Annotated in this window: 54 protein-coding genes, 1 tRNA gene and 8 pseudogenes (1 of these 63 cut by a window edge); 26 read left to right on the forward strand and 37 right to left on the reverse strand. The window is 60.7% G+C overall.

Annotation, left to right across the window (positions count from 1 at the left end):
- Positions 1–206: 206 nt before the first annotated feature.
- Both gnd and zwf read left to right on the forward strand, forming a co-directional pair.
- Positions 207–1,202 carry a phosphogluconate dehydrogenase (NAD(+)-dependent, decarboxylating) gene (gene gnd, locus IC232_RS20575; RefSeq protein ID WP_190846832.1) on the forward strand — a complete coding sequence of 332 codons (996 nt, stop codon included), beginning with the start codon at positions 207–209 and terminating at the stop codon, positions 1,200–1,202.
- On the forward strand, positions 1,199–2,713 hold the full coding sequence (gene zwf, locus IC232_RS20580) for a glucose-6-phosphate dehydrogenase (RefSeq protein WP_190846833.1): 1,515 nt from the start codon (positions 1,199–1,201) through the stop codon (positions 2,711–2,713). The genes gnd and zwf overlap by 4 nt, the downstream gene beginning before the upstream one ends.
- Positions 2,714–2,861: 148 nt before the next feature.
- Here zwf and IC232_RS20585 read toward each other — a convergent pair.
- The 5 genes and pseudogenes from IC232_RS20585 to IC232_RS20605 form a co-directional block, all read right to left on the reverse strand.
- Positions 2,862–2,954 (reverse strand): annotated as a pseudogene (locus tag IC232_RS20585) (IS6 family transposase); the annotation flags it as partial.
- A gap of 45 nt (positions 2,955–2,999) precedes the next feature.
- Positions 3,000–3,257 carry a hypothetical protein gene (locus tag IC232_RS20590; protein WP_190846834.1) on the reverse strand — a complete coding sequence of 86 codons (258 nt, stop codon included), beginning with the start codon at positions 3,255–3,257 and terminating at the stop codon, positions 3,000–3,002.
- A gap of 510 nt (positions 3,258–3,767) precedes the next feature.
- Positions 3,768–4,343 (reverse strand): methyltransferase family protein, encoded by a 576-nt coding sequence (locus tag IC232_RS20595; RefSeq protein WP_190846835.1) that lies wholly within the window; start codon positions 4,341–4,343, stop codon positions 3,768–3,770.
- Positions 4,344–4,346: 3 nt separating this feature from the next.
- The gene (locus IC232_RS20600; RefSeq protein ID WP_190846836.1) at positions 4,347–4,970 is read right to left on the reverse strand and encodes a TVP38/TMEM64 family protein; all 624 of its coding nucleotides are present in this window, start codon (positions 4,968–4,970) and stop codon (positions 4,347–4,349) included.
- A 45-nt stretch (positions 4,971–5,015) separates the two neighbouring features.
- On the reverse strand, positions 5,016–5,525 hold the full coding sequence (locus tag IC232_RS20605) for a methyltransferase family protein (protein ID WP_190846837.1): 510 nt from the start codon (positions 5,523–5,525) through the stop codon (positions 5,016–5,018).
- 207 nt (positions 5,526–5,732) lie between these two features.
- Here IC232_RS20605 and IC232_RS20610 point away from each other — a divergent pair, with 207 nt between their 5' ends.
- Both IC232_RS20610 and minD read left to right on the forward strand, forming a co-directional pair.
- On the forward strand, positions 5,733–6,152 hold the full coding sequence (locus IC232_RS20610; protein ID WP_190846838.1) for a MarR family winged helix-turn-helix transcriptional regulator: 420 nt from the start codon (positions 5,733–5,735) through the stop codon (positions 6,150–6,152).
- Positions 6,153–6,642: 490 nt separating this feature from the next.
- Positions 6,643–7,512 (forward strand): septum site-determining protein MinD, encoded by an 870-nt coding sequence (gene minD, locus IC232_RS20615; RefSeq protein ID WP_190846839.1) that lies wholly within the window; start codon positions 6,643–6,645, stop codon positions 7,510–7,512.
- 897 nt (positions 7,513–8,409) lie between these two features.
- Here minD and IC232_RS20620 read toward each other — a convergent pair.
- On the reverse strand, positions 8,410–9,300 hold the full coding sequence (locus IC232_RS20620) for a GGDEF domain-containing protein (RefSeq protein WP_190846840.1): 891 nt from the start codon (positions 9,298–9,300) through the stop codon (positions 8,410–8,412).
- A gap of 736 nt (positions 9,301–10,036) precedes the next feature.
- On the opposite strand from IC232_RS20620, the gene IC232_RS32945 reads away from it, so the two are divergent.
- On the forward strand, positions 10,037–10,447 hold the full coding sequence (locus IC232_RS32945) for a hypothetical protein (RefSeq protein ID WP_190846841.1): 411 nt from the start codon (positions 10,037–10,039) through the stop codon (positions 10,445–10,447).
- Between the two features lie 110 nt (positions 10,448–10,557).
- Here IC232_RS32945 and IC232_RS20630 read toward each other — a convergent pair whose 3' ends face one another.
- Entirely contained in the window at positions 10,558–10,974 is a 417-nt protein-coding gene (locus IC232_RS20630) for a M10 family metallopeptidase C-terminal domain-containing protein (RefSeq protein ID WP_190846898.1), read from the reverse strand.
- The gene (locus IC232_RS20635) at positions 10,952–11,308 is read right to left on the reverse strand and encodes a calcium-binding protein (protein WP_190846842.1); all 357 of its coding nucleotides are present in this window, start codon (positions 11,306–11,308) and stop codon (positions 10,952–10,954) included. Before IC232_RS20635 ends, IC232_RS20630 begins: the two co-directional genes overlap by 23 nt.
- 281 nt (positions 11,309–11,589) lie before the next feature.
- Here IC232_RS20635 and IC232_RS33320 point away from each other — a divergent pair.
- Positions 11,590–11,703 (forward strand): annotated as a pseudogene (locus tag IC232_RS33320) (IS5/IS1182 family transposase); the annotation flags it as partial.
- 55 nt (positions 11,704–11,758) lie between these two features.
- On the opposite strand, the gene IC232_RS20640 reads toward IC232_RS33320, so the two are convergent.
- A complete protein-coding gene (locus tag IC232_RS20640) occupies positions 11,759–11,908 on the reverse strand; it encodes a DUF1127 domain-containing protein (RefSeq protein WP_190846843.1) in 150 nt (49 codons plus the stop codon).
- A gap of 869 nt (positions 11,909–12,777) precedes the next feature.
- Between IC232_RS20640 and IC232_RS20645 the strand changes: the two genes are divergently transcribed.
- Together IC232_RS20645 and IC232_RS20650 are read left to right on the forward strand one after the other, a co-directional pair.
- Positions 12,778–13,146: a hypothetical protein gene (locus IC232_RS20645; RefSeq protein WP_190846844.1), complete on the forward strand. Its 369-nt coding sequence runs from the start codon at positions 12,778–12,780 to the stop codon at positions 13,144–13,146.
- Positions 13,147–13,240: 94 nt separating this feature from the next.
- Complete coding sequence (locus tag IC232_RS20650) at positions 13,241–14,263, forward strand: IS110 family transposase (RefSeq protein WP_190846845.1); 1,023 nt, start codon at positions 13,241–13,243, stop codon at positions 14,261–14,263.
- A gap of 339 nt (positions 14,264–14,602) precedes the next feature.
- Here the strand turns inward: IC232_RS20650 and IC232_RS20655 are convergent.
- Positions 14,603–15,032: pseudogene (locus IC232_RS20655) on the reverse strand (Tn3 family transposase); the annotation flags it as partial.
- Positions 15,033–15,481: 449 nt separating this feature from the next.
- Here IC232_RS20655 and IC232_RS20660 point away from each other — a divergent pair.
- Positions 15,482–16,066 (forward strand): TetR/AcrR family transcriptional regulator, encoded by a 585-nt coding sequence (locus tag IC232_RS20660; protein WP_190846846.1) that lies wholly within the window; start codon positions 15,482–15,484, stop codon positions 16,064–16,066.
- A 21-nt stretch (positions 16,067–16,087) separates the two neighbouring features.
- Here the strand turns inward: IC232_RS20660 and IC232_RS20665 are convergent, their stop codons facing one another.
- The 4 genes from IC232_RS20665 to IC232_RS20680 all read right to left on the reverse strand — a co-directional run bounded on the left by IC232_RS20665 (position 16,088) and on the right by IC232_RS20680 (position 22,182).
- Entirely contained in the window at positions 16,088–16,408 is a 321-nt protein-coding gene (locus IC232_RS20665) for a hypothetical protein (RefSeq protein ID WP_190846847.1), read from the reverse strand.
- A gap of 218 nt (positions 16,409–16,626) precedes the next feature.
- The gene (locus IC232_RS20670; protein WP_190846848.1) at positions 16,627–19,836 is read right to left on the reverse strand and encodes an efflux RND transporter permease subunit; all 3,210 of its coding nucleotides are present in this window, start codon (positions 19,834–19,836) and stop codon (positions 16,627–16,629) included.
- Between the two features lie 30 nt (positions 19,837–19,866).
- The gene (locus tag IC232_RS20675) at positions 19,867–21,084 is read right to left on the reverse strand and encodes an efflux RND transporter periplasmic adaptor subunit (protein WP_190846849.1); all 1,218 of its coding nucleotides are present in this window, start codon (positions 21,082–21,084) and stop codon (positions 19,867–19,869) included.
- A gap of 807 nt (positions 21,085–21,891) precedes the next feature.
- A complete protein-coding gene (locus IC232_RS20680; RefSeq protein ID WP_190846850.1) occupies positions 21,892–22,182 on the reverse strand; it encodes a DUF1330 domain-containing protein in 291 nt (96 codons plus the stop codon).
- Between the two features lie 72 nt (positions 22,183–22,254).
- On the opposite strand from IC232_RS20680, the gene IC232_RS20685 reads away from it, so the two are divergent.
- Together IC232_RS20685 and IC232_RS20690 are read left to right on the forward strand one after the other, a co-directional pair.
- Positions 22,255–22,983: an IS6 family transposase gene (locus tag IC232_RS20685; RefSeq protein WP_190846851.1), complete on the forward strand. Its 729-nt coding sequence runs from the start codon at positions 22,255–22,257 to the stop codon at positions 22,981–22,983.
- Between the two features lie 201 nt (positions 22,984–23,184).
- A complete protein-coding gene (locus IC232_RS20690) occupies positions 23,185–23,991 on the forward strand; it encodes a DUF1194 domain-containing protein (RefSeq protein ID WP_190846852.1) in 807 nt (268 codons plus the stop codon).
- Between the two features lie 88 nt (positions 23,992–24,079).
- Here the strand turns inward: IC232_RS20690 and IC232_RS20695 are convergent, their stop codons facing one another.
- Together IC232_RS20695 and IC232_RS20700 are read right to left on the reverse strand one after the other, a co-directional pair.
- On the reverse strand, positions 24,080–24,880 hold the full coding sequence (locus IC232_RS20695) for a Crp/Fnr family transcriptional regulator (protein ID WP_190846853.1): 801 nt from the start codon (positions 24,878–24,880) through the stop codon (positions 24,080–24,082).
- A gap of 234 nt (positions 24,881–25,114) precedes the next feature.
- Positions 25,115–25,285, reverse strand: a complete 171-nt coding sequence (locus tag IC232_RS20700; protein ID WP_190846854.1) for a hypothetical protein — start codon at positions 25,283–25,285, stop codon at positions 25,115–25,117.
- A gap of 118 nt (positions 25,286–25,403) precedes the next feature.
- Between IC232_RS20700 and IC232_RS20705 the strand changes: the two genes are divergently transcribed.
- Positions 25,404–26,240 carry a class I SAM-dependent methyltransferase gene (locus IC232_RS20705; protein WP_190846855.1) on the forward strand — a complete coding sequence of 279 codons (837 nt, stop codon included), beginning with the start codon at positions 25,404–25,406 and terminating at the stop codon, positions 26,238–26,240.
- A 380-nt stretch (positions 26,241–26,620) separates the two neighbouring features.
- Here IC232_RS20705 and IC232_RS20710 read toward each other — a convergent pair whose 3' ends face one another.
- The 3 genes from IC232_RS20710 to IC232_RS20720 all read right to left on the reverse strand — a co-directional run bounded on the left by IC232_RS20710 (position 26,621) and on the right by IC232_RS20720 (position 29,205).
- The gene (locus IC232_RS20710; protein WP_190846856.1) at positions 26,621–27,646 is read right to left on the reverse strand and encodes a zinc-binding dehydrogenase; all 1,026 of its coding nucleotides are present in this window, start codon (positions 27,644–27,646) and stop codon (positions 26,621–26,623) included.
- Positions 27,647–27,669: 23 nt separating this feature from the next.
- On the reverse strand, positions 27,670–28,368 hold the full coding sequence (locus tag IC232_RS20715) for a pirin family protein (protein ID WP_190846857.1): 699 nt from the start codon (positions 28,366–28,368) through the stop codon (positions 27,670–27,672).
- A gap of 81 nt (positions 28,369–28,449) precedes the next feature.
- On the reverse strand, positions 28,450–29,205 hold the full coding sequence (locus IC232_RS20720; protein ID WP_190846858.1) for an SDR family oxidoreductase: 756 nt from the start codon (positions 29,203–29,205) through the stop codon (positions 28,450–28,452).
- Positions 29,206–29,295: 90 nt separating this feature from the next.
- Between IC232_RS20720 and IC232_RS20725 the strand changes: the two genes are divergently transcribed.
- On the forward strand, positions 29,296–30,213 hold the full coding sequence (locus tag IC232_RS20725) for a LysR family transcriptional regulator (protein WP_190846859.1): 918 nt from the start codon (positions 29,296–29,298) through the stop codon (positions 30,211–30,213).
- A 109-nt stretch (positions 30,214–30,322) separates the two neighbouring features.
- On the opposite strand, the gene IC232_RS33325 is transcribed toward IC232_RS20725, so the two are convergent.
- On the reverse strand, positions 30,323–30,667 hold the full coding sequence (locus IC232_RS33325) for an ester cyclase (RefSeq protein ID WP_409564950.1): 345 nt from the start codon (positions 30,665–30,667) through the stop codon (positions 30,323–30,325).
- On the opposite strand from IC232_RS33325, the pseudogene IC232_RS20735 reads away from it, so the two are divergent.
- The 4 genes and pseudogenes from IC232_RS20735 to glgC form a co-directional block, all read left to right on the forward strand.
- Positions 30,578–30,850 (forward strand): annotated as a pseudogene (locus IC232_RS20735) (threonine ammonia-lyase, biosynthetic); the annotation flags it as partial. The gene IC232_RS33325 and the pseudogene IC232_RS20735 overlap by 90 nt on opposite strands.
- Positions 30,851–30,900: 50 nt before the next feature.
- A tRNA-Ile gene (locus IC232_RS20740) sits at positions 30,901–30,976 on the forward strand.
- Between the two features lie 249 nt (positions 30,977–31,225).
- Positions 31,226–31,489 (forward strand): hypothetical protein, encoded by a 264-nt coding sequence (locus IC232_RS20745; protein WP_190846860.1) that lies wholly within the window; start codon positions 31,226–31,228, stop codon positions 31,487–31,489.
- Between the two features lie 393 nt (positions 31,490–31,882).
- Positions 31,883–33,160: a glucose-1-phosphate adenylyltransferase gene (glgC, locus tag IC232_RS20750; RefSeq protein ID WP_190846861.1), complete on the forward strand. Its 1,278-nt coding sequence runs from the start codon at positions 31,883–31,885 to the stop codon at positions 33,158–33,160.
- A gap of 198 nt (positions 33,161–33,358) precedes the next feature.
- Here glgC and hfq read toward each other — a convergent pair whose 3' ends face one another.
- Together hfq and IC232_RS20760 are read right to left on the reverse strand one after the other, a co-directional pair.
- On the reverse strand, positions 33,359–33,625 hold the full coding sequence (gene hfq, locus IC232_RS20755) for an RNA chaperone Hfq (protein ID WP_190846899.1): 267 nt from the start codon (positions 33,623–33,625) through the stop codon (positions 33,359–33,361).
- Positions 33,626–33,690: 65 nt separating this feature from the next.
- Entirely contained in the window at positions 33,691–33,975 is a 285-nt protein-coding gene (locus IC232_RS20760; protein ID WP_190846862.1) for a hypothetical protein, read from the reverse strand.
- Between the two features lie 313 nt (positions 33,976–34,288).
- Between IC232_RS20760 and IC232_RS20765 the strand changes: the two genes are divergently transcribed.
- Complete coding sequence (locus IC232_RS20765) at positions 34,289–34,960, forward strand: hypothetical protein (RefSeq protein ID WP_190846863.1); 672 nt, start codon at positions 34,289–34,291, stop codon at positions 34,958–34,960.
- A gap of 82 nt (positions 34,961–35,042) precedes the next feature.
- Here the strand turns inward: IC232_RS20765 and IC232_RS20770 are convergent, their stop codons facing one another.
- The 5 genes and pseudogenes from IC232_RS20770 to IC232_RS20790 all read right to left on the reverse strand — a co-directional run.
- Positions 35,043–35,252, reverse strand: coding sequence for a cold-shock protein (locus IC232_RS20770; RefSeq protein WP_190846864.1), 210 nt, complete (start codon positions 35,250–35,252; stop codon positions 35,043–35,045).
- Between the two features lie 155 nt (positions 35,253–35,407).
- A complete protein-coding gene (locus IC232_RS20775) occupies positions 35,408–35,842 on the reverse strand; it encodes a hypothetical protein (RefSeq protein WP_190846865.1) in 435 nt (144 codons plus the stop codon).
- Positions 35,843–35,854: 12 nt separating this feature from the next.
- A complete protein-coding gene (locus IC232_RS20780) occupies positions 35,855–36,109 on the reverse strand; it encodes a hypothetical protein (RefSeq protein ID WP_190846866.1) in 255 nt (84 codons plus the stop codon).
- Positions 36,110–36,111: 2 nt separating this feature from the next.
- Positions 36,112–36,315, reverse strand: coding sequence for a hypothetical protein (locus IC232_RS20785; RefSeq protein WP_190846867.1), 204 nt, complete (start codon positions 36,313–36,315; stop codon positions 36,112–36,114).
- Between the two features lie 612 nt (positions 36,316–36,927).
- Positions 36,928–37,425 (reverse strand): annotated as a pseudogene (locus IC232_RS20790) (ATP-binding protein); the annotation flags it as partial.
- A 237-nt stretch (positions 37,426–37,662) separates the two neighbouring features.
- Here IC232_RS20790 and IC232_RS20795 point away from each other — a divergent pair.
- The gene (locus IC232_RS20795; RefSeq protein ID WP_190846868.1) at positions 37,663–40,419 is read left to right on the forward strand and encodes a DNA translocase FtsK; all 2,757 of its coding nucleotides are present in this window, start codon (positions 37,663–37,665) and stop codon (positions 40,417–40,419) included.
- A gap of 300 nt (positions 40,420–40,719) precedes the next feature.
- On the opposite strand, the gene IC232_RS20800 is transcribed toward IC232_RS20795, so the two are convergent.
- Positions 40,720–41,001 carry a hypothetical protein gene (locus tag IC232_RS20800; protein WP_190846869.1) on the reverse strand — a complete coding sequence of 94 codons (282 nt, stop codon included), beginning with the start codon at positions 40,999–41,001 and terminating at the stop codon, positions 40,720–40,722.
- A gap of 290 nt (positions 41,002–41,291) precedes the next feature.
- Between IC232_RS20800 and IC232_RS20805 the strand changes: the two genes are divergently transcribed.
- Positions 41,292–42,104 carry a Crp/Fnr family transcriptional regulator gene (locus IC232_RS20805; protein ID WP_190846870.1) on the forward strand — a complete coding sequence of 271 codons (813 nt, stop codon included), beginning with the start codon at positions 41,292–41,294 and terminating at the stop codon, positions 42,102–42,104.
- A 258-nt stretch (positions 42,105–42,362) separates the two neighbouring features.
- Here the strand turns inward: IC232_RS20805 and IC232_RS20810 are convergent, their stop codons facing one another.
- The 3 genes from IC232_RS20810 to groES all read right to left on the reverse strand — a co-directional run bounded on the left by IC232_RS20810 (position 42,363) and on the right by groES (position 45,041).
- Positions 42,363–42,674: a hypothetical protein gene (locus IC232_RS20810; RefSeq protein ID WP_190846871.1), complete on the reverse strand. Its 312-nt coding sequence runs from the start codon at positions 42,672–42,674 to the stop codon at positions 42,363–42,365.
- Between the two features lie 359 nt (positions 42,675–43,033).
- Positions 43,034–44,683: a chaperonin GroEL gene (gene groL, locus IC232_RS20815; protein ID WP_190846872.1), complete on the reverse strand. Its 1,650-nt coding sequence runs from the start codon at positions 44,681–44,683 to the stop codon at positions 43,034–43,036.
- 43 nt (positions 44,684–44,726) lie between these two features.
- A complete protein-coding gene (gene groES, locus IC232_RS20820) occupies positions 44,727–45,041 on the reverse strand; it encodes a co-chaperone GroES (protein WP_190846873.1) in 315 nt (104 codons plus the stop codon).
- Between the two features lie 223 nt (positions 45,042–45,264).
- Here groES and IC232_RS20825 point away from each other — a divergent pair, with 223 nt between their 5' ends.
- Positions 45,265–45,549: a hypothetical protein gene (locus tag IC232_RS20825; RefSeq protein ID WP_190846874.1), complete on the forward strand. Its 285-nt coding sequence runs from the start codon at positions 45,265–45,267 to the stop codon at positions 45,547–45,549.
- A 159-nt stretch (positions 45,550–45,708) separates the two neighbouring features.
- Here the strand turns inward: IC232_RS20825 and IC232_RS20830 are convergent, their stop codons facing one another.
- Positions 45,709–45,918 (reverse strand): cold-shock protein, encoded by a 210-nt coding sequence (locus tag IC232_RS20830; RefSeq protein WP_190846875.1) that lies wholly within the window; start codon positions 45,916–45,918, stop codon positions 45,709–45,711.
- Between the two features lie 416 nt (positions 45,919–46,334).
- On the opposite strand from IC232_RS20830, the gene IC232_RS20835 reads away from it, so the two are divergent.
- The 3 genes from IC232_RS20835 (at position 46,335) to IC232_RS33330 (ending at position 48,467) form a co-directional block, all read left to right on the forward strand.
- Positions 46,335–47,069, forward strand: a complete 735-nt coding sequence (locus tag IC232_RS20835) for a hypothetical protein (RefSeq protein ID WP_190846876.1) — start codon at positions 46,335–46,337, stop codon at positions 47,067–47,069.
- Positions 47,066–47,461: an RES domain-containing protein gene (locus IC232_RS32500; protein WP_312895208.1), complete on the forward strand. Its 396-nt coding sequence runs from the start codon at positions 47,066–47,068 to the stop codon at positions 47,459–47,461. Before IC232_RS20835 ends, IC232_RS32500 begins: the two co-directional genes overlap by 4 nt.
- Positions 47,462–48,254: 793 nt before the next feature.
- Entirely contained in the window at positions 48,255–48,467 is a 213-nt protein-coding gene (locus tag IC232_RS33330) for a GapR family DNA-binding domain-containing protein (RefSeq protein ID WP_190846900.1), read from the forward strand.
- Positions 48,468–48,480: 13 nt separating this feature from the next.
- On the opposite strand, the gene IC232_RS20850 is transcribed toward IC232_RS33330, so the two are convergent.
- The 3 genes from IC232_RS20850 to IC232_RS20860 form a co-directional block, all read right to left on the reverse strand.
- Positions 48,481–49,461: an ABC transporter substrate-binding protein gene (locus IC232_RS20850; RefSeq protein ID WP_190846877.1), complete on the reverse strand. Its 981-nt coding sequence runs from the start codon at positions 49,459–49,461 to the stop codon at positions 48,481–48,483.
- Positions 49,462–49,631: 170 nt separating this feature from the next.
- Entirely contained in the window at positions 49,632–51,377 is a 1,746-nt protein-coding gene (locus IC232_RS20855) for an adenylate/guanylate cyclase domain-containing protein (protein ID WP_190846878.1), read from the reverse strand.
- A gap of 307 nt (positions 51,378–51,684) precedes the next feature.
- Positions 51,685–53,067 carry a WYL domain-containing protein gene (locus IC232_RS20860; RefSeq protein ID WP_190846879.1) on the reverse strand — a complete coding sequence of 461 codons (1,383 nt, stop codon included), beginning with the start codon at positions 53,065–53,067 and terminating at the stop codon, positions 51,685–51,687.
- Between the two features lie 160 nt (positions 53,068–53,227).
- Between IC232_RS20860 and IC232_RS20865 the strand changes: the two are divergent.
- Positions 53,228–53,404: pseudogene (locus tag IC232_RS20865) on the forward strand (IS5/IS1182 family transposase); the annotation flags it as partial.
- Here the strand turns inward: IC232_RS20865 and IC232_RS32505 are convergent.
- Positions 53,394–53,726, reverse strand: a pseudogene (locus IC232_RS32505) (IS5/IS1182 family transposase); the annotation flags it as partial. The pseudogenes IC232_RS20865 and IC232_RS32505 overlap by 11 nt on opposite strands.
- A 4-nt stretch (positions 53,727–53,730) precedes the next feature.
- Positions 53,731–53,859 (reverse strand): annotated as a pseudogene (locus IC232_RS20875) (IS6 family transposase); the annotation flags it as partial.
- Positions 53,860–54,206: 347 nt separating this feature from the next.
- On the opposite strand from IC232_RS20875, the gene IC232_RS20880 reads away from it, so the two are divergent.
- Positions 54,207–55,084: the 5' portion of an ABC transporter substrate-binding protein gene (locus IC232_RS20880; RefSeq protein ID WP_190846880.1), read on the forward strand. It continues 439 nt past the right edge of the window; 878 of the gene's 1,317 nt are visible here — the first part of the coding sequence; the start codon lies at positions 54,207–54,209; its stop codon lies beyond the right edge, outside the window.

Here is a 55,084-nt window from a genome sequence, read left to right on the forward strand (position 1 = left end):
CTGCCCTTGAACACGCCGCCCTCCGTCCCTGAACCCGGCGAGCAGTAACTGAAACTCTGAAACAAAGTGTTTGCGACGGATCCGAACCAAATAGCCTAAAATAAGAAAAACGGTCGTTTCTGATAGGCAGGAGGTCCTTTAGTTTAACCCGATGCACGTGGCGCGCCTATCCAATCTTACACGCCTGAGCGTAAAGGGAGTGAGACATGCAGTTAGGAATGGTTGGTCTGGGCCGGATGGGAGGGAACATAGTCCGCCGCCTGATCCGAGCAGGACATGCAGCCGTTGTGTACGACCACAATCCGGAAGCAGCCAGAGGTTTAGCAGGTGAGGGCGCGACAGGAGCCGAGAGCCTGGAAGGTCTTGTCGCAAAGCTGGAGGCACCACGGGTTGTCTGGGTCATGCTGCCTGCCGGTGACATCACTGAAGCAACCATCCAGCGGCTTGCCGTCCTTCTGGAGGTAGGCGACACCATCATTGATGGTGGCAACACCTTCTGGCAAGACGATGTCCGGCGGGCAGGCCAGCTCCGCAGCCGCGGCCTGCACTACATCGATGTCGGCACCAGTGGTGGGGTGTGGGGGCTCGAGCGCGGGTACTGCCTCATGATCGGCGGTGAGGCACCCATTGTCGAACGCCTAGATCCGATTTTTTCCGCCTTGGCGCCTGGTCGCAGTGACCTGCCGGTCACCCCGGGGCGCGAGGGCAGAGATCCCCGGGCCGAGCAGGGTTACATCCATGCCGGGCCGAACGGGGCCGGGCACTTCGTCAAGATGATCCACAACGGCATCGAGTACGGCCTGATGCAGGCCTACGCCGAAGGCTTCGATATCCTGCGCAACGCCTCAAGGCCAGCCCTGCCGCCCGAGCACCGCTTCGACTTCGACGTGGCCGATATCGCCGAAGTCTGGCGCAGGGGAAGCGTGATCACCTCCTGGTTGCTTGATCTCACCGCCACCGCCTTGGCCGAAGATGAGCACCTCAGCTCCTACTCCGGCTATGTTGACGATTCCGGCGAGGGACGCTGGACCATCCAGGCCGCGATCGACGAGGCGGTCCCGGCCGAAGTCCTCACAGCCGCCCTCTATGCCCGCTTCCGCTCGCGTCAGGAGCATACGTTTGCCGAGAAGATCCTCTCGGCCATGCGCAAGGGCTTCGGCGGCCATGTCGAGGTCAAGAGGTCGGAAGGAGACCGGGTATGATGCAATCTCCTGCGCCCGCTGCTGACCCGTGCTGCTTTGTGATCTTTGGCGCCTCCGGGGATCTGACGAGCCGCTTGCTCGTGCCGGCGCTCTACAACCTGGCCGCCACCGGCCTGCTGCCGGAGCGCTTTGCGATCGTCGGGGTAGCGCGAACGGCCCAAACAGCGGATCAGTTCCGGGACGATCTGCTCGCCGCCCTTCGGACCCACGCCACGCGCGAGGTCGATCCGCAGCTGGCCCAACGGCTTGTCGCTCATGCCGCTTACGTGTCCGGCAGTATCGACGAGGAGGAAACCTTCTCCAAGCTCAGGGCGACCCTGGAGGAGACCGAGGCGGCGGCCGGCACTCGGGGCAACCGGCTGTTCTACCTGGCCATGCCACCGGACACCTTCGAGCCGATCGCGCGTCAGCTGGCCAGGGCTGGCTTGTCCCAAGAGGGAGCCTCAGGCGCCCCGTGGCGCCGGGTGGTCGTTGAGAAGCCGTTCGGGACAGATTTGGCCTCGGCGCGGGTGCTTAACCGTGCCCTGCTGGAGGTCCTCACTGAGGATCAGATCTACCGCATCGATCACTATCTCGGCAAAGAGACCGTCCAGAACATCCTGCTGCTGCGGTTTGCCAATGGTCTGTTCGAGCCGATCTGGAACCGGAACCACATCGATCATGTGCAGATCACAGTGGCTGAGACCGTCAACGTCGAGAGGCGAGGGCGCTTCTACGACCGGACGGGCGCTCTGCGGGACATGGTGCCCAATCACCTGTTCCAGCTGCTGGCGTTGATTGCCATGGAGCCGCCGGCCCGCTTTGAGGCGGAGCGCGTGCGGAATGCAAAAGCCGAAGCCCTGGCGGCGATCCGGATCCCCAATGAGGCTGAAGCGCTAGCAAACTCTGTGCGGGGGCAGTATCGCGCCGGCCGTGTCGATGATGCGCCGGTGGTGGCCTACCGGGACGCCGAGCATATCGTGTCCGGCAGTGTCACCGAGACCTATGCGGCCCTTCGGCTTGAGGTCGACAACTGGCGCTGGGCGGGAGTGCCGTTCTACCTGAGAACCGGCAAGGCTCTCTCAGCCCGCCGGACGGAGGTGGCGATCAAGTTCAAGCAGGCGCCGATCTCGATGTTTGAGCAAACGTCTGTTGACCGGCTGGGGCAGAACTTCCTGGTTTTGCGGATTCAGCCCAACGAGGGCATCACACTCCGCTTCAATGCAAAGGTGCCCGGGCCTGTGCTGGCGGCCGAGAGTGTCGACATGACCTTCAAGTACAAGGATCACTTCGACGTTGCCCCGAGTACCGGCTACGAGACGCTCATTTATGACTGCATGACGGGCGATGCCCTGCACTTCCAGCGGGCGGACGGGGTGGAGGCGGGATGGGCCGTGGTTCAGCCGTTTCTCGACGCGTGGTCGAAATCGGGAGCCAAAGGATTGGAGTTCTATCCAGCTGGTTCATCCGGGCCAGAGGAGGCGGGATTCCTGCTCGCGAGAGATGGGCGTCGTTGGCGTGTGATCGAATAGGAAATGGCGACAGGAACGCCACACTCAGATTCTCCGAAGGCATGGCTCACAAGTGAATGCATGGAGAAGCTGGCGAGCGCTGGCGAAGAGGGTTCTGTCGCAACTCTGGGGCTGAGACAACAGGATAGAAGCGATCCTCCGGCGACGGTTATGCAGCAAGCGGGTCGATCTGCTCAGCGAGCGAGGGCTGCCGAGTCCGGGCATACTTTGCCTGCCCTTTGCGCATCATGTGCACTATTTCACGGAGGGATGAGTTGCTGGGCGACTGTGCGGCAAAGAACTGAGCTCAGATGGGTTCACTTTCGCGCCGGTTGACCTTGACCTGAGGATTTCCCAGCCAGGCGCATAGTTCCTCCAGGGTCGGGAAATCGTGTTCGATCCCTTTGAAGGGCGCAGGTCTCTTGTTCTGTGGCAGATTCACGAGCAGTTCCGCCGTCCAGGTGTAGGGCTGCCGTGAGCCGTTCCTCACCACACTCCCTATGATCTCTCCATTGAGGAGGAGATCATAGGCGCCAGGCGCAAGCTGGGTGAGGCTGTAGGTCATAAGGTGCTTTTAGCAGACTTAAGCTACAGCTCAATCCGCTCCTTGGCCCTGGCGATAGGAACTTCGCGATAAAGGGATACGATCAGAGTTAAGCACTGATTGAGCAGCACTGTAGCTGGCGGCGCGGGTCTTCCTTACAGTTGGACCAGGTTTGGGCTCATGTCGGCGGTTGCTGCCTATGTAATTCCAGACGGGATCGAGATCGTTTTCATAATGCGCAGCCATCTCCTGCCAAGCAGGTCGACCTGCATGCTATGTACGACACTGATCGGCCTTGGCGCTTCCTGAACTTTACTTGAGACTGGCAACGTAGCCGGCGAGACTGCAGAACCGCGCTCGGGCCACCTACGATTATCGCTAGTTGGCGGGGAGGCCGCTGCGCGAAGCAGTGCCCGAGTTCATCCCAAGCGTCGTCCGACAAACAAGCACAGAGCCAGACGCATCGGCCCTATCACCTCCACCTTGGCACATCAGGGCCGTCAGGGGGCGCCCACCTCAACACGACCGGGTCTAGAGGAAGTGCGGGATAATTACCTTGGTTCGCTGCTGATAAACCTTGTAGCGCTCGCCAAAGATGCGGCTGAGCAGTTTCTCCTCTGCGCGGGCGCGCCACACGAAGGTCGGAATAATCCCGAACAGCACCATGGCAAACGCCGGCAAGCTGCTGAACGCCAGGGCTTGGCCCGCAGCAAGGAATACTAGGCCAAGATAAATTGGGTGTCGAACGAAACGATAGGGGCCGGTCGTGACGAGACCCGTCTCCTGGTCTGCATCGGGAACGAAACTCCATGCCGGGCCAAGAACCACGCGTGATCTGAGAACGACAGCGGCACCCGCAACCGCCAGAACTGATCCCAGCGAGGCAAGCAGCAGCGATAGAGAACTCGCGGTGGTGCCGGGAAAAAGCAGGAGCGAAAGCAAGAACAATGCGAAAGCTGCAAGGTTTGCCGCGACCGGTACTCGGTTGGCGCCACCGTGACGGGCTTGCTTAGCGGGCTCTCTGGGATGCTCGATGAAGCGTAGCAGCATGGGCCCTACAAAGGCGAGCAGGGATACGGCGCGGAGAACGATGACCAGCGTTGACATGACTTACCGTGCCCGCCGCTGCATGGGATACAGGATGATGGGCAGCAAGAGGATGGGGAGCACATAGCTCACCCCAAGGGCTACGATCGGTTGGTCGGCCCAGCCGGCGCCGATGGCCGCAAAGATAAACGCTGTAGGTATGCTGCCGATGGACAGCGCTGCCGTGAACTTCCACAGGGGCATTCCAGCAAGTCCAGCGAGAAGGACCATTGCCTCGGGAACGCTGAAGGGGAGGCTGCGCGTGAGGACAATGGCCCAAGCTCCCCGCCGCTCGAACAAGCGCTCCATCTTGTGCAGAGACTGAAGTCCACCGAAGTGTTGCATTGAACGGCGTGCAGAGGTGACCATCAGTCCATAGCCGAGAAGGCCACCGGCGATCAGGCCGAAGCTGCCCAGCAATCCGCCAAGCCACGCCCCATAGATGATGCCGAACGCGGCGATCACGGCCGTTTGCGGGATCGGCAACACCAGATCGGCCCAGATGAGCGCAATGCCCAGGGCCCACGCCCAACTCCCGTACTGCCGGAGCATCAGCACAGCATCGTTAGCCTCCTGCGGTATCGGCAGTCTCGCGCAGGAGACGAGCGCAAGCGACACGAGGCCGGTGACAACCAGGGCTGCTCTCATATGCACCTCCGAACGAGCAGGCCGGCTTACATTCCAGTCCCGGCGCTAGAGCCAGCGGCGCACGCGCGCCTTGTAGTCGCGGTAGTCGTCGCCAAAGCGCGCTTCCAGATATGCCTCCTCGCGCGCAACGACGCCGTAGCGGATCGCCACGGCCAGCGGCAGCATAAAAATGAGAATCCACGAACTGCGCACAACTATCCCGATGCCGACATACATGAGAAAAAAACCAAGGTAGATCGGGTTGCGGGTCCAGCTGTGAACACCAGTCGTTACGAGCGTACGGGTGGGCTCGTTGGTGGGTACAGGGGTTCCTGCCTCTGAGAAGTTGCGGATACCCGCAGCTGCGAGCACCACACCCATAATGATCAGGCATGCGGAGATGATGGCGCTGATCCAGTGAACCGAACCGATGCTCGAAACCGAGATCGGCAGGGGTAGCAGGTGATCCGAGACGAAGCCGAGAAGAAGGGCACCGAGGAAGAGGAGGAGAGGGCGCGCAATGACGCCCGCAGTTCCGGCGTCAGTTCCTTGTTGCCCGGCCGTCTCATGATCCATGGCGGCTTCCTTCGATCGTTGCAGCTAAGCAGCAATATTTGCCGCATAATGACAACTAAGGTGTCATTATGCAAGTTGACAACCATGGTGTCAACTGAAAAAGTTGGTTCTAGCAGATGGACGAATGCAATGGCGTCGACACGACATAAGACCGGGACAAGAGCGCGCCCCATTAACGACAGCAAGGCAGAAGCAGTGGCAGAGTTGATGCTCGAAGTAACCCAGTGCTTCTTCAGGATCCGGGCTCTCGGACAAGCGGCAGGGCTCATCACCAATTGGGGCGGCGGTGCGTTCGGTTTTATTCGGAGCCTTGCGCTTCTTGGTCCGCTGACCGTTCCGCAGATCGCCCAAATGCGGCCGACGAGCCGTCAGCGCATGCAGCGGCTTGCCGATGAGCTTGCGGCCGAAGGGCTCGTGGAGTTTATAGACAATCCGAAGCACCGGCGTTCGAAGCTTGTGCGGCTGACCCCGAAAGGTGAGGCGGAGTATCGTGAGCTCAATACCCAGTTCCTGTCGCTCTCATCGACTGTTGGCGTCGCTCTCAGCGAAGCGGATATCCGCAACACGATCGAGGTCGTGCGGCATCTAAGTGATGATGTGAAAGGGCGTTCGGCACGGCTCCCGTAGCGCCTCCGTTCACGCGTCCACGAAACGCCTGATCTCGGCGAGGCACCAGTCCATGAATTAGCATCACATGCTGACCCCTGAGCCGAGTGCCATCAAGTAAATGGCTTTACTGGTAAATTCATTGGATCGGCGGGGTCGTCATCGGCGCTGATCGTGACCCTGCCGGATTTCCATTCTGTGTCGCTTAACCAACGCATTGCGCTTCCCTAGTCAGGGTAACTCTTCGTTACCAATTCATACTTAGGCTACACTCGCCAGCCCGCATCAACCTTTACATGCATAAGACCAGCTAGGGCTGTCCTGTGCCCTTACTTCCATCGGTTAACCTATCGGTAACCACCTTGAGCGCCGAATAGGACTGCCACCGAGAGGGATGGCCGTTGCTGTTTCGATTCTTTTCGGTCGCCATTCTGTAATGCCGCTTCTCGATCATGCTTGTGCCTGCGTGGGTGCCGTGCCTCCTCACGGTTTCTCTGGAGAACTGCCAGCAATGAAGAAGCCCAGATCAAAGCAGAAGCACACCAAGGCGAAGACAAAGGCCAGGCACGGCAGGGTGCTGGTGGTGACCTCCGGCAAGGGCGGGGTCGGCAAGACCACCTCCACGGCGGCCTTGGGTGCCGCACTCGCCCAAACCGGCCAGAAGGTGGTGGTGGTCGACTTTGATGTCGGCTTGCGCAATCTGGATCTGGTCATGGGGGCCGAGCGCCGGATGGTCTTTGACCTGATCAACGTCATCAAAGGCGAGGCCAAGCTCTCGCAGGCGCTCATTCGAGACAAGCGTCTCGACACACTGGCTCTCCTGCCAGCTTCCCAGAGGCGCGACAAGGATAGCCTGACCGAGGAGGGAGTTGCGGCCGTCATCGGCGAGTTGCGGGCGCAGTTCGACTGGGTGATCTGCGATAGCCCAGCTGGGATTGAGACCGGAGCTACCCTGGCGATGCGGCATGCGGATGTAGCTGTCGTGGTCGTCAATCCGGAGGTGTCTTCGATCCGTGATGCCGATCGCATCATTGGTATGCTGGACGCCAAGACGGTAAGGGCCGAGCACGGGCATCATATCGAGAAGCATCTTCTCCTCACGCGTTATGATCCCGTCCGCGCCCGGCGCGGTGAGATCATGACGGTGGAGGATGTGCAGGAGATCCTATCCATTCCACTGCTGGGCATCATCCCGGAGAGTGGGGAAGTGCTGCGCAGTTCGAACGTTGGAGCCCCAGTGACCCTGGGCAGCCCTGGCAGCCCACCGGCGCAAGCTTACCTTAACGCGGCCCGTCAGCTGAAGGGTGGGAGCAAAAGGGTGACAACCTCAATCACCAAGCCTCGTCTGTTTCAACGGCTGTTCACCCGACGAGCCGCATAGATGCACTCGACCTCCTTGCAGGATTGAGATCAGGAGCAGGAGCGCAGAATATATTCTGCGCTGAACACCTGAAGAGTTTGGTTGAGTGCTATCATAAGTACTTGATCTTGACCGCATGCACGCAAGCTCTTGGGTCATCAACTTTCATGTTCATGGTTAGCATATACGATGAAGCGTAACCCGAAACCTCTTCCAGTTGAGATCAAGAAGTTCCGCGCTCAAGGTCAGAGGCATCATTTTCCCCAAGGCTTCTGTTTGAGTTCAGGCCGGCTGAGACCACCAAGGTCGTTCAGGAGGAAGAACCTCAAACAGCGGTTGCGCCATCTTCTGGCCCACGCATTCTGCCGAGCCTCTTTGAGGCGGAGTGAACCAAATCTGAGGGCGTTGAGCCCAATCGTCCCAAGCGTGAATCAGGATCGAAAGTTGCTCGGAAGCAGACTGAGTTTAATTTGAACGCCAGTGCCTCTTCAGGTGTCGAGAAAGCATGCGCAGAGGAGCCGGCCATTGCCACAGCCGGCTTGCAGACTGACGTTGCCACTGCCATCCCAGAAGCTACAGCACCTCTTCACGACATCCACACCGCAACGGCTGGACATGCGAGGGCCAATGCCCCCAAGCCAAGACCCAAGGTCTTGGAAGATGACGAGCCAGTGCTGGCATCCCAGCGAACAGCAAGGCAGGAGTCACTACAAGAGGCAAAGGTCATCAAACGATCGGCGGTGATGTCGCCGCGGGCAGACCAGCACAAGCTGGCCAAGCGTCAGGCTGACGCTGTTCAACTGCCGCGGCAGGAGCGTTGGAAGCGACGGCTCCATCCCGCTTCCTGGTGAGTTTATCAACAGTCAAGGCCAAGGCGTTCCCGCGCCCGCTCCGATATCATGGAAGATGCGGCTCGGTTTATCTTACCCGCGTGCAGCTGCGGCCGTCTGTCTTGGCGGCATACAAGGCCCGATCCGCACGTTGCAGAATGGAGCTTCGGGAGTCCTGGGGCAGGGCCTCTGTGATTCCAGCGCTGAAGGTGAAAGCCAGTTCAACAGTACATTCTTCGATTCTGGCGCTTGGGAAGTCGGCTCTGAGGTGCTCCACAGTTTGAGCAGCAGCCTCAAGATTGACAGACGGCATCAGAAGCAGAAACTCCTCGCCTCCGGTTCGCCCGAGATAGGTATCAGGGCGCAGCCTCTCGCGGCAGACAGCTGAAAAGTGCCGCAGCACCGCGTCACCCACCTCGTGGCCATAGCTGTCATTGATCGCCTTGAACCAGTCGATATCGATCAGGGCAACACATAGCTTGGTGCCGTCCTGCTTGCCGCCGGTAAGACGCTCGTCAAGGATCTCGAGGATATAGCGGCGGTTCGGCAGGCCTGTGAGAACGTCAGTCCGGGACGCCAGCAGAGCCGCATCGTGCGCCTGCCGCAGTGATCGCTCATCGTGCTTGAGCGCCGTGATGTCAGCCCCAACCGTGAGCAACCAGCCATTCGGCAGGATGGTATGGTCCATCCAGAACCAGCGGCCATTGACGAGGTCCGTCTGGAATGACTTGCGCGGAACACTCCGGCGCCGGGCGAGGGTCCGGGCAATGAAAGCCTCCACGTCGCCATCATCAATCCTCACCCCAAGCCCGTTCTCGTGTGCGTGGCGAATAATCTCGGGAAACGTGAACGGGCCCTCATAATCGCCCAGGAACATGTCGTGGTAAGTTGTGTTGGCATACCGGAGTCGGTCTTCGGCATCATAAAGGCAGATCGCCTGTCCGCTTTCCGTCAGTGTCTCCACGAGGTGGCGAAGCATCTCGTCATCCAGATCAGCAACAAACCTAGGCATACATTCAACCACTCCGACTAAGCTTCGGATTGATACCAGATCATGGTAGCGGACCCATCAGTAGAAACCCTTAATCCTGCAGATTTGAGGTGAGGTGTCGTCTTTTCTTGAGTGAAGGTCCTAGGCTGCGTCTCGTCATTATGTTGAACCAAGACCCAGCCGCCGGCTCACAGTTGCCTCTATTGGATGGCGCAAGCGTAAAGTGAGCCTTGGTCGGAATGCGGCCAAGGTTCGAACATTAAATTGAATTGCACTGTTCGGCGGGAAGGATAGTCAACGAACGCTGGGAACTCTCTGGGCTTTACTTGGCTGGCGGAACCAGAATCACGACGCTTGCTCAAGCCGTGAGGTCAGCTGACAGAGCCGTGATCTCCTACTCGGGTTGGAGTTCTTGAGGCGCAACCAATTGCTGTCCGGCGGGCCTGCTTGCTGAACCTCGTAGAACGCGTCGGATCATCGCATTTTCAGTTCTCCATTGACCTCTGTGTCATGCTAAGATGCTGGTATAGCCGTGACACGGAGGAGAGCGATGAGCAGGTCTCTCGTGGCGTTGGGTATCCTTGCGGCAAGCGCCTTTCTCATCCCGGCTGATGCAGTTGCCCAACGTAATGGGTTTGGGTTCCGAGGTGATGCACCAAGCTTCCGGAGTGGCGCAGGAGCGATGGTCCCCCGTCCCCCTATAGGCCGTTCCCCCAGGATCGGAATGGCAGGTCCACGCGGCTTTGGCGGTCCTGCGCTGGCCAGCCGGCCAAGCTTCCGTGGAGGCGCCGTCGACATTCGGCCTCGCGGCTTCCGTCCCACCATCGCCGGACCCGGCTTCCGCGGCTATGGCCGTGTTGTCAGTGTTGGTCGGCCTGCTTATCATGGCTACTATGGACGCGGCTGGCGCTACCCGTACTATGGCGGCTACTACGGCAGGGGCTATCCCCTTTATGGAGGCGCGTTAATCGCTGGCCTAACGCTCGGGGCGCTGAGCTATCCTTACTACGCCTATAGCTACCCATACCTCTACGCCGGCGCGACCTATGGCAGCGAGTGCTACTGGGTCCGACACCGGGTCATCGACCCTTGGGGCCGAGTTGTCCGCCGTCGTGTTCAGGTCTGCGAGTACTGAGCCACTCCAGCTTCATCGGCTGGGCGGGGTCAACCCACCGAGTGAATCTGGGTCAGGGCCTGCAGGGGGCCTTACCGACTCCTCCTGCTGCGAGTTGCCTGGCCTGCCGGTCAGACAATGAACAAATAACTCATATCGCCTGCACTGCCTGAACCGCGCAGAACCACCCCTGTCTCAAACCGATTGTCATTGTTTAGATCCGACAACAAATAGCCTCGGTCAGCCGTTGGATTGTACAGGAAAACATGGGCAACGCTCGCGCTCGTGAACGTGCTTTCAGCCTGAGCCGCTGCCGCTGCGATTGAGGCCGCGGTTGTGCTGGCTTCACGATAGTTGGTCGACGTTCCTCGAATACTCATGTCGAGCCAGTCCACCGACGGATTCCAGTCGGCAATGGTATCTGAGCTTGTAGTCCTGATCTCGGAGGAGCCACGGTCAAAGACGAACACGTCCACGCCTGTGCCGCCGACGAGCCAATCCCGCCCGTATCCACCCTCGAGCCAGTCATCGTTTGCTCCGCCATTCAGGTAGTCCTAGGCCGGAGCCGCCAAAGAGGTCGTCGTAGCCAGATCCGCCGTACAGGTCATCATTGCCAGCTTGGCCGAGCAGGACATCGTAGCCACTGCCACCGATGAGACGATCCTGTCCGGATCCCGCGTAAAGATCATCATCGCCCGTGCCGCCATTGATGTAGTCGTCACCGCTGCCGCCGAAAACGAGGTCATAGCCCCAGCCGGCATAGATATCGTCGTCACCGCCATAGCCGTAGATGTCATCATCATCACCGAAGCCATAGATCATGTCATGGGCATTGGTGCCGTCGATGAGGTTCGGCCAGTCATCGCCATAGAGAATTGCCATGGTCCTCTCCGCATAGCAGCCCCGTTGACGCCTTACCCGTTCCCCACCAAAAGCGTGGAGCTATCTGGGTTTCCATCACCGCCCATAAAACGAGATCCTGCAGGCGCAAGTTTCGTATTCAGGCTCCGACGTCAGTACGAGCGATTATTATAGATGATATCGGTCACGATGTCCGGGTTTCCTAATGGTCATTCACTCATTCTTGGGGGGCATTGGTGCATGGATCGTTAGCAGTGCTTGTGTAGTCGAGCGGTCATCGAAATAACCCGTCGGTCACCGCCATGCCCTTCCGACACAATGCTGGCCGCCGCCATCGTAGCGGACAGGCGAAGCTCGAGGTGGCGAACTGGGCGGAATATGAAGCAGGTCAGGACGGACGCGGATGCACTGCCCTCCGAGTCCCTCGCCCACTTCATTGGAAGGGGCTCTCACCATTCGCTGCAATTAGCCCTATCGGACCTGCCTTGCGACCTCAGCGATGTCGGGCCTGGTAAGGCCGATGTCGCACAGTTCACGGTCGGAGAGGGCATGCAACTGCCTTGCCGTCTCACGAGAACGCAGCCAGCGACGCAGGCTTGACAGAACAACTGATAAAAACATGACGCAACCTCAATAATGAGCCTACACAAGCGCAAGGGCGCCGCGAACTGGCAGTGAGAAAAAGGGCCACCTCTTGGGGTGGCCGAGTTTAGGGAGGAAACCCGCCACAGGGAGGCCGTGGCGGAGGAGGGGTCATCTACAGCGCACTTGGCTCGAGACAAACCCGAAAGTGGTCGCCTCTGCCATGCGGAATGAGCATGGAACGGACGGAGAGCATTTACCCTGCGTTAGCCTTTCCTTACCGAAGGAACCGATCAATCGCACGAGGGCTCTCCTTGCCCATCGAGAGTTCCCGCATCGATGTCCGAGAGCCCTAATTGCCCCAGCTTGAGGGTTTTCTTCGTTTGGGCAAAGGCCTCTCAGGTCATGTGTTTCGCCATCCTCGGGTGAGTCTCTGCCGTAATGGACCTGCCTGTCCGTGCAAGAAGCCCGGCTCGGATATCAAGTCTTTGCCTTGAGGAGGCTCGGCTTGCTTAACTCTCTAACAACCGTGCTTCTCTTACCTTGGCTCGGTGATCAAAAATCGGACGGCCTTCATGAAGAGGCAAGAGCACTCACCGGCCTACGTTCTCCAGATCAAGAGCCAGTGGCGGGTTGTCGTTCCTGTTCGCGGGAAGCTTACGCCCAAAGTACACACGACAGAGTTTCCTTCCCGCGCAAGCGCTGAAGCTTGGCTTTGCAGTGATGAGGGAGGGCGCCAGATTGATGCGTACCGAAGCCTTGGAGTTTTGAGCCGATCATCGCATTGACCAGCGACCCGTCGCAGCTCCCGGTAAATGCTTGGGCATTTAACGATGTTCGCAGAATCCCATAACGCTCCATCACAGGTGCTGCCTACACTCGCCTGAGCCTTTCAGAGGGGTTATGGCATGAAGAGGTTGGTCACGGTCGCCGGTCCTGTCGCCACCGCGCAGATGGACGGGTATTTGCTTGAGGAGCGGCTCCTCGATCGCATCATGATCCAGGTTGTTGACAAGGGCGACGGGAACCTGGAGATCGCGTTCCATGAGAAGGATCAGCGCTACCTGTCGCAGTTCTCCGCTGTGCAGCAGGCCCAATGGCTTCATGAGGCGATGCTTCATGTCGAAGCAGGATGTCCTTTAGAAACACCGGATGGGAATTCCGCTTGGATCGCTGACGAGGCGCCACCAAGAGCTAGATCCTCCATCAAAGCCATGAGACCGGCACGGCAGAGACATGATCTGCCGCCTGGATTGGAGTTCCTAAGACGCGATTAGGGGTCAGCGCAAGATCTGATGGGGGAGACGCCCCCCAACGGCCTCGGTGTGCCAAAGTGGAGGTGTTGATAAGCACCACTTGAGGGAGGCGTCTTTGGGACAGGTTAGCACGATTGGGGTGGATCTGGCGAAGAGCGTGTTCCAGGTTCACGGTGCCGATACATCGGGAGCGGTGCTGTTCCGCAGGAAGCGGCGGCGGCACCAGGTCCTTGCGTTCTTCTCGTCTCAGCCACCCTGCACAGTGGCCATGGAGGCTTGTAGCAGCTCGCACTACTGGGCCCGTGAGATCACAAAACTCGGTCATACTGTCCGGTTGATCTCACCGGCTTACGTCAAGCCCTTTGTTAAGCGGCAGAAGAACGATGCGGCCGATGCCGAGGCGATCTGCGAGGCGGCCCAGCGCCCGACCATGCGCTTCGTGGCTCCCAAAAGTGAGCAGGCTCAAGCGGCGGCGATTGTGTTCAGAGCCCGTGATCTCCTGGTGAAACAACGAACTCAGATCATCAATGCCCTGAGGGGGCACCTGGCCGAGTTCGGGATTGTGGTGGCCAAAGGCCCAGCTCGTGTTCCGCAACTCGTGCGGGCTGTCGAGGATGCGGCCGAGCCGGTCCCAGAGCTCGCCCGACCCATCCTCCAGATGCTGATTGAGACGCTCCGAGGCCTGGACGAGCAGGTCACCCGTCTGGATCGTGAGATCGCCCAGCGGGCCAAGGAGGATGAGACGGCGCGTCGGCTGATGACCATTCCCGGGGTCGGTCCAGTGATTGCAGTGGCCCTTGCAGCACTGGCGCCGGCTGAGACCTTCAAGCGCGGGCGGGACTTTGCTGCCTGGGTCGGGCTCACGCCGTTGCAGCGCTCCACCGGCGGCAGGCAGAAGCTGGGTGCCACCTCGAAGATGGGCGAACGCACGCTGCGCCGCCTGCTGATCATTGGCGCGAACAGCATCTTGCTTCGGGTCGCCCGTCATGGCGCTCCCGCCGGATCGTGGATCACCCGCATGCTGGCGCGCAAGCCGCCGATGCTGGTGCGTGTGGCACTTGCCAACAAGATGGCTCGGATCGTCTGGGCGCTGCTGGCGAGGGGTGAGGTGTATCGGGCTCCGGCTGTGGGTGCGTAAGCACTCGCGGCCGCGAGGCTGTTGGGGCGCAGGAAGAGCAAAGGAGAGGTATGGCGCAACGGTCACTGAGACGGGATCAGACAAACCAGTTCAGGAACAGGCGCTTCGAGCGCGTAGATTTGATTGGGACCTGATCCGCGAACTCCCATCCGGGCCCGCGGCATGTGGAAAGCCGCAGACAAGGCCGCACACATGTCCGTATCTGACCTGCGCGTTGCACCAACCCGAAGATTCTTCTTGCGTCACCAGGGGCGTCTACACATGTTCCTGATTTGCGCTAAGATAGAACGAACAAAGAACCTGATCATCCATTCTGCAAAATGGGCCTCCATCGACGGGCTATGCGGCGCGTGCCAGGGTCTTGGGCAGCCGCAAGGGCCGGAAGCCGTCTACGAGCACAGGCTGCTCGCCCCAGGCATAGGCCGGTGAGATTGATGTGCTCCCAACTCAGAGGCGACACGTGCTTGAGCACCTCAGGCGGGATGATCCGCCCCTGATAGCGGAGATGTTCCACAGCGTGCCCGAGATACACCGTATTGCAGTGTACAATCGCGCTCACGACCAGGTTCAGCCCGGACGCCCGGAAGGCTTGGCTCTCTAACGAGCGATCACGGATTTCACCACGCTCATGGAAGAACACGGCCCGTTTGAGCTTGTGGGCCGCCTCACCCTTGTTCAGGCTGGCCTGACAACGCCGCCGCAGAGCAGGGTCGGAACACCACTCGATCATGAACAGCGTGCGCTCGAGACGGCCGAGTTCGCGAAGGGCGCGGGTTTTGTCGCAAACACGCTTTTTTACTTAGCTATACTGGAGAGCTCGCGCTAGCCGGTTGCTGCAGAACCAACAACTTAGCGCCACCCGCCGGGCCGAAGATCGCGCTTAAAAATGCTTATACTTCGAGTTTGCGACAGAATCTCAAAATGCCTGCCCTTGAACATTCCTATCCCCACTGCTGTGACGGCGGCCATCGTAGCTGAAACTATGAAACAAAAGGTTTGCGAGCACCTCCTAGGAGGTGCTCGCAACCCTCCATCAGGGATCCGGCTGCGCCTTCCTATAACTAGATAACATCTTGCCGATGCGTCAGAAGAGGCGGTGGGAGTTCTCGAATTAAGGCCTTGTAATGGCGCGGAAAACTGTTACTATACTGATTGGTATGATATGCGGTCGAAAAGCCTCTGGCAGTTCCGCCGCCCAGGCCGCAGGATGGGAGAACAATGGGCCGTCATCGCGAATTCGATGCTGACGAGGCGTTGCACATCGCGCTTCAAGTCTTTCGGCGCCGGGGTTATGAGGGCACTTCCATCTCTGACCTGACAGACGCCATGGGCATCACACGTCCAAGCCTCTATGCCGCATTTGGCAACAAGGAGGACCTGTTCCGCAGGACACTTGACCTCTACGAGCGCCGGCACCTGTGCTTCGCTCATGAAGCCCTTCAGGCCCCAACGGCGCGCGAGGCAGTCGAGCGGCTCCTGCGCGGCTATGTCGACGTCCTGACCGATCCCCTGAGCCCTCCTGGCTGTCTTGGCGTGAATGGAGCTGTGGCCTGCAGCGAGGCGAGCGAACCCATCCGCGAGGAGCTCATCGCGCGCCGAATCGTCAACGAGAACAACCTGCGCAACCGTCTGGAAAAGGCACGCGCCGATGGCGATCTCCCCGCTAATGAGGATCCCGCCGATTGGGCTAGATATGTCGTATCGATTGGCCTCGGGATGGCCGTGAAGGCAGCCTCCGGAGCCTCACGCCAAGAGCTCCATCGTGTTGCCGACTTCGCCATGCGGAGCTGGCCGACGGCGTAGATCGAAGGCTGGACCTTTCCGTTAGCTTGATGCTCCGCCTTTGCGATCCACCGCCAGGCTGGCCGGAATGACGGCCGTTCCAAACCGCACAGTCGCCTCGATTGTGCCGCCCGGCTGCACGGCCCTCGCTAAGCCCTCAATCTCGATCCAAAGCGCCTCCCCATCCATTGGAAGGACTTGGCCGGGAGCGACGGGAATGGTGTCCAATGCCGTCGTCACGCCGTTGCCGAGGGATGCGACAATCCGGGAGTGCTGGGCTTGGGTGACCGGAATTCCGGCAAACACGATTGTTTCCGCACTCCGGTTCTCCAGCAGAAACGTAATCTGTACCCGGCCTTTCATCTTTAAGGGTCAGACACGCGGGCCTGTCAGGACAACGTCGTTCGTAATCCGACAATCTTCTTCGGCCTCGATGTTTTCGGACAGGGGCGCCAGTCACAAACAGCAGCGCAGCCAAGATGACGGGCTGGAAGGTTTTTCAAAAGCGATCCATGGAAACAATCCGTCCTCTGCAGGAGTGCCCGAGGAGCGCCGCCTGATGCTGCGCCCCTCGCGTCTGCTCAGATCACCGGTTCCTTCACCGGGTGTGCGGCGGGGACCATTCCTGGGACTTCCTCCTCTTCGCGCCGGTGCCCAAGCGGCCGGTTCCCGGCCAGGCTGCGGACCAGAACGTAGAAGACAGGCGTGAGGAACAGCCCAAACACCGTTACGCCGATCATGCCCGAGAACACGGCCACCCCCATAGCAGCCCGCATCTCGGCGCCCGCTCCTGTCGAAAGCACCAGCGGGACGACACCCATGATGAAGGCCAGCGACGTCATCAGGATCGGCCGCAGGCGCAGGCGGCTGGCCTCAATGGCCGCTTCGACGGGACTACGCCCCTCGAACTCGAGTTCCCGCGCAAACTCCACGATCAGGATCGCGTTCTTGGCAGACAGGCCGACCAGAACGATAAGCCCGATCTGGGTGAACACGTTGTTGTCGCCCGCGGTCAACCATACCCCAACCAAGGCCGCCAGCAGCGCCAGGGGCACGATCAAAATGATCGAGACTGGAAGCGTCAGGCTCTCGTACTGCGCCGCAAGCACCAAGAAGACGAGCAGGATGGCAATCGGAAAGACCAGAATGCCGGAGTTGCCGGCCAGGATCTCCTGGTATGTCAGCTCGGTCCACTCGATCCTGAACCCTTTCGGCAGGGTCTCAGCCGCGATCTGCTCGACCGCCGCCTGCGCCTGGCCCGACGAATGTCCCGGAGCCGCCTGTCCGTTAACGTCGGCCGCCAGGAAGCCGTTGTACCGCATCGCGCGCTCCGGTCCCACGCTCGGCTGAATGTTCAGCAGGACGTTGAGCGGAACCATCTCGCCGGAGACCGATCGGACCTTGAGATAGCCGACGTCCTCGGCACGCGCCCGGAACGGCGCATCGGCCTGCACCCGCACCGAGTAGGTCCGCCCGAACTTGTTAAAGTCGTTCACGTAGACCGACCCGAAATAGGTCTGGAGTGTGCTGAACACCTCGGAGACAGGAACACCAAGCTGTCGGGCCTTGGCGCGATCAACATCTGCGTAAAGCTGAGGAACGTTGATCGAGTAGCTCGAGAACAAGCCTGCAAGTTCGGGCGCCGATGAGGCCTTGGCCAGAAACTCCTTTGTAGCCCGGTCGAGCGCCTCGTAGCCGAGGCCGGTCTGATCCTCGATCTGCAGCTTGAAGCCGCCGATCGTGCCCAGCCCCTGCACAGGCGGGGGCGGAAACATTGCGATCACAGCTTCCCGGATGGCGGCGAACTGCTGGTTCAGCTGGCCAGCAATCGCGCCGGCGGCAAGGCTTGGATCCCGGCGATCCTCGAACGGCGTGAGGGTCAGGAACACGATGCCGGCATTCGAGCTGTTGGTGAACCCGTTGATCGATAGGCCCGGGAACGCCACAGCGTTCTTCACGCCGGGATGCTTCAGGGCGATGTCGGTCATCTGCCGGATGACCTCCTCTGTCCGATCAAGGGTGGCAGCATCCGGCAGCTGGGCGAAGCCGACGAGATACTGCTTGTCCTGTCCGGGTACGAAACCGCCGGGCACGGTCTTGAACAGGAAGCCCGTCGCACCGAGTAGGACGACGTAGAGGACCATCATCAGTGCCTTGGCCGAGATGGCCCGCCGGACGCCGTTGCCATACGCGGTGGAGCCGCGATGGAAGATCGTGTTGAAGCGGCGAAACAACCAGCCGAACAGCGTGTCCATCACCCGGGTGAGCCGATCCTTCGGCGCATGATGATCGCGAAGCAGAAGGGCCGCCAAGGCGGGCGACAGGGTCAGCGAGTTGATCGCCGAGATCACCGTCGAGATCGCGATGGTGACGGCGAACTGCTTGTAGAACTGACCTGTCAGGCCGCTGATGAACGCGAGCGGAATGAAGACTGCCACCAGCACCAGTGCGATGGCGATGATCGGTCCGGAGACTTCCTGCATGGCACGGTAGGTCGCCTGTCTGGGGCTCAACCCCTTCTCGATGTTCCGCTCCACGTTCTCGACCACCACGATGGCATCGTCGACCACGATGCCGATCGCCAGCACCAGCCCGAACAGGCTCAGGGCGTTGATGGAGAAGCCTAGGGCATGCAGGACCCCGAACGTTCCGACGATCGAGACCGGAACGGCCGCAAGAGGGATGATGGACGCCCGCCAGGTCTGCAGGAACAGGACCACGACGAGCACCACCAGGAGCACCGCCTCAATCAACGTATGAACCACCGCGTCAATGGAGGCGCGGACGAACTGGGTCGTGTCGTAGACGATCTGGAAGTCGACGCCCTCCGGCATATTGGCCTTGATGTCGGCCATCTCGGTGCGAACCTTGTCGGCAATCTCAATGGCATTCGATCCCGGTGCCTGCAGGACGGGAATGGCCACGGCCGGCTTATTGTTCAGCAGGGCACGCAGAGCATAGTCGGCCGCGCCCAGCTCAATGCGGGCAATGTCGCGCAAGCGGGTGATCTCGCTATTGGTCCCTGTCTTGACGATGATGTCGCCGAACTGCTCCTCATCCTGAAGACGACCTTGGGCATTGATCGATAGCTGATGATCGACTCCAGGCAAGCTCGGAGAGGCGCCGACGACACCCGCAGCCGCCTGAACATTCTGGACGCGGATCTCGTTGACCACATCGCTTGCGGAGAGACCGTGTTCGGCAATCTTCTGCGGGTCGAGCCAGACCCGCATCGAGTAGTCGCCGGATCCAAACAGCTGAACCTGACCCACTCCCTGGATCCGGGCGAGGCGGTCCTTCACATTGAGCGCTGCATAGTTGCGCAAGTAGGTGACGTCGTATCGGTTGTCGGGCGACAGGAGGTGAACCACCATCATTAGGTCCGGCGAGCTCTTCACCGTGGTGACGCCCAGGCGCCGCACCTCCTCGGGCAGCCGGGGCTCGGCCTGCGACACCCGGTTCTGGACGAGTTGCTGCGCCTTGTCAGGATCGGTGCCAAGGGCGAAGGTCACGGTGAGCGTCAGCACGCCGTCGGTGGTCGCCTGGCTGCCCATGTAGAGCATGTCCTCGACCCCGTTGATGGCCTCTTCGATCGGGGTGGCCACGGTCTCGGAGATGACCTTCGGGTTCGCACCCGGGTATTGCGCTCGAACAACCACCTGGGGCGGCACGACCTCGGGATATTCCGAGATCGGCAGGACCCGCACGGCCAGCAGTCCGACCACGAAGATGAGCACCGAAAGCACCCCGGCAAACACCGGGCGGTCGATGAAGAAGCGGGAGACGTTCATAGGAGTCGCTCTCTGTCTGAGACGGTGCGATCAATTATCCGCCGAGGCGGAGGCACCCCGTGTTCCAAGGGCGGCAGCTGTGTCGAGGGCTTGGGGCTGCGGAGCGATCAGGGTGCCTGGGCGGACCTTTTGCAGACCATCGACAATGATCCGTTCGCCAGGCTTGAGCCCGCTGGTGACAATCCGCCCGCCATCCACGGCAGCCCCGAGCCTGATCTCGCGGTAGTTTGCCTTTTGGGCCGGATCGACAACGAGCACGTACCTCTTGTCTTGGTCCGCCCCGATGGCCCGCTCGGGCACCACCACGGCGGGCATCGTCTTCGCTTGGCCGATGCGAATGCGGGCAAACTGCCCGGGCAGCAGGTCGTCGGCGCTGTTGTCGAACACCGCCCGCACCAGCACCGTCCCACTGGCGCCCTTGACCGTATGATCGATGAGTTGCAGCTTGCCCTGCGCAGTCCTGGCCTCCGGGCCAGAACGCATTTCGACCGGGATGCGGGCGAGATGGTCGCTGCGATCGCCTCCGACGGGGAGAGTGTCGAGAGCCCGCTGGACCGCGCGCTCATCGGCATCGAAGCTTGCATAGATGGGGTTAGTCGAAACCAACGTCGTCAGGATCGGCGCGCCGGAGCCGCCGTCGACGAGGTTGCCGACGGTGACCTCGATCTTGCCCACCCGCCCCGAGATCGGCGCCCGTATCTGTGTGTAGGACAGGTTGAGGCGCGCCGTCCTTGCTGCCGCTTTAGCGGCGCGCAGGCCAGCCTCGGCCTCACGTAAACTGTTCTCACGGGTATCGAGATCGCGTTGGGTAATGGTCTGATTGGCGCTAAGCTTCATGCCACGCTCCAGTTCATTGCGGGCGAAAGCAATGCGGGCCTCTGCGGCGCTGACCTGCGCCTCCGCCCGCTCCAGTTCCGCCTTGTACGGCTCGGGGTCGATGGTGACGAGCAGGTCACCCTTCCTGACGAGAGATCCCTCCCGGAAGTGGACTGCCTCAATGGCGCCGGGAACGCGCGGACGTAGGTCGACTCGGTCGATCGGCTCCAAGCGACCCGAGAACTCCTCCCAGAGGATAACGTCACGCTTCTCGACGGAGATCACGGGCGCGGGAGTTGCCGGTGGCGCCGCCGCTACGCCGCTGCCTTGCGTCGGGGTGCTGCCGAGCGTGAACCAGACGGCGATGCCGCCCAGGATAGCCCCTACCGTGCCGATGGAGGTCAGGAGCCGGGTCTTGGAAGAATGTGTCATGGGAAAACCGATCGACCAGAAAACCATCCGGCATCTGCGGTGCGCCGGATTCGTACCAACTGGTATAGTATCGTCCGGTATAGTATGGAAGAGGTCTCTAGCCTCTTTTTATTCCGATCGGTACAAAAAACGGCGATCAGGGCGTTCTGCAGCGATATCGATGTGTGCTTCCGCACATGGCCCGCGGGGCATTGTCATGGCTGGATGGCGCCCGTTTGGCGATGTGACTATTGATGACGTGCAGTCCGACGCGGTAAACGCGCTCCGGCTGAGCGACAGCAACCCCAGCAAAGGTGGCAAGAGCCAGAACCAAGGCTACCGACATTCTCATCGGTCACCGACGCTCCGTAGCATCAGCTCGATCCAGACAGCCCACGTTGTGACGAGGCTATTCGATTAGCTCTGAAGCAGCAAAGGTTCGTTCCACGCACGGTCATCGCAGACTCCACTCGAAGACCAGGAATGTCGCATATTGGCAGTTCTCGGAAGTAAGATAAATGTCGGCTCAAAGCAGGACCACTGGACGTTCCTGTTGGTAAACGAATTCAACTACCTGACCCAGAGCTGCCTCTGGCCAATCTGCATTCGTATCCATTGTACGTATAGCCGTGCTTGGGTCAGCGACCCTCCAGATGCACTTCAGTATTCCTACCCCTCCTAGGTCGGGCAAAACGCCAGCTTTGACTGCTTCGTTACTGGCTCACCCCTGATGTGCCAACGGGGTCTTACGAATCCGCTCGAGCGCGCCTTCATCCGGCTCCATAAATTACCGGAACTAAGCGGCGGATTTGATGGGCAAGGCCGCGCTCATTCGAGGCCCATGACACTGACAAGACGAGCGGAACTGCACTCGTCTCGGATGCTCTTGAGACCCTGATACGTAGGTCCGTTGTAGAACGTCTCCCACGCCTCAACCGATGGGAACTCCAGGAGGACGATCCTGCGGGGCTCCCAGTCGCCCTCGTACACCTTGTGAGCGCCTCCCCGCGCTAGGTAACGGGCCCCGGCGGCCTCAAGGGCTGGCTTTACGCCTGCCATGAACTCCTGATAGCGCGCCGGACCGCGAATCTCGACATCAAAGATGACGTAAGCGGGCATTGTTTCCTCCTGTAACTTGGACAGGTTAGAGCCGGCTTCTCTCCACTGCCAGCTATGGGCTAAGGGTAGCAAATGGGGCTAGCGGTGACGCAGAGTAACAAGAGCCTGTTCAAAGGTCGGCAATTCACGGCAGATACTATCCTGTGGGCGGTACGCTGGTATCTGCAATTCCCGATCAGCTACCGAGATCTCGAGCGCATTTTCTCCGATCGAGGCATTCAGGTCGACCACACCACCCTGTTTCGATGGATCCAGGCCTATGCACCGGAGTTGGAGGAGCGCATCCGCCCCCATCTTCGTGTGACCAACGGCTCCTGGCGCGTGGACGAAACATACATTCGAGTAAAGGGCGAATGGGTTTATCTCGACCGTGCCGTTGATGCGGCCGGGCAGACCATCGACTTTCTGCTCTCGCCCAAGCGCGATGCCGCTGCGGCTCGACGCCTCTTCCGGAAAGCCTTGAGGCAGCCCCATACGGTCAACCCGCGGACTATCACGGTCGACAAGGGTGCAGCCTATCCAGTTGCGATGAAGGCTATAAAACGTGCCGGCGAGCTCTGGCGCTTTGCCAAACTCCGGCAGGTGAAATTTCTGAACCACATCGTCGAGCAGGATCACCGTCGGATCAAGCGACTCGTCCGTCTAAGGCTGGGTTTCAAGGGCTTCATGACGGCCGCCCAGATGATTGGGGGCTGCGAGGTCATGGCGATGATCCGCAGGGGGCAGGTGGCGAGCGCACCAGCGAACGACATGAAGGCTCAGAGTGATTTCATCGCGGCTCTCTTCCGCGCTGCTGCCTAACCTGAGCTCTCGTCGGGCCTTCGCTCGACCCACGTTAGCGTTTGCAACGGAACCCTGGAGACGTGCCTCACCCAGAGGGCATCCTCTGGCGCGGTCGCGATCGCATGGACGAGGATCCACCGATCACCACGAAGCCTTCCGCCTTATAAAACGTGGTATTGTCAGGCTCGATGGGCTGGGAGGCTCCATGGGGAGGCCGTCATGCCGCGGCGACATCGCAATGCGTGCCTGAGTCTATCCTTGGCCTGGCTCTGGGGTGGCGCTGCCGCCGCATCCGAGGCGACGCTCGACCTTGCCCTCGTGCTCGCCGTGGACGTGTCTTCCTCGATGGCGCCGGCGGAGCAATCGCTTCAGCGCTCGGGCTTCATCGAGGCATTTCGATCCCCGGCGGTCCACAAGGCTATCGCTAGGGGATCCCTTGGCCGCATCGCCGTCGCTTATGTCGAGTGGTCGGGAGCCGATGAGCAGAGCGTTCTCGTGCCATGGACCATCATCGATGGACCGGACGCGGCATGGTCTTTTGCGGCCGAACTCAGGCGTCAGCCGATCCGGCAAGGAAGCATGACATCAATCTCCGGGGTGCTTGGCTTCAGCACGAGGCTTTTCGCCGATCTTATGGATAGACCAGCGCGGCGGGTGATCGACATCTCGGGTGATGATCCCAACAACGATGGGCCCAAGGTCAGGCACGCACGCGACCATGCCGTGGCCCAGGGCATCACGATCAACGGACTGCCGATCCGGATCCCGGGAATGGTGAGCGGCTGGGAGTTTGGCGACCTGGACCGCTACTACGCGGACTGCGTCATCGGGGGAGCCGGCGCGTTCATGATCCCGGTCTATGAGGCCGACCAGTTCCCGTCCGTCATCAGGACCAAGGTCTCGCGCGAGATCGCCGGGCAGGGCGGAATGTCCTTGGTCGTTTATGCCGGATCGCAGGCCGACTGCCTCATAGGCGAGAAGCGCCGCCAGGAAGAGGAGGCCTGGGGAGGCGAGGGCAACCCTTAGGGGCGAGGCGGGATCGCGCTGTCGAGCACGCACGACGTGCTAACCGGGGAGTGCTGGGAGGCGGCGAACCTGTATCAGGAGCACTTGATCATGGCTTGATCGCGGTGGTGGACGATCCCAACTCGTTGCAAGCAGGCTCTGCATAGGTGCCGGGCAGCAGCCTCTCGAAGCGGTAGCGGATCTTGCCATAGCACTCGCAGGCGGCGTGGTCGAGACCGGCGCGGTCGAGCACCGCGATCCCGCCACGGAATTGCTCGATCAGGTTCGATTTCTGAAGGGCGCGCAGGACCGTGCTGACGGTGGAACGCTGCACGCCCAACATCTCGGCCAGGAACTCATGGGTGAGGGGCAGGGCGTCCTGATCCAGGCGATCGTGCGTGCTCAGGATCCAGCGGCAGCACCGGGCCTCGACGGGGTGCAGGGCATTGCACGCGACCGTGTGGTACGCCTGCGCCAGAAGCGCCTCGTTGTAGGCAAGCACCTGCCGTTGCAGGGTAGGGAACGTCCGGATGGCGGCCTGCATGTGGTCGATAGGAACCCGGGAGACGCTGCCGGGGACCTGAACCACATAACGCCCGAACGCCTCCCGGCTGACGAACGCGCTCAGCAGGCCGAACAGGCCTTCCCGCCCGAACATCGCCACCTCGGCCAGCCGGCCATCCTCCATCACATCGACCAGGGACACGATGGCATCGTGCGGGAAGTAGGTGTAGCGGATGGGATCGCCAGGCTCGTAGAGCACGGTGCCGCGTGGTAGGATCATGCTCTTGAGATGCGGTTCGAGAATGGCAAAGGTGTTAGCCTCCAGCGTGGCGAGGAACCGGTTGGCCCGGTGATCCGGCGGGGATCTCGAGGACAGAGGAGAGTTTTGGCGTCCGTCTGAAAGCATGATCCCCTCGGGCAGGAGCGATCACCGTATCCGGCATGAATAACGCATAGCTGGTCAATCCGTTTAGCCGGACAGGCTTTGAGGAGGGCCCGGGCAGACCTTATCTCGCTTTCTGCTTCGGCGGCGTAGACGGGCATTCATCCGGTTCGCTCAACATTACGCTCTGACCCAGAAGCGACCTTGCACTGTTCGAGCTAGCGGTCCGTCAGTCCGAAGCTAAATCGGGCGTCTTTGTCAAATCAGAGCGGGCTGATCTCCGCAGTTCCTGAAATAGTTCCGGCACTTCTCGATGGTGGTCCAGAGCGCCTCCTTGGTGCCTGCGTCCGCTTTGCGCGGGAGCGCATTAAGCTTGGCCATGAGGTACTCGTTCGGGTTGAGATCCAGGCTGTATGGCGGCAGATCCATCGGGCTCTCATCGATCAGGCGACCAGCCCAACTTCAAAAGGAGCCAGAAAGATGCCATTCTGCACACCAGCGGGGCCGATCTGTCATCCTGTCTCAGGACCATTGAAGGAGACGATCCGTGCGTGACATTGAAAGTGGCGTTTCTCAGCATTACGCGTCCTACGATGTCCTCTCTCGTATCCGCGCCGGGCTCGCGGAGATGGGGCATGATCCTGACAGAGTTTCACCCGATGCCCTGAAGCCAGTGGATGAATTCCACATCGGCGGCGCAGAGGCGACATCTGCGCTTCTGGAAAAGCTCTCCATCCGGCCCGATATGGAGGTGCTCGACATCGGCTCAGGCATTGGTGGTCCGGCCCGGATGATCGCGGCGCGCTATGGTTGCCATGTGACTGGCGTAGACCTGACGCCGCATTTTGTTGAAACGGCCCGCGCGCTCTCCACCATGTGCGGCATGGCTGATCGCGTGCGCTTCGAGGTTGGAAGCGCAGTCGCGTTGCCACTAGGCGACGCGAGCTTCGACCTTGCGCTCCTCTTGCACGTCGGCATGAATGTGCCCGATAAGGCAGCGCTTTTTCGCGAAGCACGCCGCGTGCTTCGTGATCGGGGAACTTTCGCGGTCTACGATGTCATGCGTACGGGTGACGGCGATCTCAGCTTCCCGGTGCCTTGGGCGGAAACGCCGGACCTGTCGGCGCTGGAGACGCCAGAGACTTATCGCCATGCGGCCAGAGGGGCAGGCTTGGCTCTTCAGGCGGAGGAAAACCGGCGGGACGTCGCGCTCGACTTCTTCGCGCGCCTCCAGGCGCAGGCGGCAAGCGGCGCACCACCGCCGCTGGGACTGCACAATCTGATGGGGCCGACCGTCAAGGAGAAGGTGGCCAACATGATTGCCGCGGTCCGGGCTGGTACAATTGCGCCCATCCAAATAATCTTTTCAGCTGCGTACCACTAGCGTGGTACGGTGTCGGCTCATGCACGCTGCTCCAGGAGCCAGGCGATTGAGCGGGCCGCGATGCTCTGTTGCGTAGTGTCTGGACCTTCTGAGCGTTCAGGGCATCGTCAATCCTTAGGCTCTTTAGTCTCGGTTGGGTGTCTCGTGCCTTTACCGATTCTCTCGCTGGTTCACTACAGATGTACTGCTGATCCAGGCTGCACTGCACCTGCAAGACCAGCTAAGACGTTCTAATGCAGCACGGTCCTCGGCCAGCACCGTCATGTCTGGATGTCCAAGCTGGGAGCTGCGACCCCAGCCCAGCAATAGACCGCCCGGTGTGCCCCCTGTTTGCGCAGGTATGTATCTGGGGGCACCGGCGGTTTGCGAGGCTTAGGCTGTCAACGCGAGGTCAGCAGCACGACGCCGGCCTTACCGGGCGTGCGGGAGTGAGTGACCGCGTCACGGACCTGCGACAGGTCGTAGGACCCGGCCACGGCAAACAGCTTCGGCGCGGTGCGGGAAAGCGCAAGAACGGTTTTGAGATCATGGGCGCGAACATCGCTGGGGAGAGATGCCCAGCGGCCAACCGATACGCCATGGATGCGGACATCGCGCACCGAGAACGCCAGTGAGTCAACCCGGATCGGCTCGCCGGAGAGATCCCCATAGGAGATGAGAGTGCCCCCGCTGGCAAGACGTTCGACCATGGCGCTGGCCAGATCGCCGCCGACCGGATCGAGCACCACCCGGATCGCCCGCCCGCCGGTGGCGAGACGCAGATGATCACGCCAGTCGGGCGCATCCGTGGAGATCACCGGCACATCCGGATGGACGGCGGTCAGCTCGGCAACCCTGGCACGACTTCTCACAGCATTGACGACGCGGAACCCGCGCTGGCGGGCCAGGGCGGTGGCCAGCTTTGCGACAACGGAGCCAGCGGCGGTGATCACCATCACGTCCTCGCCACCTGGCCTGATACCGGCCGCCTCAGCTGCCCGCAGCAGAAGCATCGCGGTCAGTGGCGTGACATGCAGCTGGGCCGCGATCTCATCCGGAACATCCTCGGGGATCGCAGTTACATATTCGGCCGAGACCAGCACGCGCTCGCCCCAGCCCCAACGGCCGGGAAAGAATGCAACGCGAGCCCCGACTGCAAGGCCGCTGGCATCGGCAACATTCGCGCCCAGGGCCTCGATGACGCCCATCCCCTCGAACCCGGGTCGGGCGCCGCCTTCTGCCACCGGGGAGGTGTCGCCGGGGGCGCGATAACGTCCCTGCACGCCAAGCAGGTCCCCGGGATGAACCGGGCGCGCCTGCACCCGCACCAACACCTCGCCCGCGCCAGGAGCGGGAAGATCGGGAACTTCTGCCACTTCGAGGACCTGTGCGGGCTCGCCATAGGTGCGGTAAAGGATCGTGCGCATGGGGTGTTCTCCTGGTGGGGTGTTCAGGCGACTTCGACGAGGACGATCTCAGTGCCGTCGAGCGCGGTGAGGGTGATCTGCCGCTCATCCGTGATGGCAGCGCCGTCACGGGGAGCCAGAGGCAGGCCGTTGAGGATGAGGCGACCGGTGGTGGTCACGAGGTAGGCGCTTGATCCTTCCGGTATCGCATGGACGATGGTGTCGCCTGCCTGCAGGCTGCCGCCGAGCACACGGGCATCGGCGTTGATGACGAGCGCCTCGCTGTCAGCCGCGTCGCCGCTCGCCAGGGTGGCGAGACGTCCGCTGCGCTCGCCTCGAGGAAAGCGCCGAGTGCTCCAGCGGGGCTCGCCACCGCGATGCCGCGGATCGATCCAGATCTGGAACAACTGAGTCGGGATTGGCTCGTCATTGAATTCGGAGTGGCGGATGCCAGCGCCTGCGCTCATTACCTGCAGGTTTCCGGCCTCTATTCGCTCCTTGTTGCCGAGGCTGTCTTCATGGGTGATCGCGCCCTCGCGGACATAGGTGACGATCTCGACATCGTCGTGCTGATGGAGCGGGAAGCCGGAGGAGGGAGCGAACTCGTCGTCGTTCCACACCCGTAAGCCACGGACCCGGCGGTGTTCCGGGTTGCCCATCCCGGAGAAGGCAAAGTGCAGCCTGGCCTTGAGCCAGGTGGTGTCGACGCTGCCGAGGCTAGCGAAGGGACGGTGCTCGATCATGAGGCCGCTCTCAAGCATGGTTGCTGATGGGGACAGCACCCGATCAGGCCAGGCGCTGTCCCCAAGGTTAGGAAATCAGCTTCAGATCTGCGCGGTGCCACCATCGACGAAGAACTCGACGCCGGTGACGAAGCTCGCGTCATCAGAGGCCAGGAACACCGCGGCCTTGGCGATCTCATCGGGATTGCCCACCCGACCCATCGGCACCTGGGATGCGAGATAATCGAGCATGCCCTGCTGCTGAGCGGCATCTGGTCCGGCAAGGTCGACAAGCCCCGGGGTTTTGACCGGGCCGGGGCTGAGGGTGTTGATCCGCACGCGACGGTCCTTTAGGTCGAGGATCCAGTTGCGGGCAAAGGCCCGCACGGCCGCTTTCGACGCCGCGTAGACGCTGAAGGCCGGCGTCCCGCTGCTGGCGGCCGTCGAACCTGTGAGGATGACGGAAGCGCCGTCCGCCAGCAGCGGCAGGGCCTTCTGCACCGTGAACAGCACGCCCTTCACGTTGCGGTTGAAAGTGTCATCGTACTGCTCTTCGGTGATGCTCCCGAGCGGCAGCATCGTGCCGCCGCCAGCGTTAGCGAAAAGCACATCGATGCGGCCCTTCTCCGCCTTCACCTGCTCATAGAGGGTATCGAGATCCGCCAGCTTTGAGGAGTCGGTTCGGACCGCCGTGACATTGCTGCCGATCGATGCGACTGCTGCATCCAATTCAGCCTGACGTCGGCCGGTGATGAATACGTGGGCGCCTTCGGCGACGAACTGTTTGGCGGTGGCCAAGCCGATGCCGCTGGTAGCGCCGGTAACAACTGCGATCTTACCTTCGAGTTTACGTGACATGCGAACCTCCGTGGTTGCTGAAATAGGAATAGCCCCAGGCTCAGCGTTGCGATATAGAAAGGCTTGCAAAGCAACGTTGCAGGATTGTCGATGTCGCAACTGCCGGATTTCGAAGGGTTGGCCATGTTCGCCAAGGTGGTTGAGGAGCGCTCCTTTGCCGCCGCCGCCCGGGCGATGGGCGTGTCGGTGGCGACCGTCTCGCGCGGCGTCAGCCGCTTGGAGGAGCGGCTTGGCGCCCGGCTGCTCAATCGCACGTCCCGTCAGCTCGCGCTGACCGAGTTCGGGCGCACCATCGCGGAAAGCGCCAGCCATATCTACCATGCGGCAGAAGTAGCAGAGGCGGTGGCCCGGGAGCAGGCCGCCAAGCCCCGGGGGCTTGTACGGCTCGCAGTACCGATGTCGTACGGCTTGCGATGGGTTGCGCCGATCCTGCCGGACTTCCTAAGAGCCTACCCGGAGGTGCAGGTCGACCTGCATCTCTCGGACGCGGCGGTCGATCTGGTCGGGCAAGGCTTTGACGCGGCCCTGCGGATTGCGGTGCTACCGGACTCGTCCCTGATTGCACGCCGCCTGTGTCCCGTGTCCCCCTTCATTGTCGCGGCGCCCAGCTACCTCGAGCGGCATGGCCGGCCCGAGCACCCCCGCGACCTGATCGCTCGCGATTGCCTTGGCTACGCTTACCGGGCGCGTAGTGATGTCTGGCGCTTCGTCAACGACGCCGGCGACGAGGAGGTGATCACACCGACAGGGCCACTGCGGGCCACCAACGCGGATGCTCTCGTGCCGACCGTGCTCTCTGGTCTGGCAGTGGCCGAGTTGCCGGAGTTCATCGCCGGCGAATATCTTCAGGACGGACAGCTCGAGGCGATCCTGACCAACTGGACCCTACCGAAGGGCGGTCTCTATTTCGTGACGCCGTCGGCCCGCACGCGCCCGGCCAAAGTTGAGGCACTGGCGGACTTCTTTGTCGAGCGCCTGTCTAAACCCTCGTGGAGCTGGCCGCGGTGACTGTTCTCATGCCCACGGGGCAGGCTTATTTCTCGAAGGACGCTTCGATGTTTGTCAGTACGCCAAGTTGGGCCAGAGTGACGGTCGCGGAATTGTAGCAGTTGAAGGACTAAATCTTGCCATCCTTCAAGCGCCAGACATCGCAACAGGGTGTATGGATCTCTTTGCCAGTTGCCTTGATGGTTCCGCCAGGCATCCTCAATGGCCCCTTGTGTGTGGCATTTAAGGAGAGCTCGACAACAACGACGTCGCCGCTCACATAAAAACCGTATAGTTCGCGGTGCATATCGGGGAATGCCTCGGCTGCGTCCATCACGACACCTCCAAGGTTCTCACCCCTGTATTCAGTGCCATCGGCTTCGTTCAGTTCCCGGAGCGGCCAGGGGCGCTGCTCAAGTTCTTGAACGGGCTGTCCGGCAGCTGGAACATCTCGCTGCTCCACTACCGCAATCATGGCGCTGATTACGGGCGGGTGCTGGCCGGCATCCAGGTTCCTGCCGCAGAGCGCGCCCAGCTCAGGCGCAGTTTGGATGAACTCGGTTACCCGTACTGGGACGAGAGCGACAACCCCGCCTACCGTAGCTTCCTGAGCGGGGAGCGGATGGGGCATGACAAGCACTCTGCAGGCTCGCTGTGACCCACACGTTACAGCCAAAGCCCTGCCGATCCGGCATCATCGTTTCCTGTGGGCCTGTAGCTCAATGGTTAGAGCCGGCCGCTCATAACGGTCTGGTTGGGGGTTCAAGTCCCTCCAGGCCCACCACAGACCCGTCTATCCCAACACAAAACCTGCCACCGCGACCATGACTGATCCCCATCCCCTTCCAGACACTGAGCTCATTAAGCACAAAGGCTATCAGATCCGCCTCAGCCCAAGCGGCCCGGAGTGGCTGGCCTTCGTAGCGCGTCCGAAGCAGCGCCCGAGCCTGATCCTGGCTGCCGATCGTGAAGCGGCCCTCGCAAAGGCTTATGAGTGGATCGATCTCCAGCTTGCATCTGACAAGAAGCCAGAATGACCTACCGGCTGATTCAGCTCGCGCCCGGCGCCTACGATCTCATCCTGTACGACAACGTCGTGGCCAGTGTGGTCAGGAACGGCTCGCGCCAGCCGTACACCTGGACGGCCGAGCTGCTGGAAGACCTGCCACGGAGCAAGCGACCCGCTCCCTTCCGGAACATTGAGCACGACTTCTCGTCCCTGGACGAGTTGTGTGCCTGGCTCGGTCACCCACAGGTGCAGACCAACAACCGCCATACCGCCGCTCGGGCATTGTGAGATGGCAGCAGCCGTTGTGCTGTGAGCAGATCTGTCACATCGGCGCTGGAAAGGCGCTCCGCCTGGCGTTCTATCCTGTGAATGGCGCTCTGGCCGACGTGCTGTCTAAACCTCAACCAGAGCGCCGGTGTGCCAAGGGAATGACGCACACCTGAGATGTAGGCAGCTGAGAGGGATCGGCAATCCCGCGTTCCAGTCCTGTGTTAGAAGCCGCAGCCGTCCCGCACGGCACGCCACAACCCAGTGACGCCCAGAGACACTCAGATGGCGAAACGACCCGGCTCAGGAGCATGCCACGCCATATAGACCAGCCAAGTAAGGAACTTCCATTCGCCTCCGGGCATAAAAGCTTAGCAGGCCAGAAGAGCCGCGCCCGGACGAGAGGAAACGCCGATGCCAAGGAATGCCACTGCTCACGCTCCACTCACGCGCTGTACCATGGCCTTTGTTCTTGCAGGCGGCCGTGGCAGTCGCCTCCTCGAACTCACAGATAAGCGGGTCAAGCCCGCCGTATATTTTGGCTGCAAGTCGCGCATCATCGACTTTGCGCTTTCGAACGCCCTCAACTCCGGCATCCGGCATATCGCCGTGGCCACCCAGTACAAGGCTCATAGCCTCATCCGTCACCTGCAACACGGCTGGAACTTTCTCCGCGCCGAGCGCAACGAGAGCTTTGACATCCTGCCCGCCAGCCAACGTGTGTCCGAGACCTTGTGGTACGAGGGAACGGCCGACGCGGTCTACCAGAACATCGACATCATCGAGAGCTACGGGCCCGAGTTCATCGTGATCCTGGCCGGCGATCACATCTACAAGATGGACTACGAACTCATGCTCCAGCAGCATGTCAGCGAAGGTGCCGATGTGACTGTCGGGTGCATCGAGGTGCCACGGGCCGAGGCGAGTGGCTTTGGCGTCATGGCGGTGGATGAGCAGGACCGTATCACCTCTTTTCTGGAGAAGCCGAAGGATCCGCCCGGCATGCCCGACAAGCCGGCGATGGCGCTGGCCAGCATGGGCATTTACGTATTCAACACCCGTTTTCTGATGGATCAGCTGCGACGCGATGCGGCCGAGCCGGGATCGAGCCGGGATTTTGGCAAGGACATCGTCCCGTATCTCGTCACCCATGGCAAAGCGGTGGCGCATCGCTTTACCCGTTCCTGTGTCCGCTCGTCCGGTGAGACCGAAGCCTACTGGCGGGACGTCGGCACGCTGGATGCCTACTGGGCAGCTAACATCGATCTCACCCAGGCCATGCCGGGATTGAATCTCTATGACACTGCTTGGCCAATTTGGACCTATGCCGAGCTCACCCCTCCAGCAAAGGTGATCCATGAGGACACCGGAGTGCGAGGGGAAGTGATCAACGCCATCTTATCGGGTGGCTGCATCGTCTCAGGTGCTGTCGTACAACGGTCGCTTCTGTTTACCGGGGCTAGAGTTCACCCCGGTGCGTACCTGGAAGATGCGGTGGTGCTGCCCGGGGTTGAGATTGCCCGCTCGGCCCGGCTGACAAAGGTCATCGTTGATCGTAGCGTGCGGATTCCGGAGGGGCTGGTGGTCGGGGAGGATCCTGATTGGGACGAGCAGCGCTTCCGGCGCACCGAGAGTGGCATCTGCCTCATCACGCAGCCTATGCTTGATCGGCTTGAACAACAGGTCTCGTGAAGGCGAGGCCTGGATGTACGACAGAAACAATCCAGGCCCAGATTACGGTTGTGTTCAGAGGGGCCCGCCAAGGCGATCAGCCCTGCTGGAGTATCGGCTGTAGCGCACTTTGGCAGAAGGCAGAATGCGCCCCCTGCGCTAGCAAATGTTCTCTCATGATAGCCTGATCCGCATCTCCAGTGTCTGAGAAAGACTGCTTTACTCAAATAAACCCGGGGCCGTCAGCTGGACTGGCTCTGCCGGGTTAATCGCCGAAATGGCATGCTTGTAGATGACTTGGGAGCGACCATCTCTGACAAGCTCGACTGTGAAATTGTCAAACCGCGTGATCCGGCCCAGCAGCCTGATCCCGTTCACAAGGAACATCATTACTTCCATTTGGCTGTCACGAAGATGATCGAGGAATATGTCCTGGATCGACGGGATCCTTTGCGCAGTCACAGTTGAACCCCTTTCGAGCCTCATCACTGACACGCTCCGTTGTGTCGCTCAGGCACCAAAACAGTTGCAGGCAAGGTGACCGGCCCTGCTCACATGGAGCGATGGGGCATACTGATTGCGGGAAACCGCTCCACCTCAACGACCCGTGTTGCTTGTGGCAACTCCCGTTCAGCATGATCTCGTATCGGTCGTGCTGTTTCGTGAAGACGAACGCTGAGTTGTTCAATCTCGGAGGCCGGCATGGGCGGTCCGTGCGTGGTGATCATCTCTGCGAGATCTTCCGGAAGTGCGTCCACTTGCTCTTGCAGAAGGAGAAGGGCGGCACGAATGATACTCAACTCTCGTTCGTCAACGACAAGGGCGAGCTTCGTCATGGAGTAGGGCTGACCTCTGAGCTTATCCTTTCAAGGTACTGGTGGATGCGGCAGAAACAAGGCATAGCTTTGCGACCCGTTCCCAGCGGAGTGACTGGCCACGTCACGCCACTGAGCCAAGTAAACTTGGGGCATATAGTTCGGGATGGCGTGTTCGCCTCGTTTTACGATGCAGGTCGGGTACCTAGTTTTCCAACCTCTAACCTACGCCTGCCGGGGCGGTGACGAAGTCTCTTTGCCTGCCCATCGTCACACCGTAACCTGACGTTCGCTGGCGCGACCAGCGGCACCCGTTGTGGAAGGCTGATATGTGATGAGCACCGCTCGCGTCTTTCTGCTTGCCCCCTCCGTGGCTCGGCTGATCGAGAAGGAGAGGGAAGGCTGCCATATCCGGCAGGGCTACTTCCCGGATCGACCCGATCGGGGCACCCACGTGCAGTTGGAGGAGAAGGCAGGGTGGCTCGTCCTGGTCTCCAATCTCCCGAGCGGTCCTGTCGAGGAGGCCACGGACATTCCTCGCTCTCAGGCCGAGGCTCTGCTTGAGCTCGTTGCTGGACAGGTGGAGTACCTGGAGGTCAACCTCGACATCGGCTCCCAAACAGCCATTCTCCGGCGCTTCCTCACACCGGGACCGCTGGATCTGCTCACCGTCACGTTCGAGCAGAGCAAGAAGGCCCGCAAGTTTCAGCCGCCGGCCTGGTTCGGCCCGGAGGTCACAGAAGACCGTGATTATCGAAGCCGCTCCCTGGCGCTGTCCGGATTGCCGCCAGCCCCTGAGGTGGAGATCACAGACGCGGCACTCAATAGCCTGCTCGATGCCCTGGAGGGCCGCCTTGGAGCACATCAGCCGCAAGCTGCGGCTCCTCAGCCTGTTGCTCCTTCGAAACCCGCGGAAGCAGAAGACGAGGAGGATCAGGATAATCTTGCGATCGAGGACAGCGTCATTCGGGAACTCGCCCGGTCCTTGAGCCCTCGCCAGCGCTGATACGCCCGATGAACGCTCAATACAGTTGCGGGGCAGGTGGCCGCCCCTGCGGAGCCGCCAGATTGAGCTCCTACGGACGTGACTAAGCTGTCTTCAGGTCCACGGCGGATTCTTTGCCGGAGCGGCGGTCAGCCTCAACCTCATAGGAGATCTTCTGGCCCTCAGCCAGGCCGCGCAGGCCAGCACGCTCCACGGCGCTGATATGGACGAACACGTCCTTGCCGCCGCTGTCCGGCTGAATGAAGCCGTAGCCCTTCTGCTCGTTGAACCACTTCACCGTTCCTGTCGCCACGAAGCTCGTCCCTCTGTTGGACCCCACTCAGCCAAGAGAAAATCTTAGCAGTAGGATGCGCAGAGTCGAGAGCGGCGTGTAAATTCTCAAGGACACCGGAATCCATACAGAGTTGCATCTCTGTCTGCGTCGGCAAGGGGAGGCTGTAGAGCCGCCTACGAACGGGCAGCCTTGGCGTACGTCTTCACGAACTCCGCTGTGAGAGCACGCTGCCTCTCGTCAGTCAGGGGGATGGGATTGGCTCTGTTCCATGCTCGCTGCTCGCGTTGGACGAACCGCTTGCGCCTGCTCCTGATGTCCTGTGGCAGATGCTCCGCCAAAGGCTCAAAGTTTCGGCGTAGCTGAGCTTCGGTTCTCTTTCGGTAGGGAAGGGCGGCCTCTGCAGCGAGGGCTGCGGCGATGTCGTCTGGCGTTGGGTCTGGATGGCGGGCTTGTGCATCCTCCTCAATCTGACGGAACGCTCTTTGCTGAGCGGCATAGTGCTCCTTCAACCCAGGGGCATGTTCAAGGAGGTAGGCCTCGCGCGCCTCATCCCAGCCTTCTTGCAGCCCCCTGGTCAGAGATGCCCGTTTGCCTGAATGGATCAGCATCGATGAGGGTCCTTAGATCTTGCTCTGGATTTGTGCATCACTGACCTCAGTATGGCCAAGCCACTCCCGAGCCTCCTCCAGGCTGCCGAACGTGTGCTCCATTTCTGTGAAGGGAGCAGGCCTCTCCCCTGGAGGCAAGTCGACCAGAAGTTCGGCCGTCCAGGTTGCGTTGTCAGTGTCGCCACTGCGCACCAGGCTGGCGATAATCACTCCATTGAGCAGGACGTCATAGCTGCCAGGAGCAAGCCGGGAGAGTCTGTAGGCCATGTCTATGCTGTGCTTTCCGTACCATTGTTGTTATTTGGGACCTTCAACTCGGGATGGCTCTGGGCCAGCCTATCCCGGTCCTCAGCCAAAGCATCCCAAGTCTTGGCCATCTCCAGAAGCTGGTTGCGCTGAACGCCGTCCGGAACCTGCTTGGCGAGGATACGACATTCCTCGGCATGCTGGCGGTATTCTGATGCCTTCTTCACCTCGTCCCCCGCAATTGGCCTGGAAGCTGACTAGCACATGCACCGGCCGTTTACGATTATCAGCTATAGCTGCAACAGGCTGAGTTGCGTATCGAGCCTCTAGAGACAGAACCCCGCTCAGCTCTACCCTGGGCGGGGTTCTGTTTGCTGCTGTTACATGCGCCTTGAGAACAGGCGAGGGGCTGAAGGTGATCCTTTGGCGAGACGCATTCGGAATCTCCACACCCTTTGGGGATTACGGCTTGGTGGCGCCGTCTGCACAATCGTCGCGCCGCTCACAGTCGCTCTCGAATTGGATTTATGTCACTCCCCATCGTTGCGGGTTTGAGGACGTGCCCGCCCGTGACGTCGTGTCGATTACTCAGATCGATAAGATTGCTGCCGCCCCGGTGATCAGCCCGGCGCCGTGCGCGGGGTCCGCCAGTGCGTGTGGCCAGCGGGCTTCATGACGGGGTGGCAAGCACATAGGGCCTTGCATCTGATCGAACGGATGTCAACGGCACGGTGGCCGTTGTGGCGGTGCTGGACAACACCCTTCTACGTTGTCAACGCCGGCTGAATCCTGACCCACTTTGAGCGGGTGCGTCGAAACAAATGTGACCCACCCAGGCCTCATCCCAATCGCTTCTTTGGCTTTGCCGCCATGCTGGTGCGGCGTTTGTCCTTGAGGCGGTAGCTTTCACCACTGATCTGAACCACGGTTGAGTGATGCAGCAACCGGTCGAGCATGGCAGCCGTCAGCACAGTCTCCTCGGCGAAGACCTGGTCCCAGCTGCCAAAGGTCAGATTGGAGGTCAGGATCATGGCGCCCTTCTCGTAGCGTTTGGCCGCGACCTGGAAGAACAGGTTCGCCTGCTCGCGGCTCATCGGCAGATAGCCGATCTCATCGATGATCAGCAGTCTATAAACGTTGACCGCCCGATGCAGGACCTCCCTCCAGCGTCCCTGACGCTGGGCGCTCTCCAGCAGCAGAACCAGATCGGCCGCGGAGGTAAAGCGCACCTTCCAGCCCCGCTGGGTCGCCAAGTAGCCGAGGGCAATCGCCAGATGGGTCTCGGTTACGGACTTCTTGTCAAAAGATATGCAGCCGTTCGAGTGTAGACGCTCGATAGAACTGCTGCATCCATAGTTGTTGGACCGATCAGTTCTGGCACAGAGGCATCAGATCGTAAATAATATCAACGTTTGCAGCATAGGTTCCGCGGCTTTTGTGTCACTCGTAAGCCGGGCAGGGCCTGTCGCCAGTGTGCGGGTCTCCAGTCTAACCCTCTGTTTACGGTTTGCTCTCAGAGTCACGACACTGCCGGAATCAGCTTGGCCGATAACCAACCAGTTGCGCAAGAGATCATGCATTCGACCCGTAAACCACCCTTCGCCCCGCCCGCCCTTCCCGGAGAGGACAATGCCCGTGAGGTCACAAACATCGTGCGGTTGCGTCAGGATCGAAGGAACGCCGAAGCCCACCCGACCCAGGACGGCGACGAGCCGCCGTGGCGACAGGCCTTTGTTCTTGCCGAGGGGGTGAAGGCCACGCGCACGCCGGATAAGGTCATTCGAGCCCGCAACGGCCATGGGGAACTCCCGTCTATGGAGCCGAGGCACCCAACTCCTGCTGTCAACTCCCTTGGTGAGCACATCCGCTCTGTCATCGACGAGGAGATTGTTGGGGCTTCCGAGCCGGCTATCAGAAGCCAAATCGCGGAATTGCAGTTGGCGTTGGCCTCCGAGGATCCGGTATCTGAACGGCTGGCATCCCTTGCCGACAGGGAAGCTGCCCTGGCTGCCGCTGTCTGCGGAGAGACGGCCGGTTCTGCGCGCCGGACGATCGAAACGGCAACACGGCTTCCGTTGCCACAGCACGCTCCTGCCGTGGATGAGGCGCCCCACCAAGAACACCACCCGGCGACCCAACCGGAGCTGGCCGCCACTCCCTTCAGCTTGACGTCAGGAGCCGTTTCGTTCTCGTGGCAGGGACTGTCATACGGACTGGCTGGCGTCGGTTCAGCGGGCAATCTGGACGCCCTGTCCGCAGCCCCTACCGATGGGCAGATACTGGAGATCACGGGTGTGGTCGCCGAGGTCACCAACGACGGCCAAGCGGATCCGGATGGAGCTTCCGAAGCGGAGTATGACGCCGCTATTGAAGCGGCGCTGCCATCCGAGCACCCCCAGGAAACGGCCGTCGAGACGGGGATCGCCGTTGCGGTAGGAGAAGTGGCTCCTGCGGTTCCAGGTGCCAGCGCGTCGGATCCGATTGAGGAAGTTGATCTCGGATACCTCACTCTCTACGAGGATCTTCTGCCGGCGGCGAGCAAGAAACCGCAGACGGGGAAGGTTGCCCTGCAGCCCCAGCCTGAACCGGTGGTCGTCTCTGGTCCTGCCCTGGTGCCCAATGAGGCAGCCGACTCGGTTCGGGAGCATACTGAGGAGGTGTCGGTGCCCGGCGCTATGACAGAGCCGGGCCAGGGGGAGGTTGCCCTGATGCAACCGCTTCAGGAGTTCGGCCCGGTCTTGGATCTTCCCAAGATCGCTCCGTCGACCTGGGGGCATCCGATCTCCTGCCCACAGGCGCCAGGGGACTGGTCTTACCAGAAGCCGGACATCGCATTCCTGGCCGAAGCGCCGGAACGCGAAGGGCCGGAGCTGACCGAGGACATCCTGGAGGAGACGGCGGGGCGGTTGGAGAAGGTCATTCGCGACTTCGGCGTGAAGGGCGAGGTCATCCATGTCCATCCAGGCCCGGTGGTCACGCTGTACGAATTCGAGCCTGCCCCCGGCATCAAGTCATCTCGCGTTATTGCGCTCTCAGAGGATATTGCGCGCTCGATGAGTGCCATCTCAGCGCGCGTGGCGGTGATCCCAGGCCGCAATGCCATCGGCATCGAGTTGCCGAACGAGACGCGCGAAACGGTGTACCTGCGCGAACTGCTTGCCTCAGACGATTTCGAGGTCTCGAAACACAAACTTCCCCTCTGCCTCGGCAAGACCATCGGCGGCGAAGCCGTCATCGCGGATCTCGCCCGCATGCCGCATCTTCTGGTCGCCGGCACCACCGGCTCGGGCAAGTCGGTGGCGATCAACACCATGATCCTGTCGCTGGTCTACCGCTTCACACCGGAAGAATGCCGGCTGATCATGGTCGACCCGAAGATGCTGGAGCTGTCCGTCTATGACGGCATCCCGCACCTGCTTACGCCTGTCGTGACCGACCCCAAAAAGGCGATCATTGCCTTGCGCTGGGCGGTGCGCGAGATGGAGGACCGCTACAAGAAGATGGCGAAGCTCGGCGTGCGCAACATCGACGGCTTCAACGCCCGTGTGAGTGAGGCGAGAGCAAACGGTGAGGTCATCACCAGAACGGTTCAGACCGGCTTCGACAGAACCACAGGGGAACTGACGTATACCGAAGAGGTCATAGACCTCGCGTCGCTGCCCTACATCGTGGTGATCGTCGACGAGATGGCCGACCTGATGATGGTGGCCGGCAAGGAGATCGAGGGCGCCATCCAGCGCCTGGCCCAGATGGCCAGAGCGGCGGGCATTCACGTGATCCTGGCCACGCAGCGGCCGTCCGTGGACGTGATCACCGGCACGATCAAGGCGAACTTCCCCACCCGGATCTCGTTCCAGGTCACGTCCAAGATCGACAGCCGCACCATTCTTGGCGAGATGGGCGCTGAGCAGCTCTTGGGCCAGGGCGACATGCTGTTCATGCAAGGAGGCGGCCGCATCGCTCGCGTGCACGGCCCCTTTGTCTCAGACATGGAAGTCGAGCGGGTCGTTGCTCACCTCAAGCGGCAGGCCAAGCCCGTCTATGTGGATGCGGTCACGGCTGACGACGAGGAAATGGAGCCGGAGGAGACCCCGGTCTCTGACGAATGCGAAATGGGGCTAGGGTCGGGCGAGCTGTTCGACCAGGCGGTCTCGATCGTGCTGCGGCATAAGAAGGCCTCAACCTCGTACATCCAGCGTCGCCTGCAGATCGGCTACAACCGGGCGGCCTCGCTCATGGAGAGGATGGAGAAGGAGGGCATCGTCGGACCCGCCAACCATGCGGGCAAGCGCGACATCCTCATCGGAACGGGTGGAGCGGACGAGGAGTGAGGCACTGGCAGCCGACCGGACTGGCACACGCGAACGAGCATTGTCTCAGCCTCTAGCAGTCGGTGTCGCCTGCCGGCCCCATCTCGTCTCCACACCGTGCTCCCGGGAGAACCAGTGTCTCCCGGGAGCTTCTGTTTCAACGAGCTTCGCTTCAGATCATCAGGTGTTCCGGTCACCGGCACATCGGGCGAGGGATGCTTCACGATGAAACCGATCAAGAGGCTTTATGCGGTTGCGCTGCAAACGTTGAGGCAAGGCAGAACAAAGCGACCGTCGTACTCCGGCGTGGTGGATTGCCCGTCATGCTGTCTGAGTACGCTTGGTGATATGCGCCCGATAGGCCGCTGCTGCCTTGATGGTAAGAGTGCCTGCTTCCGTGAGCTTCACAATCTCAGACTTGGCGCGGTGTGCCGCCTGCGCCGTATAGGAGGGCTTCAATGTGACGCGAACACGGCTGCTGATATGCCTGCGATGTGCACCGGCCTGTCGCGAACTCATAGCCTTTGCGGCAATAAGTTGATCCAGCTGGTTATAAGCCCGCTTGGCTTCAGCAGGGGTGTAGCTGTCTTTCTTCTCGAACACAGTCGATCCTTTCGGTTGCACACACTTTGCAGGTGCATGGCCTCACCTAATGCCAGACCCGGGGAAACTCAACTGACGACAGTCATCCGATGGAGATGCATCGACTCCAACAGGGTTCATGATCTATCCCTGAGCACGGTCAGTGGCTGATCTGCCAGGGCTGGATCCGCTGGCACTCCGGCTGCCTTGAGCCGCTCCGACCACTGCACCGGTTTCATCATGCATTTCCCTGGTATCCACGGGGTTCCTTTCCGGTTTAGCTTACGGCATGAAACCGGATATCTTCACGATTGGCGGAGATCAGGGGGGCTCACCACCGGGCCAATCGGCTCCTGGCGGCACTCGAGCCTGCTGATCTCGCGGCTCTGGAGCCGCACCTGCAAACTGTGCGCCTGCGGCACAATGAGGTGCTCCACGAGGCGGGTGACCCTCTGCGGCACGCCTACTTTCCTCATGACACCGTAGTCACACTCGTTGCCGCCCTGGGCGATGGTCGCTCCACCGAGATGGCGGTCTATGGCTGCGAGGGGGCTGTTGGTCTTGTCGGCACCATCGTCACCTGGCAGTTGTTCGGGCGCTATATCGTGCAGGCGGCGGGGATCGCCTCCCGGATCGAGCTGGAGCGGCTGCACGCCGTGATCAGCCAACGTCCAAAGGTCCAACAGCTGATGCTGCACTTCTCTGAAGCCATGATGGCCCGCGTCCTGCAGAACGTGGCCTGCAACGCAGTCCACAGCGTCGGGGCCCGCGGCTGCCGTTGGATCCTCAGCATGCACGACCGGCTGAACCGGGACACTGTGCCCCTAACCCGTGAGTTCCTGGCCAACATGCTGGGCGTGCAGCGCTCCACCGTCAGCAGCATCACGCGAGCGCTTCAGGAGGCTGGCTTCATTCGCCAGGGCCGGGGCGTGATCACGGTGACGGATCGCGCCGGTCTGGAGGGGGCCTTCTGCGAGTGCTACGGGACTGTGCGCCGCAGCTTCGAGCGGCTCCTTCCTCCACACCTACGGCAAGGGAGCAACAACGGACCTACACCCGAAGCGCCGCTGTTCTTGATCATGTTGAAACACTGGTTGGTGGGAGCTGAACAACCTCGCAGATGACATCCTAAGCATGTCAACACTCACCGGTTTGCTCGGTCCAGCTTCGTGTTACTGAGCTGACCTCTTCATCGCCTCATGAATCACTCCAGCAGGTGGCTCTGTCTGTGCAAGGGTGGCTGCCTCCTTCGTTGCCTTCAAGAGACCTGATGTCTCAAATGAGCGGCTGAGAGCAACGATGAGGTCCTCAGCCGCAGACACCTTGCTTGCTTGAGTGGCTGACTGGGATTGCTCCAACATGTCGAGCACCGCCTCAACCTGCTAGCTTGGGAGCGGCACCTCGAGGCTCGGCTGCAAACCATTCAGAGCGATGTAGCGCCAATCATGAGTAAATTCAGAGGTCACTTCGGGTCCAAACCAAGTCGGGACCTCGAAGCTTTCTGCCTGCTGCACGTCGTCAAACTCGACGGTGATGAGGTCAAGGCTGCTGGGATAGACAACACGATCAAGCTGGATCTGGTGGTTCAGCCCGCTTTGCAGAGGTAGATGGAGGCGGTCGTAGGAAATCTGCCCGATGCAGAGACCAAACAGCGCCTCGGCATGTTCGCGGGGGAGGGGAGTTAGCTTTTCCAACACGTTGCCTGATGGATCCTGCCCTGACAGGACGAAGTGCGCTTAATCCGCCTCAAACCGAATAACCTGATCCTTGCCAGGCTGGGACGAGAGATGCCCCTCGACGATCTGACGGTCGACTCCCCGCTCTCTCACAATGAGGCGAGCGATGCACGGAGACACAAGGAAGCGTCGAGCATTCTTCATGGGAGTATCTGCAAGATAATATGACTATGAAACGCAGGGCACATGGTCTGCTCCAACCTGTTTACAAACGCTTAGCGTCATACTTTCCTGGAAAGTGACGTCTCACGTTGAAACCAAAGAAAAAGCCCCGGATTTCTCCGGGGCGGTTCCATTGGGATGATGGAGGGCAGGACTTAGAAGTCCATGCCACCCATGCCGCCGCCCATGCCACCACCTGGCATGGCTGGAGCGGATTCCTTCTTCGGAGCGTCGGCCACCATGGCTTCGGTGGTGACAAGCAGACCGGCGACCGACGCAGCATTCTGAAGAGCGGTGCGGACCACCTTCGCCGGATCGACGATACCGGCCTGCAGCATGTCCTCGAATTGCTCAGTCTGAGCGTTAAAGCCGAAGGTATCCGACGAGGTGTTGTCGTTGATCTTACCAACCACCGTCGATCCTTCGACACCGGCGTTCTCAGCGATCTGACGGATCGGAGCCTCAAGGGCGCGCAGCACGATCTTGATACCGGCCTGGACGTCCGGGTTGTCGGTCGTGAGCTTCGCAACCGCACCCTTGGCGCGCAGCAGAGCCGTGCCGCCGCCGGGGACGATGCCTTCTTCCACCGCAGCGCGGGTGGCATGCATCGCGTCGTCGACTCGGTCCTTCTTCTCCTTGACCTCGATCTCGGTCGAGCCGCCGACGCGGATCACCGCGACGCCGCCTGCGAGCTTGGCGAGACGCTCCTGGAGCTTCTCACGGTCGTAGTCCGAGGTGGTCTCCTCGATCTGCGCCTTAATTTGCGAAACGCGAGCCTCGATGTCAGCCTTCTGGCCGGCACCGTCGATGATCGTGGTGCTCTCCTTATCGATGCGAACGCGCTTGGCGCGGCCGAGCATGTCGAGGGTGACATTCTCGAGCTTGATGCCGAGGTCTTCGGAGATCGTCTGACCAGCGGTCAGGATCGCGATGTCCTCGAGCATGGCCTTGCGGCGATCGCCGAAGCCCGGAGCCTTGACGGCGGCGATCTTGAGGCCGCCACGCAGCTTGTTGACCACCAGAGTGGCCAGAGCCTCGCCTTCGATGTCCTCTGCCACAATCAGCAGGGGCTTGCTGGTCTGCACAACCGCCTCGAGGATCGGCAGCAGCGACTGCAAAGAGGAGAGCTTCTTCTCGTGGATGAGGATGTAGGGATCATCCAGTTCAGCGATCATCTTCTCGGCGTTGGTGATGAAGTAGGGAGACAGGTAGCCGCGGTCGAACTGCATGCCTTCGACAACATCGAGCTCGGTCTCAGCGGTCTTGGCCTCCTCGACGGTGATGACACCCTCGTTGCCGACCTTCTGCATCGCCTGGGCGATCATCTCACCGATGGAGGCATCCCCGTTGGCCGAGATGGTGCCAACCTGGGCGATCTCCTCAGATGAGGCGACCTTCTTGGCACGGGACTGGATGTCCTTCACGGCCTCTGCCACAGCCAGATCAATACCGCGCTTGAGGTCCATGGGGTTCATGCCGGCAGCCACAGCCTTGGCGCCCTCGCGGACGATGGCCTGGGCGAGAACGGTGGCCGTGGTGGTGCCGTCACCGGCCACATCGCTGGCCTTCGAGGCGACCTCGCGCACCATCTGGGCGCCCATGTTCTCGAACTTGTCGGAGAGCTCGATCTCCTTGGCGACAGTCACGCCGTCCTTGGTGATGCGCGGAGCACCAAAGCTCTTTTCCAGCACCACATTGCGGCCCTTGGGACCGAGGGTAACCTTCACAGCATTGGCGAGGATGTCGACACCGCGCAGCATGCGATCACGAGCGTCCGAAGAGAATTTTACGTCTTTGGCAGCCATGAGCTAACCTCCTGTGGTTCTTACCTGTTTGGTCTGAGCTGTTTTAAGCAGCCTTCTGGGCTTCGGCTGTCTTCTCAATCACGCCCATGATGTCGGATTCCTTCATGATCAGGAGATCCTGACCGTCGATACGCACTTCGGTGCCGGACCACTTGCCGAACAGGACGCGGTCGCCGGCCTTCACGTCGAGGGCAACAACCTTGCCGCTCTCGTCACGGGCGCCGGGGCCGACGGCGACGATCTCGCCCTCTTGCGGCTTCTCCTTGGCGGTGTCCGGGATGATGATGCCGCCGGCCGTCTTCTCTTCGGCTTCGATGCGGCGGACGACAACACGGTCGTGCAACGGACGGAACTTCATGGGTGAGCCTCCTCGAAATGGAATGGGAGGCACTCGTCTGCGCCGAGCAGCACTGTTAGCACTCGACGCATTGGAGTGCTAACGCGAGTTAATACCCCAATGCTCCTGGTCAGGCAAGCTCATCTCTTAGTGGATAAGCTGAGCTTGGGGCGAACAGCACCCCCATGCACGGCGTTGTCCCAAGGCAGCGGCCAGCGGGCCGCCTTGGCAGCGAGGTTCAGCCGTGTTGAGTTTCGAAAGCGTTGAAGAGGTTTGTGAGAGCAGGAAGACGACCCTCGTGATCCACCCGGCCATTCGTCGGGCCATCAAAGGGTATGAGGAAAGCTTCTATATCGGTCTGCGCTGCTTCCTGAAGGGCGAGTCCGACGGGATCTTCTTCCTGCCTCTTCAGGATGGCGGCTATGTCCGTCTTGTATTCTCCCAGCGGCACTCCTCAGGAGGGCACCCGATCCTGAGAGTCGACCCGCTGAGCTCAGAAGGGCTGGAACGGATCAAGGCTGCCAACTAAGCCTTCCGCTCGAGCGCCCGCAACTCGTCAAGCTAAGGGAGCTGAATCTGAGGCCATGGCGCTGGCGGCACCTGATAGGGAGGCTAATCCAAACAATAAGCCGCCCTGTTAGGAGCGGCTTGAAGAGGCAGCACTCAGCTGACGCGATGACAGGCTCAATCAAGCCTTTTGCAGATTGGTTGCAGACTCTTTGCCTGTACGGCGGTCGGCTTCTACCTCGTAGGAGATTTTCTGACCTTCAGCCAAGCCACGCATGCCAGCCCGTTCAACCGCTGTGGCATGGACGAATACATCCTTACCGCCGTTGTCCGGCTGAATGAAGCCATAGCCTTTAGTGTCGTTATACCACTTCACAGTCCCAGTTGCCATTGAATGTTCCTCAAGTCCCGTCAGGTGCGCTTTCGCCCCATCATCCTGCCGTGTCTATCAGTGAGGTCAAGCATTTGGTTGACAGCTAGATTAGGACGCAGATCCTGCACCATGCGCCCAGGGTGAGGCCACCGCAGCCTTGACGCTCTGGCGCCGATTCCCGCGTGGGACCCTCCTATGCATGGATCCCGCCACAGCAGCGGTCACAAACTTCTTGTCAAAATCTATGTCATACGAAATGTTATATGGAGACATTGTTTCTATAGAGACGCGTCGCGCAAGCCGTAAGATAAGGCCCTCCTCGACCAGCTTATGAGATGCAATGAGAGCCACGACCGAACTGTTCCGTAGTTTCTAAAGTTTACCAAGTTGACATAACTGGTTGGATTGCCCACCTTATAAGGCAGGAGGCGCCCATGGCCCACATCCGCAATTCTCAGAGGAAAGGTCGCCCACAGATCCGGCGATACTCTAAGGCTGCACCTCAGTCTCAAGTCCATCCCTACAAGGTGGTGGGCGATCCCGCGCGGGCTATCACTGAGATGAAGAACCTTCCCGAGGGTGTATCGGTCGCTCTCATTCCCTCTAACGCTGTCGTTGAAAAGGAACTGCGGCGGCTTGGGTCCGAAATATTTCAGCGCCTTCCTGGTCTCGTGATCAAGGCCAAAGGCCGCGGTAACATCTGGAGACGGGTAAAGCCCGTTCCAGCTGAAAGGAAGAGCGCCATTGACGCGTCAGCCTTTAAGCCTAGCTCGCGCGCCAAAGCCCTCCTGAAAGGTGTGCAGATTGCGCAGGGCGACCTGAAGGAATCCGGTGGAGCCTACGATCTGGATCAAGTCCGGGTTCTAATGAACGGCATCTCACGGCAGATGGTGGATCGAAAGGTCCGAGAGGGCAGCTTGCTGGCTGTCCCCGGCCCAAGCAACCGCCGTGCATACCCAACGGTGCAGTTCACCTCTGATGGTACTGTCGTCCCCGGTCTGAAGGCCGTGCAGGATGCCCTCCCGACAGAAAACCCTTGGGCTGTGCTGAACTTTCTTGTTCGTCCCGATCCGTGCCTGAACGGACGCAAACCGATTGATCTCCTCAGAGCTGGCGAGATCGATCTGGTTGTCGACGCGGCCCGGTGCATGGGTCAGCAAGGCTCGTGACGGCACCATTGCCGCCACCGGATCCTGCTTCGCGGGATCCGGTCCTCATCACCCTTGAGGCTGGCGAGATCCTCCACCGGTTCTTCATGGCATCATACGATCCGATCCATTTCGATCGCAGCCGCCAAGGTCGCCTCAATGCGCCTGATGGGTCGTATGGCGTCCTCTACACGGCCGAGGCCGCCCGTGGCGCTTTTGCTGAGACCTTTCTCCGAGAGCCAGGACGCACTCTCATTCCCTCAGATTTGCTTGCAAGAAAGGCCTATGTGCGACTGCGTGTGACCCGCACATTCGTGCTGATCAAGTTTGGGGGACCTGGTCTGGCCCGATTGGGAGCAACAGCGGAGGTCGTGCATGGCGGTCTCCCGTATGACATTCCGCAAGCCTGGTGAGCGGCTCTTCGCAGCCACCTCATCCAGCCGGGTGGGATCGCCTATTACGCCCGTCATGACGACGAGGCTCTTTGCTACGCACTCTATGATCATGAACCATTGGCCATCGAAGAAGCGCGCCGGGACACCACTCTTGATGAGAGTTGGTTCTGGGACCTTGCTGAACCCTACGGTGTTGGCCTGTCCCCTTGAGCAACAATTGACTTGTGAGTGAGCGAAGGACTGTTGATCCCCGCGCTAAGCATTGATGAGCGCCCTCCTCTTCAATGTGGCTAGGAAACTTACTTCAGGCAAAAAGCCGCCCGAAGGATGCCACGGAAACGAGATCTTTACTCAACAGAGATCAAATTCATCCAGTGGCGTTGCAACCGGCGTCACACACGCCTCGGCTGAGAACCCCGCCTGGTTCATTCAGCCGAGGCGTTCTTGGATTTGCGGCGATCGCCGCCCCTCGAGGCAGCACATGCGAGCGAGGCGCCATGACTGACCGCAAGTTGCTCTCGAGAGCATGAGGAATTGTGGGGCAGTTTGGCGGTTGCTCGACTCTGATCCCAGCTATTGTCGTTCATCATGCCGGGGTACCAGTGCTCGAATGCGGCACGCAGCGAGCCATCCAACGTTCTGGTCCGCGGGCAGGTGCACCGTGGGATTCTGCTTGCTTGACGAGCGAGCCCAGGGTCCTGCCGTTGAGGTCCCAGGCGTGGTCACCGTGACCGGCGAAGTTCACAATGGCCTGATCAAGGCTGCAATTCCATCACGCTCTGATGATCGGCGTCCACGCCGAGAAGGCCGCATGAGTAAGAACTTCTTGATCCCCGGAAGCTATTGCGGGTCAGGTTCTGAGGACCGGCCACGCCTGTCTCCACGACTGGCAAAAACCCCTGGGGTATGTCAACGACGGCTCGAAGAGGAAAAGGCGGGGATCTCCGGCGATATCCGTGATGTCTACCATGAGGCCAAGTTGCATCGTAACGCGCTAGGTCACTCCCAAAGCATTATTCGGTAGTGGAACAAGGCCATCATTCGATGACCGTATCGGCACCGCTGATCAGTGAGGGCGGGATGGCGATGCTGAGGGCCGCCGCGGTTTTCAGATTGATCGCCAACTCGACCTTCGTGACGAGCTGCACCGGCAGATCGGACGGTTTTTCGCCATTCAGGACCTGCGCGGCATAGCTGCCGGCACGGCGATGGGATTGCGCGAAGTCGCCGCCATAGCTCATCAGCCCTCCTGCCGTGGGAAAGTCGCGGGACTGCGTGACCGCAGGCATGGAATAGCGAAAGCACAGATCGGCAAGCTGGGTACTGCGGAAAGCGAAGTAAGGATCCGAGGTGAAGACGAGCCCTCCTGCCTGTTCCCGGGTGGCGGCCAAGAACATCGCTTCGAACTCGCCTGCGGTGCTGGCATTCATGACATGAAGCCTAATCCCGAGAGCCTCGGCTGCCGTCTGAAGGTTCCGCACCTGCGATCCCGAGGTTGGGCTGGTTGGATTGACGGCAACGGCGAAGGACGACGCAGCCGGACGCAAGTCATGCATGAATTCCAGCCGCTTGCGTGAGACTTCCACGCTCAAACTCGACACGCCGGTGAGGTTGCCTCCCGGCCGCGACAGGCTGTCGACCACGCCGAGCGCGACGGGATCGCCGCCCATCTCGAAGACGATGGTGATCGTCTTTGTCGCCGATTTCGCAGCGAGCGCAGCCGGTGCGCCGCCGGAGGCGACGAGGACTGCAACTTGGCGGCTGGCGAGATCGGCCGCTAGCGCAGGCAGCCGGTCGTACCGGCCCTCCGCCCACCGGTATTCGACCGCTACATTGCGGCCCTCGACATAGCCGGCATCGGCAAGGCCTTGCCGGAACGCCTTGAGCCGACTGTCGAACGGTCCGGGCGACTCCGGCGCGAGATAACCGATGATGGGCATTGCCGGACTTTGCGCGCGCGCCGGGAGAGCCCATGCCGCTGCGCTACCGAGCCATGCGAGGGCGTCCCGCCGTCTCATCGCACTGGTATCCAGGCGTGAAGGCCAGGAACATACGCGAGATTTGACTTCGTTCCAGCTGCTGTCATCCGGTCATTCTGTGTGTTCAGGGGCATCTGACAACTTGGCGCCATCATAGCCGCAACAGCCGTGTCATGAAACCCGCTTGAGCAATCCTCGAGGAGAGGCGATCAAGAAACTTCAGGCCGTTCGGCAAAGACCACGCGGTACACCAGGAACTCTTCGTCATATCCCTTTATCAGGCGCATGCCGATCGGGTGCACTTGGCGCTTGTCCTTGACCGCTTCCGCGACGGTTGCATCCGCGAGGATCTCGCGATCCGAGGCCGAGGCGCACAAACGGGCGGCGAGGTTTACGACGCTACCGATGGCGGTGTAGTCGAATCGGCTCTCGTACCCAATCCGCCCGACCGTGGCTGGTCCCATGGCGAGTCCCACCCCAAACCCGATCCGGTTGCCTCGCTCCTGCCAGCCGATGATGAGCTTCTGCACGCTCACCTGCATCTCCACCGCGAGATCGACGGCCCGCAGCGCCGGCTCGGCGACAGATACAGGGGCGTTGATCAGCAGCATCAGGCCATCGCCCGAAAAGCTCGTGAGTGTGGCCGCGTACCTGGTGATGATACGACCCAGACCATCATAGTACTCCGACAGGACGCGCATCACCTCTTCGGGAGTCGCTTTTGCCGAAAAGGCCGTGAAGCCCCTCAAATCGCAGAACACAGTCACAACCTCGGCGCGGCGGCCTTCGAGCACGTCGTCGTCGCCTGTGCGGTCGACCAGTTCCGCCACCTGAGGCGCCAGAAACCGCTTGAGTTTGGCAATACGCTCCTGGCGTTCCTGTGACACTTCGAGTCCGGCTGCCATTGCGTTGAAGCTTTCGGCCAGCCGCTGCAGTTCGTCTCCTGTCCTGATGTCGATCCGGTGGCCGAACTGTCCGGCACCGACGCGTTCGGTACCTTTCTCAAGCAGGTGGATCGGCTTGGTCATCCGGCCGGCCAGAACATAGGCTAGCAGGCCTGCGAAGGCAGCACCGGCGAGAAGGAGCCCGCCTGTCCTCCAAAGAGCCGCATAAATCGACCGGAAGGCTTCGGAGAGAGGCTGCTCGACCACAACGGTCCAATCGGGGCCGGTTACGGGTGCAGCGGCGGCCGCAACGGCGATGCCCCCTGCGCTCCGACTCGTCCCCAGATCCGTACCAGCGCGCCTGACGGCCTCCCGGATCTCCCGAAAAGGCGCGAGCGTACTTTCATCGGCACCCCGCAGCACAAGGCTTATGTCCGGATGAGCGACGAGCCGTCCCAACTCATCGAGCACGAAGGCGTGGCCCGTCTGTCCGATCCTGATGGCCGCGATCACGTCCCAGATCAGCTTCAGGTTCACCTCGGCGACAACTAGGCCAACGGAGGGTCGGTTGCCGGCCATCGCAATCGTCATGTAGGGCTCGGAATCTCGATAGTAGCTCACCTTGCTGTACCAGAGCCCGGCCGAGCGGGCTCCTGCGGCCGCCACATCAGCGGAGCGGTCCACCCGGCTTTCATTCCGGTTCAGGCCTATGCGCGAGACATACAGACGTTCGCGACCATTGCCGTCAATCAGGGTGAGGCTGACGATAGCCGGCACCTGTCGCAGCAGGCGCAGGGCATCTATGCGCCGCCTTTCGTCTGGTTCTCCGGTCCAGGGGAGTTGAACCAGCCAGCCCAGCTGATCGGTGATGCCGTCGACGAAGCCCTGGATCTTGGCTCCCGCGGACCTTGCCTCGACGCCTAGAAGCTGCTCGAGTCTCGTCCGTTGATCTCGATAGCCGAACCAGGCCTCACTGACGCCATTGGTTGCGAGCGGGATAACCACGGCCAGAAACAGCACGATGAAGTATTTCTGGAAGAGACCGTGGAATCGGAGGTGCTGCCCGGCCATGTTCCATGGTCCTCAGCCAGTTTCACCGAACAGACGCGGCGGCGACAAAGCAGAATAATCATCCAGGCAGTCAGGAAGCGGGGTCGCCTGCCGACGGCCCTCAATCTCAACGAAACGCTTCATCTCGACCTCCGCCGACCACGATCAGCTTAGCAGATCAAAGCGTTTCCACACAGGCTGCACCCCAAGGAGACGTTCAGCTGTTTCGCTTCTGACTTTTTTTGGGTTCTGGCGCTGAGCATAACACGTGTTGTCCTGCCGTCTTGGCCGGCAGGACAACACCCTGTTCAAGAGCTTCAGCGCGGTGTCACGCCGCCTTCGAAGCCTGCTGCGCCGCCAGCTTCTCGATCTGCTCGTCCGCCCGTTTCGCGGCAGGGCGCTGGACGTGCGCCGCGACATAGGTCTCGAAGGCGCGGCGCTTCTCGATCATGCCCGACATCATGCCCCATTGCAGTTGGCTCACAAGAAGGACATCGGCGGCCGTGAAGCGGTCGCCCGCCACATAGGTGCGGCCCTCGAGCCAGGCGGAGAGCGAGTCCAGCACCCGCGCATAGGAGCCGTAGCCGAAGCTCATTTCCTGATCGGGAGTCGGATTCCAGCCGGTCATGTGGTTGGTGGCGGCAGGCTCAAGGCAGCCGGCGGTGAAGAAGAGCCAGCGGTAATAGTCCCCGCGATGTTCGGGCGCCGGTGCAAGGCCCGCCTCGGGGAAGGCGTCGGCGAGATAGATGCAGATGGCGGCGGCCTCCGTCACGACGGTCGCGCCGTGCCGGATCGCCGGCACCTTGCCCATGGGATTGACGGCAAGGTATTCCGGCGCCTTCATCGTGGTGCCGTATTCCAGCACCCTAACGGTGTAGGGACGGCCGATCTCCTCCAGCATCCATTGGACGATGTTCCCGCGCGATTGCGGGTTGGTGTAGAAGACGAGGTCTGCGCTCTTGGTGTCTTGCCTCATGGGTGTCTCCCTGGCTTGATGTGAACAGGGGACTGAATAGCGCACGCTGCTGTCAGATTCTGGCAGCAGCGTTTTCTGCCATTCCTTCATGAGCTGCCGGCGCGGCCGGGGCAGGCGTTCGGGCAGGATCTCCGCCGCCTCGATCCGGTCGGTGCGGAAATGCCGGAAGCTGTCCCGCAGCTCGCACCAGGCCACCAGCACGCGGGTCGATTCGAAGAAGCCGATCGATACGGGCCAGATGATCCGCTCGGAGCGTGCGCCCTTCTCGTCGCTGTAGCTTATGGACATCTTGCGCCCCTCGTTCAGTGCACGCCGCAGCAGTGCGAGATCGACCGGCTGCGGCCTGTCCCAGCCGTGGCCAACCACAAGGGCGTTGTCCTCCATGCGCTCGCGCAGGTCGCCCGGGAGCACGGCGGCGACTTTGGCCATGACGTTGCGGGCCGCCTGTGCCAGTCCCTCGTCGGTCCGCCGTCCAACCCATCGCAGGCCGAGCGCCAGCGCCTCGATCTCCTGGGCGGAGAACATAAGGGGAGGGAGCAGGAAGCCGGGCTTCAGCACATAGCCGATCCCCGGCTCGCCCTCGACCTGCGCGCCCATGGCCCGAAGCGAGGAGATATCCCGGTAGAGCGTACGCAGCGAAATTCCTGCCTCCCTGGCCAGCACTGCGCCGCTCACGGGGTGGCGGTGACGGCGGAGGATCTGCAAGAGGTCGAAAAGGCGTTCGGCGCGGGACATCGACCCAAGCTTAGCACAAGATGCTGTCAGGTTGTGATAGTAGGATCGATGTGTCAGATCCCTGAAGGTCCGGAAATGGCCGATGTCGTTGAAAAAGTCCTCGTTAACGGCGGCGGATCATGATTCCCTGATGGGGCATACTCAGCGGGGAGATCGGACCATGATGGGCGAACGTCTCGTGATGCAGGAGAGCCTGTTCTATGAGTTCCGGCTCGAAGACCATGTCCCGTCCGATCACCTGCTGAGGCACATTGACCGCTTCGTCGACTGCTCCGGGCTGCGCCAGCACCTGACCGGCTTCTACAGCACCACAGGCCGGCCCTCCATCGATCCCGAGCCGTCAGGATCCTGCCTTCGGGACAGGTGTAGGTGTCCGCCTCCGGGTCATAGCTGAAGTCCGCCCGTGAGAAGGTGCCGTCTTGGTACTCGGACTTGTCGATCGCCGGCACACGCGGGTTGATCTTCTGCTCGTCCACGAGCCAGTGCAGCATCTCGGCCGAGCTATAGGCGCTGTCAGCCGCCGGCCGCTAGGGCTTGAGGCCGAAGCGCTCAGCCGTGCGCTTGAGCATGGTGCGGGTAGCCCCTACCGCAGCCTGACGGACGGCCCGGGAGGCCTCCACATCCACAATTACCGTTTCCTCAAGGTTGATGAGACCGTTGTTCAGTATGGTCAATGGAAATCCCGCGCTCGGCCATCATCTGTTCAAGGTCGCGCAGGCTCAGGCTGTAAGCCAGATACCATCTGACGCAGAGCAGGATCACGGATCGATCGAAATACCTGCCCTTGAACACGCCACCCTCCGTCGTTGAAGTCGAGAGAGGTTTATCTGAAACTCTGCAACAAATTGTTGCGACAGCCCCCGCTGCCGCCTTAGGCGGCCGAGATCGAGGCAAGAGCCGTTGTATAATCGCGTTTCGGTGGGCCTAACTAGGAAAGTTCCTCACACTGACAAGTCCTCCAGAAGATGAATCGATTATCCAGGAGTCGACGCTCCATGGTAACTCACCGATCGCTCAGTAAACAGCGTGATCTTCACGAGTATGATCGTTGCTTGTTCAATTGACGAACAGAAATCGCCGTGACAACATCTCTTCAATAGAACCACAATCCAGCATAAAATTCATCTCTGGAGGAAGATATGCAAACAGGAAAAGTTGCGCTGTTGTTTTCAGTGAGTTGGATTGCAGGCACAGGTCTAGCCTTCGCTCAAGGCCAGACTTTGACGATCGCAACGGTCAATAATGCTGACATGATCATCATGCAGCGCCTGTCACCCAAATGGGAGCAGGCAACGGGCAACAAGTTGAACTGGGTAGTGCTTGAAGAAAACGTTCTCAGACAGCGTGCGACTACTGACATTGCTACCAAGGGCGGGCAGTTTGACATCATCACGATTGGCTCTTACGAGGCGCCGATCTGGGGCAAGCAGAACTGGCTCGTCACCCTTGATGATCTGGGTGCTGATTACGACTACGCTGACATCATCCCATCCGTGAAAAACGGCCTTTCCTTCAACGGGAAGCTCTATGCGGTGCCATTCTATGCGGAGAGTTCATTCACGTTCTACCGGAAGGACCTATTCGACCAAGCTGGCATTAAGATGCCGGACAAGCCTACCTACGATCAGATTGCCGAGTATGCTGCGAAGCTGACCGATAAGTCCAAGGAGCAGTACGGCTTCTGCCAACGTGGCAAGCCGGGCTGGGGTGAGAACATGGCCTTCATTGGCCCGATGGTGAATGCCTTCGGCGGTCGTTGGTTCAACGAGAAGTGGGAGCCGCAGCTCACCACTGAGCCCTGGAAGAACGCCGTCAACTACTACGTCAAGAACATGAAAGACTACGGACCACCTGGTGCGACCGCAAACGGGCACAATGAGAACCGAGCGCTGTTCGCCACTGGGCACTGCGCCATGTGGGTCGATGCTACTTCGGCTGCCGGCTACATCTACAACCCCAAGGAAAGCCAGGTAGCAGACAAGACCGCTTTCACGGCAGCGCCGATGCAGGTGACGAG

Source organism: Microvirga sp. (assembly GCF_014699075.1).
Classification (GTDB): domain Bacteria; phylum Pseudomonadota; class Alphaproteobacteria; order Rhizobiales; family Beijerinckiaceae; genus Microvirga.

What these genes read in the sequence shown, in the direction of transcription:
- IC232_RS20685 (WP_190846851.1), top strand. Translation starts at nt 22,255, where the DNA reads ATGGGGCTAGCGGTGACGCAGAGTAACAAGAGCCTGTTCAAAGGTCGG.
- IC232_RS20600 (WP_190846836.1), bottom strand. Translation starts at nt 4,970, where the DNA reads ATGAGAGCAGCCCTGGTTGTCACCGGCCTCGTGTCGCTTGCGCTCGTC.
- IC232_RS20695 (WP_190846853.1), bottom strand. Translation starts at nt 24,880, where the DNA reads ATGCTTTCAGACGGACGCCAAAACTCTCCTCTGTCCTCGAGATCCCCG.
- IC232_RS20725 (WP_190846859.1), top strand. Translation starts at nt 29,296, where the DNA reads ATGTCGCAACTGCCGGATTTCGAAGGGTTGGCCATGTTCGCCAAGGTG.
- IC232_RS20835 (WP_190846876.1), top strand. Translation starts at nt 46,335, where the DNA reads ATGGCCCACATCCGCAATTCTCAGAGGAAAGGTCGCCCACAGATCCGG.
- IC232_RS20620 (WP_190846840.1), bottom strand. Translation starts at nt 9,300, where the DNA reads ATGCTTCGCCACCTCGTGGAGACACTGACGGAAAGCGGACAGGCGATC.
- IC232_RS20665 (WP_190846847.1), bottom strand. Translation starts at nt 16,408, where the DNA reads ATGAAAGGCCGGGTACAGATTACGTTTCTGCTGGAGAACCGGAGTGCG.
- groL (WP_190846872.1), bottom strand. Translation starts at nt 44,683, where the DNA reads ATGGCTGCCAAAGACGTAAAATTCTCTTCGGACGCTCGTGATCGCATG.
- IC232_RS20595 (WP_190846835.1), bottom strand. Translation starts at nt 4,343, where the DNA reads ATGTCAACGCTGGTCATCGTTCTCCGCGCCGTATCCCTGCTCGCCTTT.
- IC232_RS20860 (WP_190846879.1), bottom strand. Translation starts at nt 53,067, where the DNA reads ATGTCCCGCGCCGAACGCCTTTTCGACCTCTTGCAGATCCTCCGCCGT.
- IC232_RS20765 (WP_190846863.1), top strand. Translation starts at nt 34,289, where the DNA reads ATGAGCACCGCTCGCGTCTTTCTGCTTGCCCCCTCCGTGGCTCGGCTG.
- IC232_RS33325 (WP_409564950.1), bottom strand. Translation starts at nt 30,667, where the DNA reads ATGATTGCGGTAGTGGAGCAGCGAGATGTTCCAGCTGCCGGACAGCCC.
- hfq (WP_190846899.1), bottom strand. Translation starts at nt 33,625, where the DNA reads ATGAGGCTCGAAAGGGGTTCAACTGTGACTGCGCAAAGGATCCCGTCG.
- IC232_RS33330 (WP_190846900.1), top strand. Translation starts at nt 48,255, where the DNA reads ATGAGTAAGAACTTCTTGATCCCCGGAAGCTATTGCGGGTCAGGTTCT.
- IC232_RS20710 (WP_190846856.1), bottom strand. Translation starts at nt 27,646, where the DNA reads ATGCGCACGATCCTTTACCGCACCTATGGCGAGCCCGCACAGGTCCTC.
- zwf (WP_190846833.1), top strand. Translation starts at nt 1,199, where the DNA reads ATGATGCAATCTCCTGCGCCCGCTGCTGACCCGTGCTGCTTTGTGATC.
- IC232_RS20760 (WP_190846862.1), bottom strand. Translation starts at nt 33,975, where the DNA reads ATGACGAAGCTCGCCCTTGTCGTTGACGAACGAGAGTTGAGTATCATT.
- IC232_RS32945 (WP_190846841.1), top strand. Translation starts at nt 10,037, where the DNA reads ATGGCAGGTCCACGCGGCTTTGGCGGTCCTGCGCTGGCCAGCCGGCCA.
- IC232_RS20855 (WP_190846878.1), bottom strand. Translation starts at nt 51,377, where the DNA reads ATGGCCGGGCAGCACCTCCGATTCCACGGTCTCTTCCAGAAATACTTC.
- IC232_RS20645 (WP_190846844.1), top strand. Translation starts at nt 12,778, where the DNA reads ATGAAGAGGTTGGTCACGGTCGCCGGTCCTGTCGCCACCGCGCAGATG.
- IC232_RS20610 (WP_190846838.1), top strand. Translation starts at nt 5,733, where the DNA reads ATGCTCGAAGTAACCCAGTGCTTCTTCAGGATCCGGGCTCTCGGACAA.
- IC232_RS20635 (WP_190846842.1), bottom strand. Translation starts at nt 11,308, where the DNA reads ATGGCAATTCTCTATGGCGATGACTGGCCGAACCTCATCGACGGCACC.
- IC232_RS20590 (WP_190846834.1), bottom strand. Translation starts at nt 3,257, where the DNA reads ATGACCTACAGCCTCACCCAGCTTGCGCCTGGCGCCTATGATCTCCTC.
- IC232_RS20795 (WP_190846868.1), top strand. Translation starts at nt 37,663, where the DNA reads ATGCATTCGACCCGTAAACCACCCTTCGCCCCGCCCGCCCTTCCCGGA.
- IC232_RS20605 (WP_190846837.1), bottom strand. Translation starts at nt 5,525, where the DNA reads ATGGATCATGAGACGGCCGGGCAACAAGGAACTGACGCCGGAACTGCG.
- IC232_RS20660 (WP_190846846.1), top strand. Translation starts at nt 15,482, where the DNA reads ATGGGCCGTCATCGCGAATTCGATGCTGACGAGGCGTTGCACATCGCG.
- glgC (WP_190846861.1), top strand. Translation starts at nt 31,883, where the DNA reads ATGCCAAGGAATGCCACTGCTCACGCTCCACTCACGCGCTGTACCATG.
- IC232_RS20700 (WP_190846854.1), bottom strand. Translation starts at nt 25,285, where the DNA reads ATGGATCTGCCGCCATACAGCCTGGATCTCAACCCGAACGAGTACCTC.
- IC232_RS20670 (WP_190846848.1), bottom strand. Translation starts at nt 19,836, where the DNA reads ATGAACGTCTCCCGCTTCTTCATCGACCGCCCGGTGTTTGCCGGGGTG.
- IC232_RS20690 (WP_190846852.1), top strand. Translation starts at nt 23,185, where the DNA reads ATGCCGCGGCGACATCGCAATGCGTGCCTGAGTCTATCCTTGGCCTGG.
- groES (WP_190846873.1), bottom strand. Translation starts at nt 45,041, where the DNA reads ATGAAGTTCCGTCCGTTGCACGACCGTGTTGTCGTCCGCCGCATCGAA.
- IC232_RS20680 (WP_190846850.1), bottom strand. Translation starts at nt 22,182, where the DNA reads ATGCCCGCTTACGTCATCTTTGATGTCGAGATTCGCGGTCCGGCGCGC.
- IC232_RS20640 (WP_190846843.1), bottom strand. Translation starts at nt 11,908, where the DNA reads ATGTTTTTATCAGTTGTTCTGTCAAGCCTGCGTCGCTGGCTGCGTTCT.
- IC232_RS20850 (WP_190846877.1), bottom strand. Translation starts at nt 49,461, where the DNA reads ATGAGACGGCGGGACGCCCTCGCATGGCTCGGTAGCGCAGCGGCATGG.
- IC232_RS20715 (WP_190846857.1), bottom strand. Translation starts at nt 28,368, where the DNA reads ATGATCGAGCACCGTCCCTTCGCTAGCCTCGGCAGCGTCGACACCACC.
- IC232_RS20675 (WP_190846849.1), bottom strand. Translation starts at nt 21,084, where the DNA reads ATGACACATTCTTCCAAGACCCGGCTCCTGACCTCCATCGGCACGGTA.
- IC232_RS20775 (WP_190846865.1), bottom strand. Translation starts at nt 35,842, where the DNA reads ATGCTGATCCATTCAGGCAAACGGGCATCTCTGACCAGGGGGCTGCAA.
- IC232_RS20780 (WP_190846866.1), bottom strand. Translation starts at nt 36,109, where the DNA reads ATGGCCTACAGACTCTCCCGGCTTGCTCCTGGCAGCTATGACGTCCTG.
- minD (WP_190846839.1), top strand. Translation starts at nt 6,643, where the DNA reads ATGAAGAAGCCCAGATCAAAGCAGAAGCACACCAAGGCGAAGACAAAG.
- IC232_RS20745 (WP_190846860.1), top strand. Translation starts at nt 31,226, where the DNA reads ATGACCTACCGGCTGATTCAGCTCGCGCCCGGCGCCTACGATCTCATC.
- IC232_RS20720 (WP_190846858.1), bottom strand. Translation starts at nt 29,205, where the DNA reads ATGTCACGTAAACTCGAAGGTAAGATCGCAGTTGTTACCGGCGCTACC.
- IC232_RS20830 (WP_190846875.1), bottom strand. Translation starts at nt 45,918, where the DNA reads ATGGCAACTGGGACTGTGAAGTGGTATAACGACACTAAAGGCTATGGC.
- gnd (WP_190846832.1), top strand. Translation starts at nt 207, where the DNA reads ATGCAGTTAGGAATGGTTGGTCTGGGCCGGATGGGAGGGAACATAGTC.